Source organism: Emticicia sp. TH156, assembly GCF_002855535.1.
Taxonomy (GTDB): domain Bacteria; phylum Bacteroidota; class Bacteroidia; order Cytophagales; family Spirosomataceae; genus Emticicia; species Emticicia fluvialis.
Genome location: NZ_PKRS01000003.1, coordinates 230686 through 288356 on the forward strand (window position 1 = coordinate 230686; position 57671 = coordinate 288356).

At 43.9% G+C, this 57671-nt stretch carries 47 protein-coding genes (2 of these 47 only partly in view); 23 read left to right on the plus strand and 24 right to left on the minus strand.

What is annotated here, in order from left to right; all coding sequences use genetic code 11:
* The 5 genes in view from C0V77_RS07370 to C0V77_RS07390 are tightly spaced (at most 34 nt apart) and all read left to right on the plus strand, a layout consistent with a single transcriptional unit that may run on beyond the window.
* Positions 1 to 682 carry the 3' portion of an SDR family NAD(P)-dependent oxidoreductase gene (locus C0V77_RS07370; RefSeq protein ID WP_101725701.1) on the plus strand. 71 nt of this gene lie to the left of the window's left edge, so only the last 682 of its 753 coding nucleotides appear in the window; its start codon lies off the left edge, out of view; it ends in the stop codon at positions 680 to 682.
* Between the two features lie 25 nt (positions 683 to 707).
* Entirely contained in the window at positions 708 to 1469 is a 762-nt protein-coding gene (locus C0V77_RS07375) for a glucose 1-dehydrogenase (protein ID WP_101725702.1), read from the plus strand.
* 34 nt (positions 1470 to 1503) lie between these two features.
* Positions 1504 to 2328 (plus strand): DUF5672 family protein, encoded by an 825-nt coding sequence (locus C0V77_RS07380; protein WP_101725703.1) that lies wholly within the window; start codon positions 1504 to 1506, stop codon positions 2326 to 2328.
* A gap of 15 nt (positions 2329 to 2343) precedes the next feature.
* Positions 2344 to 3510 (plus strand): glycosyltransferase family 9 protein, encoded by a 1167-nt coding sequence (locus tag C0V77_RS07385; protein ID WP_101725704.1) that lies wholly within the window; start codon positions 2344 to 2346, stop codon positions 3508 to 3510.
* A 3-nt stretch (positions 3511 to 3513) separates the two neighbouring features.
* On the plus strand, positions 3514 to 4770 hold the full coding sequence (locus C0V77_RS07390) for a glycosyltransferase family 1 protein (protein ID WP_101725705.1): 1257 nt from the start codon (positions 3514 to 3516) through the stop codon (positions 4768 to 4770).
* Positions 4771 to 4872: 102 nt separating this feature from the next.
* Here C0V77_RS07390 and C0V77_RS07395 read toward each other — a convergent pair whose 3' ends face one another.
* On the minus strand, positions 4873 to 5283 hold the full coding sequence (locus C0V77_RS07395; protein ID WP_101725706.1) for an OsmC family protein: 411 nt from the start codon (positions 5281 to 5283) through the stop codon (positions 4873 to 4875).
* 193 nt (positions 5284 to 5476) lie between these two features.
* Here C0V77_RS07395 and C0V77_RS07400 point away from each other — a divergent pair, with 193 nt between their 5' ends.
* Positions 5477 to 6151, plus strand: a complete 675-nt coding sequence (locus C0V77_RS07400; RefSeq protein ID WP_101725707.1) for a lysoplasmalogenase family protein — start codon at positions 5477 to 5479, stop codon at positions 6149 to 6151.
* Here C0V77_RS07400 and C0V77_RS07405 read toward each other — a convergent pair.
* Positions 6130 to 6504, minus strand: a complete 375-nt coding sequence (locus tag C0V77_RS07405) for a VOC family protein (protein ID WP_101725708.1) — start codon at positions 6502 to 6504, stop codon at positions 6130 to 6132. The two genes, C0V77_RS07400 and C0V77_RS07405, sit on opposite strands and share 22 nt — an antisense overlap.
* A gap of 285 nt (positions 6505 to 6789) precedes the next feature.
* On the opposite strand from C0V77_RS07405, the gene nuoL reads away from it, so the two are divergent.
* Genes nuoL through C0V77_RS07420 form a run of 3 tightly spaced genes read left to right on the plus strand, consistent with a single transcriptional unit; the run spans position 6790 to position 11969 of the window.
* Entirely contained in the window at positions 6790 to 8850 is a 2061-nt protein-coding gene (gene nuoL / locus C0V77_RS07410) for an NADH-quinone oxidoreductase subunit L (RefSeq protein ID WP_101725709.1), read from the plus strand.
* 33 nt (positions 8851 to 8883) lie between these two features.
* Positions 8884 to 10461, plus strand: a complete 1578-nt coding sequence (locus C0V77_RS07415; protein ID WP_229236225.1) for a NuoM family protein — start codon at positions 8884 to 8886, stop codon at positions 10459 to 10461.
* Between the two features lie 50 nt (positions 10462 to 10511).
* Positions 10512 to 11969, plus strand: a complete 1458-nt coding sequence (locus C0V77_RS07420) for an NADH-quinone oxidoreductase subunit N (RefSeq protein WP_101725710.1) — start codon at positions 10512 to 10514, stop codon at positions 11967 to 11969.
* Positions 11970 to 11971: 2 nt separating this feature from the next.
* On the opposite strand, the gene C0V77_RS07425 is transcribed toward C0V77_RS07420, so the two are convergent.
* Positions 11972 to 13048: a hypothetical protein gene (locus tag C0V77_RS07425; RefSeq protein WP_101725711.1), complete on the minus strand. Its 1077-nt coding sequence runs from the start codon at positions 13046 to 13048 to the stop codon at positions 11972 to 11974.
* A gap of 260 nt (positions 13049 to 13308) precedes the next feature.
* On the opposite strand from C0V77_RS07425, the gene C0V77_RS07430 reads away from it, so the two are divergent.
* The 4 genes from C0V77_RS07430 to C0V77_RS07445 all read left to right on the plus strand — a co-directional run bounded on the left by C0V77_RS07430 (position 13309) and on the right by C0V77_RS07445 (position 18476).
* Positions 13309 to 14667, plus strand: a complete 1359-nt coding sequence (locus C0V77_RS07430; protein ID WP_101725712.1) for an amidohydrolase family protein — start codon at positions 13309 to 13311, stop codon at positions 14665 to 14667.
* A 261-nt stretch (positions 14668 to 14928) separates the two neighbouring features.
* Entirely contained in the window at positions 14929 to 16488 is a 1560-nt protein-coding gene (locus tag C0V77_RS07435) for an acyl-CoA carboxylase subunit beta (RefSeq protein ID WP_101725713.1), read from the plus strand.
* Between the two features lie 110 nt (positions 16489 to 16598).
* Positions 16599 to 17627 (plus strand): ferrochelatase, encoded by a 1029-nt coding sequence (gene hemH / locus C0V77_RS07440; RefSeq protein ID WP_101725714.1) that lies wholly within the window; start codon positions 16599 to 16601, stop codon positions 17625 to 17627.
* Positions 17628 to 17699: 72 nt separating this feature from the next.
* Positions 17700 to 18476: a hypothetical protein gene (locus tag C0V77_RS07445; protein WP_158237905.1), complete on the plus strand. Its 777-nt coding sequence runs from the start codon at positions 17700 to 17702 to the stop codon at positions 18474 to 18476.
* A 58-nt stretch (positions 18477 to 18534) separates the two neighbouring features.
* Here the strand turns inward: C0V77_RS07445 and ggt are convergent, their stop codons facing one another.
* Positions 18535 to 20229, minus strand: a complete 1695-nt coding sequence (gene ggt / locus C0V77_RS07450; protein ID WP_101725716.1) for a gamma-glutamyltransferase — start codon at positions 20227 to 20229, stop codon at positions 18535 to 18537.
* Between the two features lie 654 nt (positions 20230 to 20883).
* Between ggt and C0V77_RS07455 the strand changes: the two genes are divergently transcribed.
* Entirely contained in the window at positions 20884 to 21666 is a 783-nt protein-coding gene (locus C0V77_RS07455; protein ID WP_101725717.1) for a DUF4344 domain-containing metallopeptidase, read from the plus strand.
* Positions 21667 to 21731: 65 nt separating this feature from the next.
* Here the strand turns inward: C0V77_RS07455 and C0V77_RS07460 are convergent, their stop codons facing one another.
* Positions 21732 to 22805, minus strand: a complete 1074-nt coding sequence (locus tag C0V77_RS07460; RefSeq protein WP_101725718.1) for a DUF6515 family protein — start codon at positions 22803 to 22805, stop codon at positions 21732 to 21734.
* A 901-nt stretch (positions 22806 to 23706) separates the two neighbouring features.
* Here C0V77_RS07460 and C0V77_RS07465 point away from each other — a divergent pair.
* The gene (locus C0V77_RS07465; protein ID WP_101725719.1) at positions 23707 to 24942 is read left to right on the plus strand and encodes a dicarboxylate/amino acid:cation symporter; all 1236 of its coding nucleotides are present in this window, start codon (positions 23707 to 23709) and stop codon (positions 24940 to 24942) included.
* 129 nt (positions 24943 to 25071) lie between these two features.
* Here C0V77_RS07465 and C0V77_RS07470 read toward each other — a convergent pair whose 3' ends face one another.
* From C0V77_RS07470 to C0V77_RS07485, 4 genes are all read right to left on the minus strand, one after another.
* Positions 25072 to 26232: an aminotransferase class V-fold PLP-dependent enzyme gene (locus tag C0V77_RS07470; RefSeq protein ID WP_101725720.1), complete on the minus strand. Its 1161-nt coding sequence runs from the start codon at positions 26230 to 26232 to the stop codon at positions 25072 to 25074.
* Positions 26225 to 27499, minus strand: a complete 1275-nt coding sequence (locus C0V77_RS07475) for an FAD-binding oxidoreductase (RefSeq protein WP_101725721.1) — start codon at positions 27497 to 27499, stop codon at positions 26225 to 26227. The genes C0V77_RS07470 and C0V77_RS07475 overlap by 8 nt, the downstream gene beginning before the upstream one ends.
* Positions 27500 to 27698: 199 nt before the next feature.
* Positions 27699 to 28700 carry a 4-hydroxyproline epimerase gene (locus C0V77_RS07480; protein ID WP_101725722.1) on the minus strand — a complete coding sequence of 334 codons (1002 nt, stop codon included), beginning with the start codon at positions 28698 to 28700 and terminating at the stop codon, positions 27699 to 27701.
* Positions 28701 to 28708: 8 nt separating this feature from the next.
* Positions 28709 to 29614, minus strand: coding sequence for a dihydrodipicolinate synthase family protein (locus C0V77_RS07485; RefSeq protein ID WP_101725723.1), 906 nt, complete (start codon positions 29612 to 29614; stop codon positions 28709 to 28711).
* Between the two features lie 271 nt (positions 29615 to 29885).
* Between C0V77_RS07485 and C0V77_RS07490 the strand changes: the two genes are divergently transcribed.
* From C0V77_RS07490 to C0V77_RS07500, 3 genes are all read left to right on the plus strand, one after another.
* Positions 29886 to 30758 carry an AraC family transcriptional regulator gene (locus C0V77_RS07490; protein ID WP_101725724.1) on the plus strand — a complete coding sequence of 291 codons (873 nt, stop codon included), beginning with the start codon at positions 29886 to 29888 and terminating at the stop codon, positions 30756 to 30758.
* 131 nt (positions 30759 to 30889) lie between these two features.
* Complete coding sequence (locus tag C0V77_RS07495) at positions 30890 to 31255, plus strand: hypothetical protein (protein ID WP_101725725.1); 366 nt, start codon at positions 30890 to 30892, stop codon at positions 31253 to 31255.
* A 229-nt stretch (positions 31256 to 31484) separates the two neighbouring features.
* Positions 31485 to 33938: an ATP-binding protein gene (locus C0V77_RS07500; RefSeq protein ID WP_101725726.1), complete on the plus strand. Its 2454-nt coding sequence runs from the start codon at positions 31485 to 31487 to the stop codon at positions 33936 to 33938.
* Positions 33939 to 34039: 101 nt separating this feature from the next.
* On the opposite strand, the gene sufD is transcribed toward C0V77_RS07500, so the two are convergent.
* From sufD to C0V77_RS07535, 7 genes are all read right to left on the minus strand, one after another.
* Entirely contained in the window at positions 34040 to 35368 is a 1329-nt protein-coding gene (gene sufD, locus C0V77_RS07505; protein ID WP_101725727.1) for a Fe-S cluster assembly protein SufD, read from the minus strand.
* Between the two features lies 1 nt (position 35369).
* A complete protein-coding gene (locus tag C0V77_RS07510) occupies positions 35370 to 35750 on the minus strand; it encodes a RidA family protein (RefSeq protein ID WP_101725728.1) in 381 nt (126 codons plus the stop codon).
* A gap of 9 nt (positions 35751 to 35759) precedes the next feature.
* Positions 35760 to 36524 carry a Fe-S cluster assembly ATPase SufC gene (gene sufC / locus C0V77_RS07515; protein ID WP_101725729.1) on the minus strand — a complete coding sequence of 255 codons (765 nt, stop codon included), beginning with the start codon at positions 36522 to 36524 and terminating at the stop codon, positions 35760 to 35762.
* Positions 36525 to 36786: 262 nt separating this feature from the next.
* Positions 36787 to 37833 carry an adenylate/guanylate cyclase domain-containing response regulator gene (locus tag C0V77_RS07520; RefSeq protein WP_101725730.1) on the minus strand — a complete coding sequence of 349 codons (1047 nt, stop codon included), beginning with the start codon at positions 37831 to 37833 and terminating at the stop codon, positions 36787 to 36789.
* Entirely contained in the window at positions 37830 to 38204 is a 375-nt protein-coding gene (locus C0V77_RS07525) for a response regulator (protein WP_101725731.1), read from the minus strand. The genes C0V77_RS07520 and C0V77_RS07525 overlap by 4 nt, the downstream gene beginning before the upstream one ends.
* A 30-nt stretch (positions 38205 to 38234) precedes the next feature.
* Positions 38235 to 40382 (minus strand): sensor histidine kinase, encoded by a 2148-nt coding sequence (locus C0V77_RS23365; RefSeq protein WP_229236226.1) that lies wholly within the window; start codon positions 40380 to 40382, stop codon positions 38235 to 38237.
* A gap of 85 nt (positions 40383 to 40467) precedes the next feature.
* Entirely contained in the window at positions 40468 to 41838 is a 1371-nt protein-coding gene (locus tag C0V77_RS07535) for a sensor histidine kinase (protein ID WP_101725732.1), read from the minus strand.
* A gap of 306 nt (positions 41839 to 42144) precedes the next feature.
* On the opposite strand from C0V77_RS07535, the gene C0V77_RS07540 reads away from it, so the two are divergent.
* Positions 42145 to 42732, plus strand: a complete 588-nt coding sequence (locus C0V77_RS07540) for an HD domain-containing protein (RefSeq protein ID WP_101725733.1) — start codon at positions 42145 to 42147, stop codon at positions 42730 to 42732.
* Here C0V77_RS07540 and C0V77_RS07545 read toward each other — a convergent pair.
* Positions 42729 to 45914, minus strand: coding sequence for a cyclic nucleotide-binding domain-containing protein (locus C0V77_RS07545; protein WP_158237906.1), 3186 nt, complete (start codon positions 45912 to 45914; stop codon positions 42729 to 42731). The two genes, C0V77_RS07540 and C0V77_RS07545, sit on opposite strands and share 4 nt — an antisense overlap.
* 402 nt (positions 45915 to 46316) lie before the next feature.
* Here C0V77_RS07545 and C0V77_RS07550 point away from each other — a divergent pair, with 402 nt between their 5' ends.
* Both C0V77_RS07550 and C0V77_RS07555 read left to right on the plus strand, forming a co-directional pair.
* Entirely contained in the window at positions 46317 to 47753 is a 1437-nt protein-coding gene (locus C0V77_RS07550; RefSeq protein ID WP_101725943.1) for an arginine deiminase family protein, read from the plus strand.
* Between the two features lie 101 nt (positions 47754 to 47854).
* On the plus strand, positions 47855 to 48805 hold the full coding sequence (locus tag C0V77_RS07555) for a glycoside hydrolase family 43 protein (RefSeq protein WP_101725735.1): 951 nt from the start codon (positions 47855 to 47857) through the stop codon (positions 48803 to 48805).
* A gap of 224 nt (positions 48806 to 49029) precedes the next feature.
* Here C0V77_RS07555 and C0V77_RS07560 read toward each other — a convergent pair whose 3' ends face one another.
* From C0V77_RS07560 to C0V77_RS07590, 7 genes are all read right to left on the minus strand, one after another.
* The gene (locus tag C0V77_RS07560) at positions 49030 to 50070 is read right to left on the minus strand and encodes a cobalamin-independent methionine synthase II family protein (protein ID WP_101725736.1); all 1041 of its coding nucleotides are present in this window, start codon (positions 50068 to 50070) and stop codon (positions 49030 to 49032) included.
* A 168-nt stretch (positions 50071 to 50238) separates the two neighbouring features.
* Complete coding sequence (locus C0V77_RS07565) at positions 50239 to 50685, minus strand: DinB family protein (RefSeq protein ID WP_101725737.1); 447 nt, start codon at positions 50683 to 50685, stop codon at positions 50239 to 50241.
* A gap of 10 nt (positions 50686 to 50695) precedes the next feature.
* The gene (locus C0V77_RS07570) at positions 50696 to 51160 is read right to left on the minus strand and encodes a GNAT family N-acetyltransferase (protein WP_229236227.1); all 465 of its coding nucleotides are present in this window, start codon (positions 51158 to 51160) and stop codon (positions 50696 to 50698) included.
* 10 nt (positions 51161 to 51170) lie between these two features.
* Positions 51171 to 51989 carry a sugar isomerase domain-containing protein gene (locus C0V77_RS07575; RefSeq protein ID WP_101725739.1) on the minus strand — a complete coding sequence of 273 codons (819 nt, stop codon included), beginning with the start codon at positions 51987 to 51989 and terminating at the stop codon, positions 51171 to 51173.
* A gap of 32 nt (positions 51990 to 52021) precedes the next feature.
* Positions 52022 to 52906: an ROK family protein gene (locus C0V77_RS07580; protein ID WP_101725740.1), complete on the minus strand. Its 885-nt coding sequence runs from the start codon at positions 52904 to 52906 to the stop codon at positions 52022 to 52024.
* A 233-nt stretch (positions 52907 to 53139) separates the two neighbouring features.
* Entirely contained in the window at positions 53140 to 53919 is a 780-nt protein-coding gene (locus tag C0V77_RS07585; RefSeq protein WP_101725741.1) for an SDR family NAD(P)-dependent oxidoreductase, read from the minus strand.
* Between the two features lie 190 nt (positions 53920 to 54109).
* Positions 54110 to 54946 (minus strand): M48 family metallopeptidase, encoded by an 837-nt coding sequence (locus C0V77_RS07590; RefSeq protein WP_101725742.1) that lies wholly within the window; start codon positions 54944 to 54946, stop codon positions 54110 to 54112.
* A 242-nt stretch (positions 54947 to 55188) separates the two neighbouring features.
* Here C0V77_RS07590 and C0V77_RS07595 point away from each other — a divergent pair, with 242 nt between their 5' ends.
* Together C0V77_RS07595 and C0V77_RS07600 are read left to right on the plus strand one after the other, a co-directional pair.
* Positions 55189 to 55815 carry a fumarylacetoacetate hydrolase family protein gene (locus C0V77_RS07595; protein ID WP_101725743.1) on the plus strand — a complete coding sequence of 209 codons (627 nt, stop codon included), beginning with the start codon at positions 55189 to 55191 and terminating at the stop codon, positions 55813 to 55815.
* A 228-nt stretch (positions 55816 to 56043) separates the two neighbouring features.
* Positions 56044 to 57671 carry the 5' portion of a M23 family metallopeptidase gene (locus C0V77_RS07600; RefSeq protein ID WP_101725744.1) on the plus strand. It continues 430 nt past the right edge of the window, so only the first 1628 of its 2058 coding nucleotides appear in the window; it begins with the start codon at positions 56044 to 56046; its stop codon lies off the right edge, out of view.

Consider the following 57671-nt stretch of genomic DNA (forward strand, 5'->3'; position numbering starts at 1 on the left):
ATTTGCCAGAGAAGGCGCAAGAGTAATGGTAGCCGATTTGTCTGATACCATAGATGGCGAGCTGGCGAATGCCATTGCCGATACAGGCAGCGAGGCCGGCTACCTAAAAGTAGATGTTACCCGCGCTGCCGATATTGAGCAGATGTTTGAACAGACAATTGCACTTTGGGGCAGGTTTGATGTATTGGTCAATTCAGCCGGTGTACTCGGCCCGCGTGTACGTACTGAAAAGTATCCGGAAGCCGATTTCGACAAAATCATTGATATCAACGTAAAAGGTCTCTGGCAATGTATGAAAACCGCGTTGCGCTATTTTGCAGAACAACGCAGCGGTAACATTGTTAATATAGCCTCAGTGGCGGGGCATCTGGGCATGGTAGGCCATATTGCCTATTCGGCCAGTAAGCACGCAGTTGTAGGCATGACCAAAACCGCAGCCATTGAATTTGCCAAATACGGCATCAGAATCAATGCCGTTTGTCCGGGTTTCACGCAAACACCCATGCTGGAAGGAGCCGATACCGATACCGCGTATCTGGATGCGCTGCGATATGCCACACCCATGAAACGCTTTGGCAAACCGGAAGAAATTGCCAGTGCCATTTTGTATCTGGCAGCCGACGAATCATCATTTATTACTGGCCAGAGCCTGATAGCCGACGGCGGATTGATTTTACAGTAAGATACTATTCTACCTCATAAGGTCTATGAAAAACGTTTTTGATTTAACTGGAAAAGTGGCTGTTATTACCGGTGCCAGCAAAGGCATTGGCGAAGCCATAGCCCGCATATTTGCAGAATACGGCGCCAAAGTTGTGATAAGCAGCAGGAAACAGGCCGATTTGGATGAACTGGCTACAGAAATAAAACAAGCCGGAGGTGAATGCACCGCCATAGCCGCACATGCCGGTGAAATGCCGCAACTGCAATTGCTGGTTGATAAAACCATTGAAATATACGGTGGAATTGACATTCTGGTAAACAATGCAGCCACCAACCCTGTTTACGGGCCGTCGCTGGATTGTTCTGAAAGCGCTTTCGACAAAATTATGCAGGTGAACGTGAAAGCTCCGTTTGAGCTTTCTAAAATGGTTCATGGTATTATGAAAGCTCGCGGGGGTGGCAGTATCATCAATATCAGCAGCATTGCCGGGCACACGCCCGACCCCGGCCTTGGGATATACAGCGTAAGCAAGGCATCGTTAAACATGCTTACCAAAGTGCTTGCTAAAGAATGGGGCCAGGATGGCATACGGGTAAACGCCATTTGTCCGGGGCTTATTAAAACCAAATTCAGTCAGGCATTGTGGGACAACGAGAAGACGCTGGCGCACTTTACTAAACGCCTGCCGATAGCGCGTATGGGCTCAGTAGAAGAGATATCACCTATGGCCTTGTATCTGGCATCAGCGGCTTCCGGTTATACCACCGGCGGACTGTTTTCTATAGATGGCGGCACGATTATCTGACAAAAACTATTTTTTTTGATTAAAGACTTACAGTTTGAAAAACACCAGCGTTTGCGTACTTATTCCGGTCTATCAGCAGCAACTGAGTGCCTATGAAGCCATCTCGCTTGAGCAGGGTGTCAGGGTTCTGGGTAACTATCCTATTATTCTGGTTAAACCTTCTTCGCTTAATGTCAGTTATCTGCTGGAAAAGTACCCACAACTGCAGACCCGGAATTTTGACGATGGCTATTTTAAAAGCACGCTAACTTACAACCGGCTATTGCTGTCAGAAGAATTTTATGCACGTTTTACGACCTATGAGTATATGCTGATTTATCAGCTGGATGCTTTTGTTTTCAGAGATGAACTGGCTTACTGGTGCAATCAGGGTTACGATTATATAGGGGCTCCCTGGCGTATTGAAATTGAGTTTGACAACCAGTGGAAAGAATGGGTATGGCAGTTTAAAAAACAGATGGCCATCTGGTTCAATCTGAAAGAAGACCTCCATGGCAAATATGGCCCCAAAGAAATAATCATGAAACGAAGCGTAGGCAATGGCGGGTTCTCTTTAAGAAAAACCCAAAAGCTACTAAGCCTGATACCACGCAACCACAAAAAAATAGAGGAGTATCTGGCAATGGCGGCCACCCACCCTGCTTACAATGAAGATATGTTCTGGTGTATTGAGCTGAACCGCTATTTTAAACAGGTGCGTACTCCGGGCTGGAGGCAGGCATTGAAATTTGCTGTTGAACACATGCCCCAAAAAGCCTACGAACTCAACAAGGGCTTACCATTTGGCTGCCATGCCTGGGATATTTACGAAACAGAATTCTGGAAATTGCATATTGGCGCGCAGGGCTATAAACTATAAGAAAAGATTTTACCTATGAGGAAATACTGTGGTACCCCGCGTGAAACCATTCCACTGAAAGTGATGGATTTCTTCGTGGATATTTATGCAAGCCTGTTTTTTAAAAAACGCCCCCGTAACTACTCTGTTACGTCGCCCAAACGAGTGCTGATAGCCTCTCTTGGGCATTTGGGCGATGCCCTTACAGTTACGTATCTGTTTCCGATAATAAAGAAAAAGTATCCGGATATAAGTATAGATTTGCTTGCGCCAAGCTGGTGTGCACCCGTTAATGAGCATAATCCTTACATAGACCGCACCATTTATATAGACCATTACCAGACCAACCGCAGGAAGATAGCTGGCAGAGAAAAGCTTGCACAATTTTACAATACTTTCCGTGCCGCTATACCATTGCTGCAACAGCATTCTTATGATTACTATATCGATATCAGGTACAGCGATGCCGTAGCACATTTTGTGCTTCCGTTTATAAAAACAGGGCGTGCCCTGGGTTTTGCCCGGCGCGGACTGGGCGGGCTGCTGGATGTTGAATTTGATGTACCCGACGGTGAGTTTCATCATTTCGACATGTATTTTATGCTTCTGCGCGAAATGGGCATTACCGGCACGCTGGCAGATGTGAAACCTTATTTCCCGATTGCCCCCGGCGTAACCACCGGGCATATAGCAGAAAAAATAACCCTGCCGACTGCGCCCTATCTTATGGTTTTTCCGGAGTCTGGTGGAGAACAGAAACAGTTATCGGCTGCCTTCTGGGCGGCGGTGCTGAACGACCTGCTCGCTAAAACCGGATATAACGTAATGCTTTGCGGGCAAACAGCGCTTTCGCAACAGATACTGGTTCAGGTTGAGGCACCGTTCAGAAACAGAATTATGGATACATCGGGCAAAATAAATATTCATGAACTAGCGCTTTTATCGCAACAGGCCACTTATGCACTTACGCTTGATTCGTTCCCCGAGCATCTGTGCAGCATCTTTTGCAAAACCATAACAGTCTACAAAAGTGTAGGCTATCCGTTTTTTCCGCTTGCAAATCTGCCAGTTTACCTTATTCATAATCATAAGGCAAGCATTGGCCTGCCCTTTGAGCGCAATAATGTTGAAACCGTTTATGTAAAGCACCCTGAAAGTGCCGAAGTAAAAGAGCTGATTGTTAACAGAATAATTAATCATTAAAAAATGAGCAGAGTAGTTTTAGATGGCGCCGTTTTAGGTCTGGGTTTTTTTAATGAACAATCGCGAACGGGTATTTACCGTGTGGCAGAAAATCTGATTTACGGTCTGCATCGCAGCCCCGACATTGAACTTGCCATTACAGGCACCCAACATTTACCCGAAACTCTGGGGTTTCTTCAAAAAAACTACCCAAATGCAGGCTACCCGGTTCTGAATACACCCAAAGACCTGAGATATGCCCATTTTGAAAATAGCCTGGTTTCGGCCTTTGCTTATAAGTCATTGCCTCAAAAACTGATAAGAGAAGTATTTACCAGGCTCAGGGCACGCCTGAAGCCCGGGTATAATCCGGTTATCAGTGCTTTAGAGCAATATGATGTTTATCATTCGCCCTTTTTACCAACCCCGGCGGGCCTGGAAGCCTTATCCAAACCTGCCAGAGTTATTACGGTTCATGATATAATCCCTTATCTGTTTCCTCAATATTTTGGCGAATGGAATGTGAGCATAACGAAACAGATTTTGAATTGTATCAAAAAGGGTACTTATCCGGTTTGTATTTCAGAGTCAACCAAAAACGACCTCTGTGAAGCAACGGGGGTATCGCCAGACAGAGTATTTGTGGTACCGCTGGCTGCATCGGCAGAGAAATTTTATCAGGTACGGGATAACGAAGAAATTGAGTACGTTCTTAAAAAATATGGTATCAGTGTGCATAAGCGATACTTATTGTCGCTGTCTACTTTAGAACCACGAAAAAACATTGAGCGCACCATCAGAAGCTTTATTAAGCTGATTGAGCAAGAAAAAATTGAAGACCTGAACCTGGTTTTGGTTGGTACCAAAGGCTGGGACTTTGAAGCAATTTTTGATGAGATAAAGGCTAATCCTTCCTTAAGAGACAAAATAATTATAACTGGTTATGTAGAAGACAAAGACCTGGCACCCATTTATTCAGCTGCACTGGGTTTTGTGTATCCTTCTTTGTATGAAGGGTTTGGCCTGCCACCGCTTGAAGCCATGCAGTGCGGCACACCGGTTATTTCGTCATCCAGAAGCTCATTGCCCGAGGTAGTTGAAGACGCCGGCATACTGGTTGACCCCACCGATGAAGAAGCCATAGCCGGTGCCATGTTACAATTATATTCCGACAAAAACCTGCATCTGGCACTGAGTAAAAAATCTCTGGCGCAGGCTCAGAAGTTCTCGTGGGATAAATTCACTGAACAACACCTGCAGATTTACCGCCAGATATGCTGAAAGGCAAATTGAATGACATCCACCAAAAAAAGCTATCACTTTTGCAGCAGGTGCTTGGCCTGCGGCGCAGTAATAGCTTTCTACTATCGCATTTATGAGGCATTAGGCCAAAGTAGCGTCTACCGATATTTTAGTGTTCAATAGCTTTGATATCGGGCAGTTAGCCTCTGCATCTGCTACCAGCTCATCAAACTTTTCTTTTGTAATTTCAGGCACGCTGGCGTTCAGTATCAGATGAGAAAGGGTAATTTCACCGTTTTCAAAAGTAATCTCACATTTGGTCTCTAGTTTTTCAGGCACAAAACCAGCACCAGAAAGGTTGAAACTTAGTTTCATCGTAAAACATCCGGCATGAGCGGCTGCAATCAGTTCTTCAGGATTTGTACCTACTCCTTCTGCAAAACGAGAATTAAATGAATACTGTGTTTCGTTCAGTACTGTGCTTTGTGTTGTCAGGTGGCCATTGCCTTCTTTACCTGTTCCTTGCCAAACGGCATTTGCATTTCTTTTCATTTCTCTTTTTTATTTTAGATGTAGTTAAAATTGCCTTACAAAATTACAAGGCACAATTATATGATAATATTAAAAAATTAATACCTTTATTAAAAGTGTTTGTAGCCATGAAGCAATGAGAGACAGTGCTAAATTTTCAGAATCGAGAAAATTCAGTACTTTTGTCATACAATTGCTATTTTAAACTTCAAAAATGCCTTTAAGGTTAATAATATTTTACGTGCTCAGTTGTTTGATCGACGCTGGTGCCTATTCCCTCAATCCGGGTTCTCCAAATTATTTCAGTATTTTGCCAGTACTTTGCCTTCTGGGGTTTTATTACTTGGTGAGAAGAAAAGATTTGAAACTGAAAGACTATACCTATGGTCTGGGTTTACTTTTTGCGGCTATCGCAGATATCTTCTTTGAATTTGAGAACGAGTACATCAAGTCAACTGCTTTGGTGTTTTATTCACTCTCTTACTCATTTTATATTTCTACCGTAAGGCATGAAGCAGTTTTTGGTACAACCTGGAAAGACCTGCAGAAAATTGCGCTGAGTATTGCGCTTATCAGCGCACCAGTACTAATTGTATCGCCGGTGCTTGGCTCAGCATTTTTCTTTTCATCAATATTGTACATGACTTTTTTAGCCTTGCTTATTATCACAGCACTGATGCGTAAAGCCAGCAACAGCAGCTATTACTGGTTTCTGGCAGGCTCAGTATTTTTTTCAATCCTGACTATGTCTGAGATATATTTTTTATATGTTTCACCAACAGGCCTGCACGTCTACTTCCAGATACTGTTTTATGTAGTGGCACAGTTTTCGATTTTTCAGGGTGTAACCAAAACTTTCAGAAATTTTTACGAACCCGAGCTGAAATGAGGGTTATAAATAACACCCACCACATTGCCCCAGGGGTCTTTTGCAGCGGCAACTTTTATGCCGTCTCCAACGTCGGTGGGGTCTTCGTATAAGGTAGCACCATTGGCCAGCAGGGTAGCCAGCACGGCCTCAACATCTGCTACACCCCAATAGGTTACTACGCCATCGGTTTTGCCATCGTTTTTTTCGTCTGGCACCAGGCCAAGTTCAAACCCACCTATATTATAACCTACATAAAAAGGCTGGTCGAAATAAGGCTCTGTTTCAAATACACTGCTATACCAGGCTTTTGCCTCATCTAAATTGCCTACTTTATAAGTGGCGGTGCGTAAACCCAAAAACGGTGAACTCATAGTTTTTTATAATGATAAAGATGACTAATGTGCGGCAAATCCATCGGCTTGGCTGGCCATAAAAACGTCGAAAGATAAGCGAATAAAAACGAATTATCATCAACAGCGGTCAACACTTTTATGAGCCTCAAAAAAAGGTCATGCTTCAGGCCGGCAACACCCTTCCATGTGGCTTCAGGCCATAAGTGCGCGCAGATGCTGTGTATAAATTAAAGACAAAAATGTGCATCATCTTTGCTTTATAACTCATTAGGTAAGATATTTGCAAAAAAGCGTTTAATCTGAATGTCTGCCGAGCAAGTAATATTAATCAACCTTTTGTTATACTTTATTGGGTTTTCGTTGCTGCTGTTTAAACGAAACACCTTAAGTGAACAATCGGTGGGTCTTCTTTCCATTTCGCTCAATGTGGTGGGGGTGCTTTTTTCTATGGGTATAAGCATCAATAATGGCTCCGGGTATGTAATCCACCTCGACTGGTTCCATTTTGGTTCAACCACATTTGCAATTGATATTCTGCTGAACGAACTCACTTACATGATGTTTTTTCTGGTTCAGTTTATTGCTTTATGGGTGCAGGTGTTTTCTATGCGTTATATGTCTGGCGACACCGACTTTGGCCGATACTATGCCTATATTAACCTATTTGTGCTGGCTATGCTGGGCATTGTCATATCAGGCAATCTGCTCATGATCTATATTTTCTGGGAACTCGTCGGGCTGTGTTCATATCTGCTCATCGGTTTCTGGTATGAAAAACAATCGGCCACAAATGCGGCCAAAAAGGCGTTTCTGGTCAATCGCGTTGGTGATGTAGGCTTTCTGATAGGCATTTTCCTGGTTTACCGCTATTTTGGCACATTTGATATTTCGCTGATAGCAGAAAAAGCCAAACTGTTGTCGGCCGAGTCTTTTGGCAGCCCTGTTATTACCACAATGGGTTTGCTTATTTTTTGCGGTTGCGTGGCCAAGTCGGCGCAGTTACCCTTACAGGCCTGGCTGCCTGACGCCATGGAAGGCCCCACGCCGGTTTCGGCGCTTATACATGCGGCTACTATGGTTGCCGCCGGTATTTTTCTGATGGCAAGGGTGTATCCGCTTCTTAACCCGGACGCACTACTTGTAATGGCGCTGGTGGGTATTCTAACTGCTTTGCTCGGAGCCTTATCGGCGCTTAACCAATATGATATTAAAAAATTACTGGCCTACTCTACCATCTCTCAGCTCGGGCTTATGGTAGTAGCTTTAGGCACGGGCGCTGTTAATGCCGCATTGTTTCATTTACTTACCCATGCTTTTTTTAAGGCAGGCCTGTTTTTGTCGGCCGGGGCTGTTATTCACTATACACATCATCAGCAGGATATGCGCCACATGGGCAACCTGCGCAGGCAGATGCCGGTTATATTTTACTGCTACACTATGTGTGCTGCAGCTCTGGCGGGTATTCCGTTTTTTTCAGGTTTTTTGTCTAAAGATGCCATTATTGTAGCAGCCTTCGACTGGGCCAGTCATCAGTCGTCTACGGCAGCCTATATCCTACCTGTATGCACACTTGTGGTTTCAGGGTTGAGCGCTTTTTATATGATGCGCCAGGTGTATCTGGTTTTTCTGGATTATGAGGATAACCCCATTGAATTGATATCTTCCGGAGCCATTAGTTTGTATAAGAGGCTTACGCGCCGCATTGAAGGAATAGTAAACGTGGATGATAACCCGGACGAAGACGATAAACTCATTATTGAACACTTTTATGAAACCATGCAGGAAATGGGCCCGATGGAATGGTCGGTGCTGGTAATGGCTGTGGCTTCAATAGGCTTTGTTTTTTCAGTAAACCCATTTTATGCCGAAAGCAGCTGGTTCTTTGAGTCGTTCCCGCATCATTCAGGTAGTTTCCACTGGATGGCCCTCATTGCCATGCTGGTTTCAGCTGCCGGACTATGGCTCGGTTACAGATACACCAGAGAAGAAAGAGCCGCCATTGATAAATTTAAAACCCAGCCTGATGGATTGTTTAACAGGCTTATATTCCATAATTTTTACCTGAGCGAAATCTACCAGATAGTTTTTGTGAATCCGGTTTTGAGTATCAGCCCTTATATTCATCAGTTTGATGTAGTAGTGATTGACGGAATCGTTAATCTGTCTGCCAGACTAATGTTGCTGATTTCAGAATTAGTAAGCTGGATAGAACAGAACATCATTGATGGCTTTGTTAACTTTGTAGCTAATTCGACTGCAAAAATGGGTAGCTATACCCGTCAGATTCAGAACGGAAAAGCCCAGACATACATGATCACCATTTTTGTTTGTCTGGTTTTATTAATAGTTTATTTAATAGTATAACGTAATTAAAATTCTCGGACCGGGAAAAACGGCATGAATAATATTCTACTTTCAACACTTATTTTTCTTCCGATAATAGCGGCAGTGCTGGTGTTGTTATTGCCCGATACCTACAAAGATTCTTTCAAGTGGATATCGGTGCTGGTAAGTTTTATTAACCTACTCAATATCATTACCCTGTACAGCACTTATGATACGCAGCTGACGGGCTTTCAGTTTCTGGAACATTATGAGTGGATACGCCTGGGACTTGGTAATCTGGGCAGCTTGTCTATTGACTACATACTGGGCGTAGATGGTATCAATCTGCCTATGGTGCTGCTGTCAGGTATTGTGTTTGTGGTTGGTGCGGTGGCGTCATTCAACATTTCCCACCGGCAAAAAGCCTATCATTCATTGTACCTTTTGCTATCAGGAACGGTTCTGGGCTGCTTTGTTGCACTAGACTTCTTTCTGTTCTTTGTTTTCTTTGAGTTTATGCTGCTGCCCATGTATTTTCTGATTGGAATATGGGGTGGCGAACGAAGGGAGTATGCCGCCATTAAGTTTTTCATCTACACCTTTGTTGGGTCTGTTTTTATACTGATAGTAATGATTGGCTTGGGGATGTCGGTACAAGATACCCTGCTGACACAGGAACTGAACACCACTGTACATACTTTTGATTTCCGGCTGCTGAACGACACCCGCAATTTTATTCCTTTTTCGTTGTTGTCGCCAGACAGCCCACATCAGATATTCGGTATGGCTCCGCGAGCCTTTGCTTTTATATTACTGCTGATTGGCTTTGGTATTAAACTTCCGGCTGTGCCTTTACACACCTGGCTGCCTGATGCCCACGTGGAAGCGCCAACGCCGGTGTCGGTTATTCTGGCTGGTGTATTGCTGAAAATAGGCGCCTACGGGTTTATTCGTATTGCTTATGGGTTTTTCCCTGATGCCGCACAGCAATTTGCAATGGTGGTGGCCGGGGCAGGTGTTTTATCTATTATTTACGGAGCCTTTAATGCACTGGCACAAAAAGACCTGAAAAAGATGATTGCCTACTCGTCGGTATCCCACATGGGTTTTGTATTGCTGGGTATTGCGTCTCTTACTGCCGAAGGCATAAACGGCGCCATATATCAGATGTTTGGCCACGGTATTTTGTCGGCCATGCTCTTTCTGATTGCCGGCGTAATATACGACCGCACCCATAACCGCATTATTGATAATTATAGAGGTTTGTCTACCCGTATGCCTTTGTTCACACTGGCTGTAACCATTGGTTTTTTTGGTGGCCTGGGCCTGCCTGCCTTACCGGGTTTTATAGGAGAGTTTTTTACGCTGATGGGTGGTTTTAAATCGCAGCTGTTGCCCGACTGGATTCCGATGCTGGCCACTTTAGGCCTTGTGCTTTCGGCAGCCTATTTTTTATGGACATTGCAGAAAATGTTTTTCGGAAAATTCTGGGTTAACCGTAATCACGAATCCCACATGAAAGACCTGGACATCCGCGAGATGGTAATGCTTTATGGCCTGGCAGCCCTGGCTTTTGCTTTTGGCGTTTTCCCTAATCTGATTTTTGATGTAAGCAGCGAGAGCGTAAGAATTTTTATAACCAAATTTTAGAAGAATCTACCCACAGCCAGGCAAACAACAGCCGGTTTATAACACAGGTAATGCCAGAGAAAATTTCACATATATTATCGAGCAGCAGACTGATACTACCCGAGCTGATTTTTGCAGGGGTTTTTCTTGTAGTAGTAGGTATTGTTGCTTTTTCCAAGCAGTATCGCCCGTTATTGTATAACATACTAACGCTGGTGGTGCTGGTAATAATTGGTTTTATATTTTTTGCATCCTATCATTTTCTTGAAAACAATTTTAACTCGGGCGTATCATTATTTCATGGACTGATATTTCTCGACAGCCTCAGCATATTTTTTAAAGTTACCATTACACTTGCTGCAGCGGCGGTTATTCTGCATCTCTGGATTGTCGGTTATCAGGTAGTTGGTGAGTTTTACGTTCTGTTTCTGGCACTTATTCTGGGGCTTTTTATCATGAGCATGACGTCTCACCTGCTTACACTTTATGTAGCAATTGAGACCGTTTCTATCTGTTCATACATACTGGTAGTAATTAACAAGACCAAACCCAACGCCGAGGCAGGCATTAAGTACCTGCTAACCGGAGCAACCAGTTCAGCGGTCATGCTCTATGGTGTGTCTATTCTTTATGGAATGACAGGCACACTCAACTTTGGCAGCCATGAATTTATGACTTTTCTGGGGCAGAACCCACCCTGGGTAGCCAATCTGGCCGTTTTTATGACCATCGGCGGTTTACTTTTCAAACTCTCGGCAGTACCTTTTCATAGCTGGACACCCGACGTATATGAGGCCTCTCCTACCCCTATTGTGGCGTTTTTATCTATTGCCCCCAAGCTGGGTGTAGTAATTGTATTGATTCGGTTTCTGAACGGCCTGAGTATAGATTTCAGAATGACACTGGCCATTATAATTACCGGCTCTTTGCTGATAGGCAATTTGTCGGCACTGTGGCAGAACAATACCAAACGTATGCTGGGGTACTCAACCATTGCCCATGCAGGGTTTATGCTTGTGGGCTTGCTGGCGCTTAATCAGTTTGGTGTTCAATCGGCCACTTTTTATGTAGCTACCTATCTGTTTATAACACTAGCCGCGTTTTTACTGGTAGATTTGCTGGCATTGAAAACCGAAAGCTACGAACTGGAAAGCCTGAAAGGTTTGGGACAGGAGAACGTCTTTCTGGGGCTGGCAGCAGTAATTATAATGATAGCCCTGGTGGGGTTTCCGCCTACTGTGGGTTTTACCGGCAAGCTGTTGATTTTTACAGCTCTCTGGAATGCCTATAACGACACCGGCAATAATGTGGTGCTGGTGGTGCTTATCATCAGCCTGCTCAATACTGCTATATCGGTTTTTTATTATCTGCGGATTCCCTACTTCATGATTTTTAAAGACCCTAAAGGCGGAGCCAAAAGAATTGCGCTGGATTTAGAAAAACGTGTGCTGCTTTTTATTTATATTTTTCTGCTGGTGTATCTGTTCCTGAATCCGGGACCGATTATGAAAATCATTGAAAGCCTGTAAGCCTATTTTAATCTGCTGAGTTTCATTACCAGGGGAGCCCGTTGATAAACACCCGACAAGGTAAGATGATTGCCCGACACCTGATAACTGAGTTTCAGGGAGTCTGCCTGATTGTTTCTTCTGAAAACAATAGTTGCCCTGCGTTGCTTCGGTTCAGTTTCATAATGCCCATACCAGTCTTTGCTGTCATTAAATTTTTCAGAATCAAACTTAAACAGGCAGCTATTATTCTGCTCAAAATAAATCCTCGACCATACGTTTCCTTCAGTGCCGTTTTCAGGTATTACCGAACGATTCTGCATTGTTATAGCATCAACCTGCCATACGCCTATTAATTCTTTGGCCTGCCGGTCATTCTTCTTAAGCCAGAAAATATGCCAGAAGGCTCCGCCAATTACAATTAGGCGAGCCAAACTTAGCAAAAGGGTTTTCTTATCAAAGTAGAAATACTCTTTATATGAAAAAAGCAGGTGCAAGAGCCCCTCATAGTATTGCAGCAAAATAAAAAACAGAACCGCAGTATAATGCAGTGCATTAAAATAAGCCAGCGGAGAAATCTGATAGAAATGCTCCATAAAGCATACGTTTATCATCATTGGCAGCAAAATAAACGTGGCCAGCAGGCGTGTTTTTTTAAACAATAACAGCACCGAACCTACTATCTGCAAAGACCCCAGAATAATGGTAAAAGTAGGCGAATAGCCAAAGTAGGTCCAGGTCATCCAGTAACCGTTCAGCTCGCCAACGGGGCGTTCAAGTACCGATTGCGGTAACTGAAACTGGATTTGCATGATTTTTGAAACCCCGAAATTGGCTATCTGATGGGCCACAAAAAATATAATGATGGTCTGAAACCACTCATGTAGATTGACCTTCTTATCAAAATACTGCCATATTGCCGACAAAAAGATACTTAATAGCAGGATGCCCCCTACCGAAAACCACAGCAGGCGGCTGTTGGTAAGCACGGCGGTTTGCCATTGCGCTACCACATCTATATACTGCAGCAGGCCTGTAACAACCAGCAACAAAAAGATAACTTCTATGAGTTTTATCCGGTAAGCTTTATTGTAAGTCATGCAAAATGAAAGTATGATTGCTAAGTTAAACCAAATCTGAACTAATATGTTTTAATTGCCCATGTGCCGCTTACCCGGGGGCCTGCGATTAGCAAAACACTTGTGAAGCCATATAACTGATAATGAGCAGATAAGTTGCCGGATATCTGTTATCTAAAGAATCTTACAGTTTGTGTTTTTGCACATCAATTTTGGCTATATTGCATTAGCTTCCTTTGACAAGGAAACGAGTTTCCACCACATTTTATACATCTATAACTATGAAAAACCTGCTAATATTATGGCTCGCTGTCTTTTCTTTGCGTACAGCGGCACAACAAACTACAGATTCGCGCCAGCGGGAAATTGTATTTATCAACGTCTCGGTAATACCCATGACACATGAAACAGTACTTGCTAACCAGACTGTACTGATAAAAAACGGATTGATTACCGCCATAGGCGCAAAACTGAAATATGACAAGAACGCTTTGGTGATTGATGCCAGAGGCAAATTCCTGATGCCTGGCCTTGCAGAAATGCATGCCCATGTGCCACCGGTTGATGAAGTGCAACCCATGAAAGACGTACTGCTGCTGTTTGCAGCCAATGGCGTAACTACCATCAGAAGTATGCTGGGCCACCCATTGCATTTGCAATTACGGAGCCAGGTGCAATCGGGCGAATTACTTGGGCCACGTATTTATACTTCCGGGCCGTCGTTCAGCGGAGCCAGTATCAAAACCCCCGAAGAAGCCGAAGCAAAAGTAAGAAGCCAGAAAAAGGCAGGCTACGACTTCATGAAAATGCACCCGGGCATAACCAAAACCAATTTTGAGGCCATTGTAAAAACGGCAAAAGAAGAAAAAATGCCTTTTGCCGGGCACGTATCTTTTGGGGTTGGTGTATGGCGGTCGGCGGAGGCCGGTTATGCCACCATTGACCACCTCGATGGCATTGTAGAAGCCATGATGCCCCGGCTGGACACGCTGACAGAAGAAGAAGCCGGATTATTCGGCCTGTTTGTAGGGCACAATGCCGATATAGCAAGGCTTGATAAAATACTGAAAACCATCAAAGACAACGGTGTCTGGATAGTACCCACCCAGACACTCGCCGAACACTGGCAGTCACCCAATAGAACGGCTAAAGAATTGCTTGCCTGGCCGGAAATGAAGTATATGGACCAAAAGACACTGGATGGCTGGGCAAGGTCTAAAGATAACACCATGAAAAACCCGGCTTATCAACCGGCTTCAGTTCTCAAATTTATTGATGTGCGGCGCACAATTATCCGCGAGTGCCAGCGGCAGGGTGTTGGCTTGCTGCTGGGTTCAGACGCCCCGCAGGTTTTTAGTGTACCGGGTTTCTCTCTCAAACATGAGCTTAGTTATCTGGTTCAGGCGGGGCTTACGCCTTATCAGGCATTGCAGACGGGTACGGTAAATATCGGTAAGTTTTTCAGACAAGATAATCTGGGTGTTATTAAACCCGGCGCAGTGGCAGACCTTGTTTTGCTGAACGAAAACCCGCTGAAAGACGTAAACGCCGTAGGCACGGTGCAGGGCGTGATGCTGAATGGCCGCTGGTTGCCCAAAACAGAAATTGATGCCATGCTGACTAAGCTGGTAAAAAATTGATGAAGATGTAAGTCAGTATTTAATTAATTCAGCCTAAGAATTTGCAGGTTACGCAAACAAAAGGTTTTTAATTATTGGCCAACCTAAGCAGACGCCGCCCGATAGGCATTCCATAGAATTACTCCTTTGCTCTGATAGCCGCCCAAATTTTTGGGTGAGCCTCCGGCACAAAGGCGGCTTATAAATAAAAAATATTAAAACCGAGCCATGTTTGTTTCAGTTTTCATAGTTTTGCTCAAATCATAAGTTACTCGACCCCGTATGTCTTTAAAAACGAATATAGAAAAACTACAGATACTTGACCTTAAAAATGCTGAGGCGCTACAAGGCGGCGGAACCAAAAGAATTGACAGCCAGCATGCGAAAGGAAAACTAACTGCCCGCGAAAGAATAGAATTGCTATTGGATGAAGGCAGTTTTGAAGAAATTGGCAAGTTTGTGATGCACCGGAGTAAAGATTTTGGTCTGGACAAAGAATATTATCTGGGCGATGGTGTGGTAACGGGCTATGGCACGGTAAATGGCAGGCTGATTTACGTTTTTGCACAGGATTTCACCGTTTTCGGAGGTTCACTCTCTGAAACATACGCCGAAAAAATATGTAAACTAATGGACATGGCCATGAAAAACGGCGCTCCGCTTATTGGCCTGAACGATTCAGGCGGCGCACGTATTCAGGAGGGTGTCAACTCTCTGGCCGGCTATGCTGATATTTTCTACCGCAATACGCGTGCCTCAGGAGTTATTCCGCAGATTTCAGCCATTATGGGGCCATGTGCCGGGGGTGCAGTGTATTCGCCCGCCCTAACTGATTACATCTTCATGGTCGAAAACACTTCTTACATGTTTGTAACAGGCCCTAATGTGGTTAAAACTGTTACCCATGAAGACGTAACCTCAGAAGAACTGGGCGGAGCCATTACCCACGCCACCAAGTCGGGCGTTACACATTTTGTGGCAGCAAATGAGGTGCAGTGCATTAACGACATCAAGAAACTGCTTAGCTACGTGCCGTCAAACTGTGAAGAACAGCCCCCTTTTGCGGCTTATGAAACAGACGGAAACGAAAAGCGGCCAAAACTGACAGACCTGATACCGGAAAACCCCAACCAGCCTTATGATGTACGCGAACTGATAGACGAACTGGTTGACACCGATAGTTTTTTTGAAGTGCATAAAAGCTATGCCGAAAACATTGTAATTGGCTTTGCCCGAATAGGTGGGCGTAGTATTGGTATTGTCGGCAACCAGCCTGCTGTGCTGGCCGGGGTGCTGGATATTGATGCCAGCATTAAAGGCGCCAGGTTTGTACGCTTCTGCGACTGCTTCAATATACCCCTGCTGGTACTGGAAGACGTACCGGGATTCCTGCCCGGCACGGACCAGGAATGGAACGGCATTATTATGCATGGTGCCAAGTTATTGTATGCGTTCAGCGAGGCAACGGTGCCGCGGGTTACGGTTATTACCCGTAAAGCGTATGGTGGCGCGTATTGCGTGATGAACTCCAAGCACATAGGCGCCGACCTGAACTACGCCTGGACATCGGCCGAGATTGCTGTAATGGGAGCCGCCGGAGCAGCTGAGATTATTTTCCGTAAGGAAATAGGTGAAGCTGCCGACCCACAGGCAGAATTGCAGCATAAGATTGATGAGTACACAGATAAATTTGCCAACCCGTATAAGGCGGCGCACAGAGGTTATGTTGATGAGGTAATAAAGCCGGAAGACACCCGCGAAAAACTACTGAAAGCATTTAAAATGCTTGAAAACAAGGTAGACACCATGCCACGCAAGAAACACGGGAATATTCCGCTATAACGGAAACAATTTAATGCTTATTACAGTTAGCATTATTAATAGTAACCTTACACTTAAATATAATACTCTGCTGAAAAGAGCTGGCTCTTTTCTATAATTGTTATCTGTATATGCTTGAAAAAACCGGTGTATTAATTGTTAATTTAGGCACACCCGATTCGCCCGCAGTACCCGATGTCAGAAAATACCTCCGTGAGTTTTTAATGGATGGTCGCGTGATTGATATTCCTTTTATACCCAGATGGATGCTGGTTAACCTGATAATAGCGCCGTTCCGTTCTCCAAAGTCGGCCAAGGTGTATCGCGAGTTATGGACTGACCAGGGTTCTCCTCTTAAAATCTATGGCGAAAAAAACGAGATTCAATTGCAGCAGGCACTGGGTGACACCTACGTGGTAAAACTGGCCATGCGCTACCAGAATCCCTCTATTGAAAAGAGCCTGAAAGCGTTTCAGAGCATGGGTCTGAGCAAAATTATTGTCATACCGTTTTTTCCGCAATACGCTTCGGCAACCACAGGGTCGGTTTATGAAGAAGTCATGAGAATAATAGGCCAGTGGCAGATAATACCTGAGATTGAGTTTATTAATTACTTTTATAATCACCCTAAATTCATTAAGGCATTTGCTGAAAACGGACGAAAATATCTTGAAAAAGAAGATTTCGACTTTGTGTTGTTCAGCTACCACGGATTACCCGAACGACAAATCAGGAAAGGCGATTGTACGGGCAAAGTTTGCCAGCTTGGCTCATGCTGCGACACCATTCATGCACTGAACCAGCATTGTTACCGCGCTGCCTGCTTTGAAACCACCAGGCTGCTGGCAAAAGAACTGGGCCTGAAAGAGGGCACTTATTCTACCTGTTTTCAGTCCAGATTAGGTAAAGACCCCTGGATACAGCCCTATACCGAAAGCGTAATTAAAGAGCTGGCTGGTAAAAATATTAAAAAAGTGCTGGCGTTTTCGCCTGCTTTTGTGTCTGACTGTCTGGAAACCACCATTGAAGTGGGTGAAGAATACAAGGAACTTTTTGAAGAACATGGCGGCGAACACTGGCAATTGGTTGAAAGCCTTAACGACTCGGAAGCCTGGATTGACCTGCTGACCGAATTAATAAAAAAAACACCCGCAGAATAATAAAAAAGGGTCATGGCTTATAAGGCTATGACCCTTTTAGTTAAATTGGGTTTTCATCTTTTTCTATCTGATATGAAAGCCATCTCTATATGGGCCAGCCAGAACCAGAAAACGGCTATACTACTCATTATTATTTTTGAAGTACTGAAATGCAGCATCGGGTTTGACATCGGCCATCATTTTCTTCCGGTTTTCTCATCGGGGGTTATAGAACTTTCTGTACTTAGCCTGGTGATTCTATCAACAATCGTTCAGACCAGCTATCAGCATCAGACAGATACACTCAATAAAGAAGCGCATCGTAAATTCAGGCTTACATGCACCGGCATTATTATGGCCAGTAGTTTGTGTCTTTCTATTTTACTCGGCAATCATCTGAAAGGCCTTGGGTATCAGGTGCGTAGTATATATGCAGCCAATGCAGCAGAGAGAGTTACCGCTGCCGAAAACAAAAAAAGTGGCGCGACTGTTAAAGTAACTGAACGGAAAACCAGAAAAGGGTTCGTATCGCGCCTGCTAAGTAAAAAAACAGCTTCTGAAGACCCCAAAAGTAATTCCAGAATCACTTACGTATTATTGTTTTTTTTAAGTCTTTTGCTCACTTTCGCCGGATTAATTCTGACCTGTCAGCTAGCTTGCGGGGGCTATAGCTTACTGGCCATTCTTGCGTTTTTGGTTTCGCTTGGCGTTTTATCCGGCGGATTATACTTCCTGATCAGAGCTTTCAAAAAAGACCTTAAGCCTTTTCAATCACTGACGCAAAAAGAGAAGAAAAAAGAGCAATTGAAATTCTTTGTTATCTGGATACTATTAGGAGCAGCAATAGCCCTTATTGCATTATTGAGCTGAGAGTAAAAGAATAAGACCCTCTTTTCAAACGGACCACTCAAACTTTTCATCATAATAGTTAAAATCCTGCGGCATGGCCATCTTTGCGGGGGTCTGATGCCCCTGTAAATGTTTTACGGACAGGGTCATATCTGATGGCCTGATACCCGCCATACATACCCAGTATATAGCCAACCTTATGGCCTTTTTCCATCAACCCTCTGATGGTTGCGTAGGGTATGCCAGATTCGATCGTTATCATACCGCCATCCAGCATTTTTTCGCCGGTAGGTTCTGATGATCCTTCGTGATTCAGACGTGGGGCATCACCTGCTTCCTGCAGATTCATACCAAAGTCTACCAGATTCATCACTATCTGCACATGGCCCTGCGGCTGAAAGGCCCCACCCATAACACCAAAACTCATGTAAGGTTTGCCATCTTTGGTTATAAACGCAGGAATAATGGTATGAAAAGGCCTCTTGTGGGGCGCATAGGTATTGTTCTCACCTTCGGTAAGGCTGAACATCTCACCTCTGTCCTGAAACATAAAGCCCAGTCCGTCGGCCATCATGCCTGAGCCAAAACCCCTGTAATTGCTTTGTATCAGGGCAACCATATTGCCTTCCTTATCGGCTACCGTCAAAAAAATCGTGTCACCGTCTTTCAAAGCCGGATTACCGGCATCATAGGTTTTAGCTGCCTTGTTTATATCAATCAGTTTGCGTCTTTCAGCCGCATACTCTTTAGAAATGAGTTGTTTTACAGGTATTCTGGCAAACTCAGGGTCGGCATAATATTTGGCGCGGTCTTCAAAAGCCAGCTTCTTGGCTTCAGTAAACAAATGCACGTGCTCTGTACTGCCAAATGGTATTTTAGAGAAATCGTATCCCTCCAGAATGTTCAGCATTTGCAGCACAGTTATGCCTTGCCCGTTTGGGGGCAGCTCCCATACATCATACCCTCTGTAATTGGTAGATACAGGGTCAACCCAGGTTGAGGTATGGTCGGCAAAGTCTTTGGCTGTTAGATATCCCCCCTGCTTTTTCATAAATTCCTCTATTATTTTCGGAATCTCACCTTTATAAAAAGCATCACGGCCACCTCTGGCAATTTTCTCAAGGGTATTGGCCAGGTTAGGATTTTTAAAGATATCGCCCTTTTGTGGCACCGTGCCGTTTGGATAATAATGCTCTTTTACATTCGGAAATTTACCATAAAGCCTTGGCACTGCTGCCAATGAGCTGGCCAGTTCGCCATGTACCGGAAAACCATTGCGGCCATAATCAATGGCATGCGAGAGTATTTTCTCCATCGGCAGTTTACCAAATTTCTTGTGCAGCTCAAACCAGCCGTCAACAGCACCGGGTACATTAACAGGCAGCGGCCCTGTTGAAGGCAAATGCGTTAAGCCACGTTTTTTCAGTTCAGCCAGCGTAAGCGCATAAGGCGAACGACCCGAGGCATTTAGCCCGTACAGTTTTTGGGTTTTGGCATCCCAAACAATAGCAAACAGGTCGCCGCCTATGCCGTTCATGTGGGGTTCTACCACACCTTCCATCGCATTGGCAGCTATGGCGGCATCAATGGCATTGCCCCCTGCGCGCAGAATTTCAATGGCCGCCTGCGTGCTTAATGGGTGCGAGGTGCAAGCCATGCCGTTCTGAGCTATTACCTCAGACCGCGTGGCATCAACCTTACCAAAAACCCGGTCTTGCGCTTGCAAGGTCTGGAAAAGCACTAATAGAACGAGGCTGAAGAAAATGTTTTTCATAGTAATAGAGGTTGATTTCAATAATTAGATCCCATTTCAAGATTTGCTGCTGTATTGATATTTGGAAGGATGTCAGTTTTTTCAAACTGTACAATAACCCGGTCTGATAGTTGCTTTTAACCAGGCCTGATTTAAACTTCTATAATCAAAGATTTGAGGTACCTCTGTTGTTACTTTTTGGGCTGCAAAAAGTAACGCAAGACTTGCCGTCCGCAAAGCGGCCCATCATTCCAACTCGTACAATTAAAAATCCGATAGCCATTATATATTTTCATAGTCATTCATAAGATTTTTAATCGTAGACTAGCCGTCCGCCTCAACAGGAATGACGTAATAAGGTTGTTAATTTTAGTTGATATCTTACAATTGCTCCGTGAAACTCAGTGCGGCACCTCGTGACACTCCGTGGCAATAAAGAAATATAACTATTTTTGAATGTGTTCAAAACAAAGATAAGATTTTTCCAGATTCTTTATTAGTACCCCAATTGGTCATTCCCTCAAATTTCGTCTATAACAGCATTTTATGCAACAAGTGCTTATTTCTTTTCTTTGGTGTATTTTAACAAATATTCACTAAAATATACTTGACGGCAATGTCGATAATCTATTCTTTTACGTTTTAGAAATATACCGCAAAACAGATTAACGGTTTATGAGATTCTGGTTGATTGCATTGCTATATTGCTGCCCCCTGAATACCATTGCCCAGCAGGCAAAAATGCCTGACCGTGGCGATGTAAAAGTAATCTGGAACAACAACATCAATGATGCGGTTTTCAGAGATTTTCAGGAGGGCATTAAACACACCAAAATACTGGATGCCATTGCGGCCGATATTAACGGGTATCTGGCATTACCGGAAGACATCTACATTACTTTTGACGAATGCCGCACCAGCAATGCCTTTTATGACCAAGACTCCAGAAAAGTAACCATCTGCTACGAGATGGTATCTTACCTCTACGAATTGTTTAAGGCCAAAACCAGCAACCAGACCGAGTTACGGGAGATGGTAATGAACGCCATCATTTTTATTTTTTATCATGAAATGGGTCATGCTCTGATAGACCTGATGGACTTACCCGTAACAGGTAAAGAAGAAGATACGGTAGATAACTTTTCAATTTTTCTACTGGCTGACGGCAGCAGGAAAGGGTCAAGAGCCGTGCTGGACGGCGCCATTGCCTTCTACCTGATGGGGGAGTCAACGCAGAATGTACCGCTTAAAAACATGGAGCTGTGGGACGAACACTCTTTAGACCACCAGCGGTTTTATCATATTCTTTGTATGTTGTATGGGTCAAATCCTGAGCAGAACGGAGCGGTTATCAGAAAAAAGATGCTGCCGGCCGTAATGACCACCCGTTGCGAAGAAGACTACCAGAAAATAAAAAAAGGCTGGCTGAAAGTTCTGGATGCCTGGATAAAGCATTGATACCTAAAAAATGCCTCTCCTCCAGCCGGAAGAAAGACATTTTTTGAGCGTAAAACCTAAAAAAATCAATAGTTAATTTTTATCACTTCATACCATATTTCGCCATCGTGTATAACGGCTCTGTATTGCACCCCATCAACAATGTAATAGGTTTCGCCGTCAATCACCAACTGTTCGTAGCCATCAGGTATGCTTTCTACCAATGCCCCAACCGGAGGCGGCACTACCTCGTACTCATATCCAACCGGCCGATAATAAGAACCATTATAGTAATGGTAACGCACACCAAAGAAAGTATATACCTGCACATCAACCGGCAATATTCGGATTCTTAAACCAACAGGTGGAAATGCTACAACGTAGGTATCTCGGTACGGGCGATAATAAATGCCGTTGTTGTAGCGGTAATTAATACCCCCATAATAAACCGGCAGGCAAGAAGTAGGCAATACCCTTACCACCGAGTTTCGGCGTGGCAGATTATAGTATCGCCAGCTTGGGCTGCCCACGCGGCCGTCAAAACGGCGATAGTCATAGCCGCGGCGGTCGTACCGGTCATAATCACGGCGTCCGCGGTCTTCCCATCTGCCCCTGCCATCATAACCTCTATTGTTTCTGTCGGTATAAACGCGGTTTCGTTCATCACTACCACGGTTCCATTGGTGGTCATTGCCTCTGTTTCGGTCTCTGTCGTCATTACCGCGTCCGCCCCGGTCTATATCAGGTCTTGGTCCTTCTGTTCTTCTGCTTTCAGGCCGGTACTCGGGTTGTGGTCTTTCGCCACGGGGTTCAACCCTGGCTGCTTCGGGCCCGCGGCGTTCGCCATCATTCATTCTGCCGCCCCTGTCTTCGGCAATAGAGGTGGGGCGGTCGTTGTTTCTTCTTTCGGCAGGGCCGCCTTCACTTCTTCCGCCATAGCCTCTGCTTTCGCCTCTGCTCATAGAGCCACGGTCATTTCCACGGCTTTCAGACACACCCCTTTCGCCCCTACTTCCTCCGTCTGCCTCTCCGCGTCGTCTGCCTTCCTGACCATTGGTTTCTGTAACACTCAGTGTTAATCCTGCCGCCAGAATCAGCGATGCAGCTATACCTCTTTTCCAATTAAAAGCAGGTATAATATTTATGGCTGTTGTTTGCATTGTATTATTCGTTTTCGTTTAATAGCTATTAGATGCAAAAAGTAATTAAATAGTTGGTTGGGGTGGTAATCATTAACAATCATTAACAAGCGCAAGAGCTGCGGCCGGCACGACTTGGTGATTTTTCCCTAAAGCTACCGACTATTAACGCGGTGTCATGAATTTTTATTCTGTTGCAGGTAATAATCTGTGCCAGAAACATCGATAAGAAATGAAACAAAAAAGCCGACTCAAATGAGTCGGCTTTTGCGTGAACCCTAACCACTATGATAAAAAAATCTACTTAATTAACCTATTTATCTTCATCTACCGGTTTCTGTTTGCAGAATGGTAGCATATATACAAACCCAATATTAATAAAAACATGATGAGCAAAATCTGCCATAAGAATAACGAAAGAACTGGAATCAGGCTGGCACCCTGCTTCAACACTGTAAACATATTTTTAGTTGTGTGTGATTGAACGATACAAATGTCTGTGTTTCAAACGGAAAATTTTAGAGTAAAAACCCGTAATCTTTATACGTACTGATTGGTATTTTAAGCCTGATGACAGGCGCCACCGTTCAATCGGGTAATAATTCAAAAAAAATGCAGGTATTTATAGGCACATGCACGCGCACTGGCCTTGTAAACCGGCTTCACAGGTAAATTAACCAAACAGGTAGCCATTTTTTGAAAATAAGCTACCCATATGTAGATTTTAAAGAAGAAAATTGAAAATTTGGCAGAAAAACATTAACTAATTTAATATTAGACCCCTGCGAATTTTGAGTACTTATATTTTTTAGCCATTATTGTATAAAATTGACCCGGATACCCCTCAAATCCCTATTGAGTATCTTATTCGGACCACAACCTAAACAATGCTTCCCTGCAGGGAAAGGGATACAACTTCATTATGAAACTAAATATTACCTGGAAAATCTTCATCGGCATGGCATTCGGTATTCTTGTAGGGTACCTGATGAATGTGTACCTGACCTCTGACCCCGCAGCACTGGATGAGTGGAGCAAGTATCTGAATATTCTGAGCAAGGTGTTTCTACGCATGATAAAGATGATTATCGGGCCTTTGATTTTCTCTATTCTTACGGTGGGTATTGCCAAGCTAGGCGATTTTAAAACCGTTGGCAGAATAGGCGCTAAAACACTGGGCTACTTTTACTTTGCCACTGTTTTGTCTCTTGTTACCGGTTTGGTAGCCGTTAATGTACTGCAACCGGGTAAGTTGATGGATATTTCTTTGCCGCAGACCGGAACTGACACCGGCATTGAAACCAAAAAAATGACACTTGAAAACTTTGTAACACATCTTTTTCCGCAAAGTTTTTTTGAAGCCCTGGCTACCAACGAGATACTCCAGATTGTGGTGTTTTCTATCTTTTTTGGAATTGCCACCGCTGCTATCGGCGACCACGGCAAAATTATCATCAAAGGTCTTGATGCCGTGTCGGAGGTGATGTTTAAAATTGTTGGCTATGTTATGGGGTTTGCCCCTTATGCCGTTTTCGGAGCCGTAGCCGCTGTTATTGCCCAAAAAGGATTGGGCATACTAGGCGGATACCTTTACCTGATTATCTGTTTCTTTGCCACACTGGCATTTTTTATACTGGTTGTGCTACCCATTATTTGTCTGTTTGCCAAAGTGCAATACTGGAAATTACTGACTTACGTGAAAGACGCCCTGTTTCTTTCTTTCAGCACGGCCAGTTCAGAGGCATCAATGCCTTTGCAGATTGAGCAACTGAAAAAATTTGGCGTACCAGAACGCATCGTAAGTTTTGTATTGCCGTTGGGGTATTCGTTCAATCTGGATGGCTCAATGATGTACATGACCTTTGCAACCGGATTTATTGCTCAGGCGTATGGTGTAGATTTATCAATCGGCCAGCAGGTAACCATGTTGCTTACACTACTGATAACCAGCAAAGGTATTGCAGGTGTGCCAAGGGCATCGCTTGTAGTAATTGCCGGAACCATGTCATTATTTAACCTCCCGGCCGAAGGCCTTATTCTGCTTTTTGCCGTTGACTGGCTACTGGATATGGGCCGCTCTGCCACCTCGGTAGCAGGCAATGCCGTAGCAACCGCCATAGTGGCTAAGTGGGAAGGTGAGTTAACCCCTAACCCCTAAAGGGGGATTTGCCCCTAGCCCCTAAAGGGGAACTTTAAAACCTGATTAGGCATAAAACAACAAAAAAGAACTTCTTTCAGAAGTTCTTTTTTGTTGTAATTAGTTCCCCTTTAGGGGTTAGGGGTGGTGTTACCGTTGTAAGCACTCCACCAGCGCCCACATATCATCTTCAGTATTATAGACATTCGGCGAAACCCGGATGGCTACTCCTCTATTAGAAATTATGATTTTGTTTTGAAGTAATTTTTCAGTGAAACTGGCGTTATCTACACCCGCCGGCAGGCTTATACCAAATAAATGATGCCCCCGGTAAGCCTCGGCTTCCATACTACAGCCCATACCAATCAATGCCTCCAGGGGTTTTTGGGTAATGCTCTTACAATATTGCTGAATATTGTCTACTCCCCACGCCAGAATCTCATTGAGCGATTCTTCCAGCATCGGTAATTGAATAAACTGCGAGTATTCGCCAGCGTTATATCTTTGCGCAAACGGCCTGTAGGCCTTTTGGTAATTAATCAGTTGGGCAAATTTATCGCTATCGGCACGGTTTAGCCACGACTCCTCCACCGGCACGCCATCATCAAAAAACTCACCAAAATAAGCCAGTCCTACACTATATGGGCCAAGCAACCATTTGTATCCGGCACAGATAACGGCATCGGGTTGTATGGCCTTTACATCAAATGCCATTGCCCCTACCGACTGCGTGGCGTCTACTATTAACAAAGCGCCAACCTCTTTACAACGTTCAGCTACCGCGGCCAGGTCAAACCTGACGCCGTAAATCCAGTGTATGTGGGGTATAACAATCATGGCGGTTTCATGATTGATGCTGTTCAGTATGTTTTCGTTCCATAGCTGCCCTCGGTTAGCGACTTCGACTGGTCTGGCTACGGTTTTATAATGCAACGATAACTCCTGGCTAACCCTTTCAAAGGCGTAAACATTGTTAGGAAACTCGTCTTGTATGAGCAGAATGTGCTTTTTGGCTGATATACCGGGCAAACGGTGCAGATTACGTGCTACCACAGCCATACCATAAGACACCGCCGTAATGATTGCCACTCTTTGAGGGTTATCGATATTGATTAACCGGGCAAATTGTTTCTGTACTCTTCCGGCAGGCTCAAAATGGATTTGCGGATGAATAGTGAAAGGTCTTGCGGCCTTCATCATCATACCATCCATGCCTTTGGCAACCGCGCTTTTCAGCATGGGTGCATAGGCGGCGCCGTTCAGGTAAGTAACGCCTGCCTCCAGTTCAAACAAGTGTGCCTGGTTAGTCATATCTTTCCGGCTTATATAACGATATATCTATGCTTGTTTTTTCATTATCTACAATTTCCTGAACCAGTTTTCCGGTACCCGGCGCCAGGCTGAGGCCCATCATGGCATGGCCACTGGCAATAATCAGGTTTTTATATTTGTTGGTGCGGCCAATGTAGGGCAGGCCGTCTGGCGAACACGGGCGCAAGCCAGACCACACCTTGCTTTGCGGTGGTACTGATATGGGGTAATCAGGGAAAAACTCTGGTACAGCCTTTATTATACCTCTGACACGGTTCATGTTTATATCCTGGTTGATACCTCCAATCTCCATAGTGCCACCGAAGCGAATCTGGTTTTCGCCCATTGGTGTAATGGCCACGCGGGCTTCCAGCAGTATAGACGGTATATTCAGTTTCTTGCCCTTTGGTTGGTCAAGGGTGGTACTGTACCCCTTACCCGCCTGCATGGGCAGGTTGATATTCAATTGCTTAGCCAACAAAGGAGACCACGACCCGGTTGCAATAATCAGTTCATCTGTTGCCAGGGTTGCGCCATTGTCGGTCTTTAAGCTCTTAATTTTACCGTTTTCAGTTTCAAAGCTTGTTACTTCTGTATTATACATAAAAGTAACGCCCTTTTGAGCCAGCAGGTCTTTCAGCTTTTTTACCAGTAAGTTGGGGTACAAATGCGCATCGCCGGGGTAGTAAACAGCACCGGCAACGTCAGGCTTTACCTCCGGCTCCATTTCGTGCAGGGTTTTCACATCCAAAACCCGGGCTTCAATACCAATTTTGTTGGCGGTTTGGGCTACTTCGGCTTCTTCTTCAAAAGTATGGGCAGTTTTGCAGAGCATCATCAAGCCTTTTTCTTCAAAGCTGAAATCGTTGTTTTCCTCTTTGGCGAAGTCCTGATACAATTTTTTGGCAAACAGGCTGATATCACGCAAGGCTGGTATTGCCTTGTCTACCTGTTTTTGATTTGCTGCCTTTTGAAATTTAAGGCCCCAGGAAATCAAATCCCAGTTCAGACGTGGTTTTACATAAAACGGACTTTCAGAATTGAACATCCAGCGGATGCCTTTTTCTATCATACCCGGCACAGCCAGCGGTATAAAATGGCTGGGTACTATCATACCTGCATTGCCGAAAGAACAGCCATCGGCGCCGCCGGTGCGCTCAATAATGCTTACTTTATGCCCCTTTTGTTGCAAATAGTAGGCCGAATATAACCCTATTATTCCACCACCGATGATAACAACCTGCGGCGCGTTTATTTTTGATGCCATTTTAGATAATTTTTCAATTGAATGCGCAGGCTTGGCTTATTGATAGAATAACCCGCCTTCCTTTTATTTCAAAAAGAGAAAAAAAACTGAATCTAATCAGGATACCCGGATGGGATATCCTTAAATATCGTAATTTTTTCTCTGTTTATGTGTGTGTTGTGCGGATTTAAAAAAATCTTGTATGGATTTAGTATTGGTATTAAATTACCTGAAAACCAAAAGCGTAAGGGTCGTCCTGGTCGTCAATGGTAATGGTATTGTTGCCATAAATTCTGGCCCAGCCTTCAATGCTTGGGTAAATGGCGTCAAAATCTCCTACTTTGGTGGTGCCTTCAATGCGGCCAATAAACTTGCTGCCAATAATGCTTTCATGAACAAACTCGTCTCCGGCTTTTAGTTTACCTTTGGCGGCCCATTGTGCCATTCGGGCTGATGTGCCTGTACCACACGGCGATCGGTCAATGGCTTTGTCGCCATAAAAAACAGCATTGCGCGCAGTTGAGGTCGGGTCTATTACTGCGCCTGTCCACTCAATGTGGCTCAGGCCATTGATAGTCGGGTTTTCAGGATGCACAAAGCTATGGCTGGCATTGATGCGCTCTCTCAGCACTCTGGCCCAGGCAATCAGCTGGTCGGCCTTGAAATGCTCCAGACCCGGAAAATTCTCCTGCACATCAACAATGGCGTAGTAGTTGCCGCCGTAGGCTACATCTACTTTCAGAGTGCCTAGCTCGGGGCATTCAACTTCAATGCCCTCAGCAGCCAGAAACGACGCCACGTTGGTCAGCTTTACATACTTCACCTTGTTTCCTTCCTGCTTGTATTCAATCTGAACCAGACCCGCCGGGGCTTCCATTCTTATAAAACCAGGCTTTTTAGGTTGAATAAGCCCATGTTCAACGGCGATGGTAATGGTACCAATGGTGCCATGCCCACACATGGGCAGGCAACCGCTGGTTTCAATAAAAAGCACAGCAACATCGTTGGCGGGGTCATGTGGTGGATACAGAATACTGCCCGACATCATGTCGTGTCCGCGAGGCTCAAACATCAATCCTTTGCGAATCCAATCGTATTCGCGTAGGAAATGCTGGCGTTTTTCTGACATATTCGCACCTTCTAACACCGGCCCTCCACCAGCCACTAACCGCACAGGGTTGCCGCAGGTGTGGGCATCTATACAAAAAAATGTCTTGGTCATAGCTTCAATCAGAATTGAGGTAAAACAGGTCTGGTAGCCAGTGAATCATTAATCACTTTCAGCACGCGTTCGCGCTCTTCACCTACCAAGGGCAGGCGTGGTTCGCGCACCCATTCAGTACCCAGGCCTGTGGCTACTTCGGCTAGTTTGATATTCTGTACAAACTTGGTTGATACATCCAGGTGCATCAACGGGAAGTGCCAGCGGTAAATAGCTCTGGCTTCTTCAATGCGGCCTTGTTTTACCAGTTCATAAATAGCTACGGTTTCACGCGGGAACGCATCTACCAGACCGGCCACCCAGCCATCAGCGCCCATCACAAGGCTCTCAAAAGCCAGGTCATCAACACCTGAAAGGATTTTGAAACGGTTACCAAATTCGTTGATGATATCGGTCATGTATCTGATATCACCTGTCGACTCCTTCATGGCTTCAAAATGCGGATTAGCTGCCAGCTCATGAAACATCGGTATAGAAATAAAGGTCTTGTAGGCAAGTGGGTTGTTATACGCCATTACCGGTAAATCTGTTGAATCGGCTACACGGTGCAGGTAATGCAAAGTTTCGCGGTCATCAGACGGGTAACGCATCGGCGGCAACAGCATGAAACCTTCTGCACCTGCGCGCTCACATTCTTTGGCGAAGGCAATGGCCTCGCGGGTGATACACTCTGCAATACAAATTACCAACGGCACACGGCCGGCAATGGTATTTTTAGCAGTATCAAGCAGGGTAAGTTTTTCATCTTTGGTCAGGGTACCGTTTTCACCTAACGAACCGCAAATAATAATGCCATGCACACCGGCCTTTATCTGTTCTTCAATATTAAATGCAAAGGTTTTCAGGTCCAGACTTTCGTCCTGAAAAAAATTAGTGGTAACGGCCGGATATACGCCTGTCCAGTTTGGTTTCATAACTTACGAGTATATAAAATGAATAATTCTGTTTTCAGGATACAAAGCTAGTATTTCAATTGCATAAAAACCTATCCTCATTTTGCCATTACTTATACTTTTTTACCCCATAAATTTGCCTGTTAGAATAAATACAGATAAATTAGTATTTATTATCAGTATCGGTAGTTATCAGATTATTTAACAAACACGATTCCGTATTTAGCCACGAACCGGATGTTCCTGCCACAAAGCCAATCCGGCACTACTGAATCGACATTCAGCAATTTCAATGAAGCCCCTGTTATTCCGAATCCCCAAAACAGAAACGGAGTCGTTTCGTGTACAGGTAGACGACATACCGCATTTTTATGACACCCTGCATTTTCATCCTGAATGGCAGATAACTCTGATGCTTGAAAGCACAGGCACCCAGTTTGTGGGCGACAACGTTGACCGTTTCCAACCTTTTGATCTCTATTTTCTGGGTAGCAACCTGCCTCATGTTTTTCGTAATGATGCCGAGTATTATTCAGAAAAATTGCGGGCACACTCGGTGTCTGTGTATTTCAGAGGAGATATACTGGGCGAAACCTTCTTTGATATACCTGAAACCCAGCATCTGAAAACTTTACTGACAGAAGCCTCAAGGGGTTTCAGAATCCGAAATCAGCAGGCCAATGCACTCACCGACCTGGTACAGTCAATTGCACATAAAAAAGGATTCGAAAAACTGCTTACCTTTCTTGAAATACTCAATGCTATCTGGGCATCAACGGACAAAGAGTATTTGTCTAGCATTGCATACCAAGGCACATTAAAAGAAACCGATAACCAACGTATAAACGATGTCTTTGAGTTTCTGATGCGTAATTATGAACGGGACGTGAGCCTTGATGAAGTAGCAAACATTGCAAACATGACAACCAATGCTTTCTGCAGATTTTTTAAACTGCGCACCCGCCGGACCTTCTCGGAGTTTCTGAACGACATCCGTATCGGCCATGCCTGCCGGATGCTCCAGAGCGGTAACATGAGCGTGCTTGAGGTTTGCTTTGCCAATGGTTTCAATAACGTTTCCAACTTTAACCGGCAATTTAAAAACCGCACCCAGCTTACCCCCTCTGCATATCTTCGTAAATATCATGCAGGTTCTTTACGTTAAATTTAATACATTTGTATCTAATCATGAAAACACCGCTCATTCACTTGATTTTGCTGTAAAAACCATAAGTTTTTGCGTTCATTCATTCAATTTTATTAATTTAATGGCATTATCCGTCCCAAATAATCCATATGCTAGAAGCACATCAGTTTAACCCCGTTCTGGACAAAGAATTTTTATTAGAGAATTATGATACAGCAGAGTATCTGTCTGAAGTAATGGGTGATTTTTTAGCCCTGATGCCCGAAGAACTGGCAGAAATACACGAGGCTCTGAATGACGGAGATAAAGACAGGCTTGTAAAAAAAATACATGCCATCAGTTCGGCGGTGGGTTTTGTTGGCGGTATTCTTTTGTCAGACAAAATGAAGGCCTTCGAGTATAAGGCAAAAAACGACCCCGCCTTCAATATCGCCAACGATGAAACCCGGGCTCTGGTTACGGAGATAACCGACTTCATCAGCATTATAAAAGAAGAATATGCTAGTTTAAATTAATCGTCTTTTGCTGTAGACTTGCCGCCAAATATGGCCCTCAGGTGGCAGGTATCTTCAGGCCGTTTCGTTTTATAATTTACTTATAGTAACTGTTTTATTGATTCAGTTGGCAAATACCACTCCTTGCGTCTAATGTCAGAAGGTTTATACATTTTTAAGATATTACTTGGCTTGGTTTTTGTTATCTTTGTTGCAGCACGATGTCATATATCTCAGGCAATTCGCTATTATGAGCCTACAAAACAATTCTCAGGTTATTGAGCCGGATGAACAAATCATCTGGGCAAATAAATATGTCAGGTTTTTTAAAAGCACGATAGGTATTCAGAATACCTTCGACAAAATGATGAACGTTTTGTTTCAGTCATTAAAAAAACTCGATATTGCCGATAAATTCTACTACGTCAATTTCCCTCAGCCCAATAAAGCTGTTATAACGCATTCATCAGACCTTCAGCTGGTAGGGCGTAATATTCCCTTCCTTCAGATTGAGGATATGCTCGATTGCAACTTTAAAGTAATTGAAGATACCAAAGGCCTTTTCAGTTTTGAAGAAACTGAAACGAAAGTGATTGTGCAGACCATCAAAACCGATCATACCACTGGTTTGCTGGTAAAAGTCTGCCAGCCAGATACCCTAATCAATAACGGATACAGATATTTTTCTTTGCTGAGCAAGATACGGTTTGAAGAAATTGTATCTACCTACCAGACCACCACCGAACTCACCGAACTGAACATACGCTTTGAGTCTATCCTGAGTAAAAGCCCCATACCCATTGTATTTGTTGATGAAAGCGCCAATGGCGTATTTATGAACACCAAAGCCTATGATTTATTCGGGTTGTCTTCAGATGCACCTATTACCTCGCAGACTATAGCAGAGGGATTCAGCAACCTGCTGAACAAGTTACAGAACAAAGAGGAAGTTCAAAACCGGATGCAGGAACTGATGTTCTCTAACTCAATAGACCGCTGGCGTTGGAAATTTGCCGCCCCAATAAACCGAACCTACAATGTAATTACGCAGCTGATACACGTAAACAGGTACTCGGGCCGGATATGGATTTTTGAAGATGTAACCATTGAAGAGCAGGTAGAAGAGCGCCTGCAGGATATTAACCATCAGCTGATTCATCTGGCTGAAAAAGAACGCCGCGACAACCTGATGAAGACCACTTTTCTGGCTAACATGAGCCACGAAATACGCACCCCCATGAACGGCGTTATCGGGGCTGTGAGTCTGCTTGAAAACACGGCGCTGTCTAACGAACAATTTGAACTGGTAAATATAATCAAGAAAAGCGGCGAAAGTCTCATTTCGCTGATTAATGATATCCTTGATTATTCAAAGATTGAGGCCGGAGAACTGGTAATTCAACCCGAGGTTTTCTCGACAGTTGAGTTGTTTGACGACTGCGTAGATGTTTTCTATGCCACTGCCCTTGAAAAAGGCATACAGTTAAGGGTTATGCTTAACCCAAATCTGCCTGTATATGTTAAAGGCGACCGCAACAGACTGCGGCAAATAGTACTTAACTTTATCTCTAACGCCGTTAAATTTTCGCCGGTTGGCGCCTGGGTTACTATTAAGGTTTCTGCCATCTTTAAAGACGGCAAACCCACTTTATCTTGCAAAGTAATAGACCAGGGCAAAGGTATTGAAGCCGGCGAACAGGAGCTTATCTTTGACCGCTTCAAGCAACTAACCAACAAGCATTCGGGCGGTACCGGCCTTGGGCTGGCTATCTGTAAACGCCTGACCGAAATGATGGGCGGTGAAATTGGCGTAAAAAGCAAAATTGGCCAGGGTGCCGAATTTTTCTTTGAAATACCATACGAAAACACCGACTCACGGCCTATTCTGATGGGCGACTTGTTTAACAAGTATGCCAATGCCGATACCTGTATCTGGTCGTTAAATGCAGAGCAAGCCGTTGAAACCTTCAACCAGTATTTTAAAGATAAAAAGCTGGAGCTGATATCGTCTTGCACGGTAGAGGGTTTCTTTAAGACTCCGATAAAACAGCCTTCAATGATACTTATTGACTCTATGCAGGTAAATGGCAAGATGGAAGAAACCATCCGTTATCTGCATGAAATGGGTATCCCCGAAAGCGTGCCGGTTCTGGCTATGTCGTACAGTCATGAAAAAGAGGCTAAGTCGTGCGAGAAATGGGGATACAAAGAAGTGCTAATAAAACCATTAAAGTTGAAAAACTTAATGAAAATGGTTGAGAAATGGGTATTTAAAAACGATATCGGCATTAAGCAGGTACAAAAGCAGGAAACTAAGCCAACTAAAATTCTGGCTAACCATAGCGTACTGGTAGTTGAAGACAACGAGTTTAACCAGAAGATTCTGAAACGGATACTGGAAGGAGTGATGGATAACTTTGATATTGTTGAAACCGGAGAAAAAGCCGTTGAAGAAGCCAGAAAAAATAAGTATGACCTGATTTTTATGGATATTCAGTTACCGGGTATAAATGGTATCATGACCTCAAAGCTTATCAGGGAAATTTACCAGGAAACTGACCAGCCGTTTATTATTGCCCTGACAGCCGATGTGTTTCTGAAAGACTCTTCATCATTGGAAGAAGCAGGCTTTGATGATTACCTGCCGAAACCGTACCGGCAGAAAGAAATTCTTACCAAGATTGAGAATTACCTGCAACGTTAGGCAATGATATTACAGGGGGCCAAAATGCCCACCAAACCCCCACCAACAAAAATACCCGGTGTACCTAAGCCCCGGGTATTTTTTATATAAAAAGCTATATCTTACTTGCTTAATACACCGAGTTTTTCGGTAATCAGACCTTCCAGATATTCTTTGATTGAATCTATCTTGATTTGAGATACCACATCTTCAGCAAAGGCCAATAACTGCAAACGTATCGCTTCGTTTTTGGGAATCCCGCGCGACTGCATATAGAAAATGGCTTCGTCATTCAGTTTACCGGTGGTAGTACCGTGCGAACACTTCACGTCATCTGCCCAAATTTCCAGCTGTGGTTTGGTATTCATGGTGGCCTCGTCAGACGTAACCACGTTGCGGCAGTTCTGATACGCATTTGTTTTTTGCGCATCTTCACGCACAAATATCTTACCATTAAACACCCCGGTTGACTTCTCCATCAATATACCCTTATACAGCTCGTTACTCTGGCAGTTAGGTTTCCGGTGGTCAACCAGTGTATGGTTATCGATGTGCTGCTTACCGCTGGGCACATATAAACCAAAAAGATGGCTTTCAATGTGTTCGCCATCCAGCACAATATTCAGGTTATTTCTTACAAAGCCACCGTTAACAGTAACCGTAGCGCCATAGAAATAACTTTTATCTTTCTGATAAACCTGGGTAGTACCAATATGATGTGCTTTGTCGCTTTCGTTCTGTACCTTATAGTAGTCGGCGCGGGCATCTTCAAAAAGCACAAACTCGGTAACAGTATTTATAAAGTAGCTGTTATTGCCAATTGTGCGATAGGCTTCTGCAATTTTAACCTCTGCATTCTTACCTACAACAATCAGGTTACGCACGTGCGCACCTACGTCTTCTTTACGGGTATCGCCAATAAACCGCAAAATAACAGGTTCTTCAAGCGTTTTGTTGTCTGCAATATGTACTACAACGCCATCTTTTGCCAAGGCCGTGTTCAGGGCAGTAAAAGCATCATTCTTGTAGTCGGCATACTGCCCGAAATACTGATTAACTATTTCAGGCATTTTTTGCTGAGCTTCGGCAAAAGGCACCACCTGCAGTTGTTCGCCGGGGCTTTCTATTTTAGACAGTTCGGCATGAAAAACACCATTTATAAAATACAGAACGTTACCTTTCAGATTAGGCAGGTGAATATCCTGTAAGTCTTTAGTGCTGAAATCAGAACCCGCATCAAAATTATAATTTTGTTTGGTAAGCGCTGAAACATTGCTGTATTTCCACTCTTCATGCTTGATAGTGGGAAAACCCAGCCTGTCAAAATTTTTCATGGCCTCAATGCGTAGCTGGTTTACAGGCAAAACACTCTTGCCATTCAGTTGCGCCTCTAGGGTCTGAAAATCAGCCATTAACTGATTTTTTAAATCTTTATTTTCTATAGAACTCATCTTATAATTCTGCTACTGCTTCTAATTCTATTTGATAACCAAAATGCAATTCTTTAACAGGAATGATGGACCGGGCAGGTTTGTGGTTTCCGAAAAAAGTGGCATAAAGTTGATTAACAACTCCCCAGTGGTTTCCATCTGTAATGTACACCGTTGTTTTCACAACTTTGGTGGCATCGCTTCCGGCTTCTGCCAGTATTTGTTTCAGATTATCAAAAACCACGGCGGCCTGTTCTTCAATTCCGGATTCAACAGGCAGCTTTTCAGAAGTTTTAATTTTAATGGGTAATATGCCCGATGTAAAAACCAGGCCGTTGCTCACAACGGCGTGTGCATAATGGCCTGCGGGTTGCAGACTGCCGGATACCTGAACGGTTATCATAACTGATACTTACGCTACTTCAAGCGAATCAACCTCGGCTTTAATCCAGTCGTAGCCTTTTTCTTCCAGCTCAAGGGCCAGTTCTTTGGTGCCACTCTTAACAATTCTTCCTTTGTATAAAACGTGTACAAAGTCTGGTACGATGTAATCAAGCAGACGCTGATAGTGCGTAACTACAATAAAAGAGCGGTTTTCGTCTCTTAGCTTATTAACACCTTCGGCTACAATTCTGAGTGCGTCAATATCAAGGCCGGAGTCGGTTTCGTCAAGAATACAAAGTTGCGGCTCAAGCATGGCCATCTGGAAAATCTCGTTACGTTTTTTCTCACCGCCAGAGAACCCTTCGTTCAAAGACCGTTTCAGCAGGGTGTCGTCAATTTTTACCAGCTTTGCTTTTTCTTTCATTCTTTTCAGAAACTGCGCGGCATCAAGCGACTCCTGTCCGTTATATTTACGGATTTCGTTCAGAGCAGTTTTCAGGAAATTAATAGTGGTTACCCCGGGTATTTCAACCGGGTACTGAAATGCAAGAAAGATGCCCTCAGCGGCTCTTTCTTCCGGAGACATATCTAATAAATCTTTACCGTTAAAATCAACAGTACCGTTGGTTATTTCATAGTCTTCTCTACCTGCCAGAACAGAAGCAAGCGTACTTTTACCCGAGCCGTTTGGCCCCATTATAGCATGGACTTCGCCGGGTTTTACTTCAAAATTTATTCCACGTAATATTTCCTTCTCCTCAATTCTCGCGTGTAAATTACTGATAGTGAGCATTTTTTAAGCTTTATTTTAAATGATACTTGACTACAGACGGTTTGTGTACTCTTTTAGATTTTAAAAATTAAACTGCAAAGATACAACCAAAATAACCAAGATGCTATTCTTATTTTTTTAATTAATAACCCCAAATAAGGGCTGCTCGTTCCGTATGTTCTTTAAAATTTAACTGATTATCAACAAAATCTGCAAGAAACAACCTATTTGCTGCTAAACATCTGGCAATAAAACAAATAAGCAAAAGCGTATTCAGGCAAAATTATGCCACTACCTCATACAATTTAACCGCCTGAGCTTTGTTTTTAAGGCTGGTTTCGCCTACCTCCTGGCAATTGAAAGACTCCTTCACTTTTTCGTAGGTAGCCTGGCTGATGATAATCTGGCTTGGTTTGGCTGCTGCCTGCAGGCGTTGGGCAGTGTTTACGGTGTCGCCAATTACTGTGTAATCAAGGCGGCGTAAAGAAGCTGACCCGATGTTGCCTGATATCATTTCGCCGGTGTTTACACCAATTGATACCTTAGGCATATAAGTAGCATGATTAGGCAATACCTCTTCAATTTTGGCAATGGCCGACCGCACCGCCAGAGAGGCTTCAATGGCGCGGTCAAGGTGGTAATCTCCTTTAAAAACAGCCATTACGGCATCACCCATAAATTTATCAACGTAGCCACCCTGCTCTATGATACCCTTCACCATTACATCAAAATATTTGTTGATGAGGTTCACCACAGTATCGGGCGATTCTTTCTCTGAAATAGATGTAAACCCGCATATATCAATAAAAACTACGGTAGCCTCTATGGTTTCGTTGGCGGTAAGCGAGGTCTCAAACTCGTGGCTGTTCATGAATTTCAGCACGGTTTCATCTACATACATTTTAAGAATGTTGTTTTCTTTTATGGCCTGCAGTGTCTGCCGTAACTGAATCACGTGCTTGATGGTTTTTTCAACGGTAAGCTCCAGGTCTTCAAAGTTAATAGGCTTGGTAAGGAAATCAAAAGCGCCCCGGTTCATTGCCACCCTGATGTTGTCCATGTCGCCATAGGCAGATACAATAACAGCTTTCAAAAGCGGGTTTACGTCTGAAATCTTACTCAACAGCGTGAGGCCGTCCATTTCCGGCATATTGATATCGCTCAGTATCATATCAATATCCGGTGCTTCCTGCAATATCTTCAGAGCTTCCACGCCATTTTGTGCGAAGCTGAACTCATAGGTTTTCTCTCGAATCTGTCTACGGAATTTCTGTTTGATGAGCGTTTCCAAATCTGCCTCATCGTCCACTACCATTATTTTGGCGTTCATATCGAGCTTTTAAGTTTTTGTTTTAATTCTGCAAAATCCAAAGGCTTGGTCAGGAAATCGTTCGCCCCAAGGCTCATGGCCTGGGCATGACTTTGCTCGTCTCCATAAGCAGTAATCATCATCACCGTTGGCGGTGCTTTGGGCGATTCAGACCGTATTAACCTCAGTAGCTCAAGCCCGCTCATGCCCGGCATATTGATGTCTGACAAAATAAGAATAGCCTCTAAATCCTGCCCTTCCAGATACGTAAGCGCTTCTTCTCCTGAGCCGCTGAAAGCAAACTCAAACTCACCTGAACGTATCTCTCTCCGAAAGCGCTGCTGAAATAATGTTCTTACGTCTTCTTCGTCGTCAACAACTAAAATTTTCATTTTTACCGGGTTATTCTATTAATTAGTATGTCAAAGATAAGGCAATTTGATAACAAACGTTGTTCCCTCTCCTTCTTTTGTTTCTACATTGAGTGTTCCGCCGTGGCCTTTAGTTATGATGTCATACGCCAGCGACAACCCCAGACCTGTACCCTGCCCAGTAGGTTTGGTAGTAAAAAACGGTTGAAAAATCTTGCTTTTTACGGCATCTGGTATGCCCACACCATTATCTGTTACTTTTATTTCAATCTGGTTGCCTGTTTGCCGGGTCTGTACAATTACCTGCCCCTTGCCTTCCATATCTTTAATGGCATAAAAAGCATTGTTAATAAGATTAAGCAATACCCGGCCAAAATCTTGTGCAATAACCGGCACTTTGGGCAGGTTGGCATCCAGGTCTGTTTTAAAATCGGCGTTAAAGCTCTTGTCTTTAGCCCTTATCCCATGATACGCCAGCCGCAGGTATTCTTCGGCCATGGCGTTTATGTCTGTCGGTTCTTTTTTGCCCGTACTTGAGCGCGAATGCTCAAGCATACCCCGCACAATGCTGCTGGCTCTTTTGCCATGATGATTAATTTTCTCGAGGTTTTGGGCAATGTCGCCTAACAATTCTTCTTCCAGTGCTTCGTCTCGTTCAGGTCTGGCGCGTTCTTCCTGAAGCTCATCTATCAGTTCTTTACTCAGTTCAGAGAAATTATTGACAAAATTAAGTGGATTCTGAATCTCGTGGGCTATTCCGGCGGTGAGTTCTCCCAACGATGCCAGTTTTTCGCTTTGTATCAGTTGGGTCTGTGTTTTTTTCAAATCATCCAGCGACCTGGCCAGTTCGGCTGTGCGTTCGGCTACCTGCTTTTCAAGCATTTCGTTCTGGGCGGTCAGTATCTGTTGCTTTTCCTGCTCATGAGCCAGGTTTTCTGCCGATAGTTCTTCAATTTCAATGAGTTTTTTGATCAGAGATTTATGCGTTCTTGAATATTCTCTTACAAGCGATAGCGAAAGCCCGATGGGTATGCTGAAAAACATAATCACAATGATGAAAAGGCCTATGGTTAACACAATGCTATCTGAACCGGCACCAGAAAAACCACCTATCATTAACGTAATAACGCCGGCTACCGCACTGAAGGCTACCACCACGAGCGAGTAAATGGGTACTTTAGCGTTAGAGTCGCCTCTTTTTTCAGCAAGGACACTTACCCTTATGAAATCAACAAATAATAGCAGAAAAGGCACCCATACCTCAACGTAGAAAGGCAACTCTATGGCAAAAATATTGCACAAAAGGCCGCCTGTAACCAATAAGGCCACAACATAAAATATAATACCGTATTTCTGATTGAGATACTGATACAACGAAACGTTAATCAGCAAAATGCCCAGGTAGGTGGCCGTCAGGGTAATTAGGCTTAAAATCTCTCTCTTAGAAACATCGGTTTGAATCTGCTCAAAACCTCGAAGAAAAAAGCCTATTGTAAGAAACAACATGGTAAGACCCAGGCTGAGGCTTACTTTCTTAACAGGGTTTGAGACGAAAAACAGAAAATGTAAAAGAGCAAAAACCAGAAACACCCCGGCAAACAGGTAATTAAACCCAACAGACCGATGTGATTTTCTCTCTATAAAACTGCCAATGTCTTGTGTTTTAAAAATCTTCAAACCGAATATCTGTGAGTTGGTACCCGGATAAAAGAAATTATTGCCAGAAAACGAGTACCTAACTGCCAGCACATGTATATTGGTATCGGCCATGTTAATTGGCAGCGCTGTGGCATAGGCTTGTGTTTTTTCTTTAGAGGGGTCTGCACTAACTACCCCTAGTTTATGAAGTAATACGCCATCAAGATAAATTTCAGAGGCACCCATCTGGCTCACAATGAGCGTCAATGGCTTATTTACAAATTCTTTGGTTACCTGCATTGGGCGTCTCAACCACGCAATTTTCGCCTTGGCCAGATCCGGATGGTCATTCATCGACTCAAGAACCGCTATTTTGTTCCAAAGGCTGTCGTTAAAATCAGGCTTTGCCCATAATTTGTTATCGCCGGCGCGCCACTTCCAGTAATTCGCCAGGCTAACACCAATTTCAGGAATATCGTCTACAGGGCTAAAAACTATTTCTTTCTGAGCCTGACTCTGAAAAACTACAAAAACTATAAATAACAGGTATATATGCTTCATTCAGTATAAAAAGTTCTCTCTTTAAAATTGAGTATTGGATTAACTGTGCATTAGCCATTGGTAAATTTACTATCGTCGGATATTTTTACCCAACCGGTATTGTAATCAAAAATTCGGTTCCTTCGCCTTCAACAGACGTTACATCCAATGTTCCGCCGTGCCCTTTGCTGATAATATCAAAAGCCAGAGATAAGCCCAGCCCTGTGCCCTGCCCCGTAGGTTTGGTTGTAAAAAACGGCTGAAAAATCTTATTCCTTACGCTCTCGGGTATTCCGGTTCCGTTGTCTTTCACGCGTATGGTTATTTCATTGTCTTTTTTGTTCATCTGGGTTATGACCTCTAGCGTTGGCTTATAGCCATTCAAGTTTTGTCTGGCTTTTTCTTGTACGGCATAAAAACCGTTGTTGAAAAGGTTAAGCAACACCCGGCCAAAATCCTGCGGAATAATATTTACCTTAGGCACATCGGGGTCCAGATAAGTTTTAAAATCGGCATTGAAGGTCTTGTCTTTGGCGCGCAGCCCGTGGTAAGACAACCGCAGATACTCATCGGCCAGGTCGTTTATATCGGTTTCTTCTTTTTGGCCTGTGCTTGCCCGGCTGTGCTGCAGCATACCGCGTACTATGCTGGCCGCACGCTTACCATGATGGTTAATTTTCTCCTGATTCTGCACCAGATCGCTAACCAAATCGGCAATCAGGTCTTTATCCTGTTCATCTCTTTCCAGTTCCTCTTGTAGTTCTTTGGCCAATTCAACACTCAGTTCAGAGAAGTTATTCACAAAATTCAACGGATTCTGTATCTCATGCGCAATTCCGGCCGTCAGTTCACCGAGCGATGCCATTTTTTCTGCCTGCACCAGTTGTTTCTGGGTAGATATCAGCTCCTCTACGGTTTCTTCCAGCGCTTCTTTCTGTTTTAGCAACTCGGCCGTTCTTTGGGCAACCTGATATTCCAACTCCTGCTTTTTGGCTTCGTTGCGCAGGCGTTCTTCTTCTGCTTTCTGCCTTTGCTGCAACTCAACTTTGTTTTGCTTGTGGGCATAAAAACCAAAGCCAATCATCCAGCAAACGGCAAATCCTTTGGCAATATCAAACAGTTCGGCATACTCATTAAAAAAGGACGGCACAATCAACCTTAAAAGGCCCATAAAAACAATAACAGTAGCAAGCGGAAAAACGGCTGTCCATAAAACATTGGTACTGCGGTTATATCTGGCTCTGTAGATAAAAAAGGCTCCTGCCAGCACAAAAATTTCGAAGAAATAATTCTTAAAAAACCTTAACCAGGGAAACTGCGAAACAATAAGAAACGGAATCACATACAACCAACCTCTTTTCAGAAGAATATCCTGCTCAGGGAACTTCTTGGCCGTATCATAGTAGGTTCTCAAAAACCTGAATACCAAAAATGTAAAAAGGGTTTTCTGCGCTAAGTCACTAAATTCAAATTTCATAAAACGGGCAGAATTTGTCAGTCATTTGGTTAATAAATTAAATTGGCGGTGTAATAATAACCTTAGTTTGCCTGGTCTCCAAAAGTGGAAGGCGCTTCTGGTGGTTACTGGTACTACTAACCTGTACTTCTGAATTTAATCAAAAATAACGAAAATCCTTCAAAATCCAATTTTAGAGTCGGTTTAGCACAAAATTTGTACTGATTGTAGTAAAAAAGAAACAGCTTTGGATTATTTGAATAAAATTTGTGACAATATTTGCATCATAAATACACTAAAGACAATAGGGCAAAAAACTGGCAGTAAATGGATATTCAGAAAGCAGAGAACTATGTTTTTGATAAACTTGATGAGAATTTATCAGATTCGCTCTATTATCATGGTGTGCATCATACCATTGACGTAACTAATGCTGCACTGCAACTGGCCGTTGCAGAAGGTATAAATGATAGTGAAACACTGATATTGATACAAACTGCTGCGCTTTACCATGACCTGGGCTTTATAACCACTTACAACGAACATGAAGCAGAAAGTTGCCGACTTGCCCGGGTATCGTTGCTGAATTTTGGTTACAATCATAGCCAGATTGAGGTTATCTGTGGCATGATAATGGCCACCAGAATACCGCAAAGCCCGACCACCCATCTGGAAAGAATTATTGCTGATGCCGATTTGGATTACCTGGGCCGTGACGATTTCGAGGCGGTTGCCCAAACACTTTTTGATGAATTACAAGAACGCGAACTGGTTACCGACCACGACAGCTGGAACAAAATACAGATTAATTTTCTGGAAAATCACCAGTACTGGACAGAAACCGCCCGCCAATGGCGAAATGAAGCCAAACAAAAAAGGCTGAATGAATTAAAAGCCCTAAATGGTGGCTTTTAAACCATCGTCAATCGTTTCAGTTTATCATTCTGCCTGCGTATACGCTGGCAGAGTATTCGTAGCACACTACGCAATAACTCATCGCGCTCTTCCATCAGGTCATAGAAATCGTCCTGATCAATTCTGAAAAGCAGCACATCACTTTTTGCAACAGCGGTAGCCGAACGAGGTTCGGAGTCGAGCAGGGCCAGTTCGCCAAAAATATCTCCTTTACCCATGGTGGCAAAAAGTACATCATGGTCTACAATGCCAATCTCGCCTGAATAAATAACATACATGCAATTACCGATGGCTCCTTTCTGAAAAACCTCTTCTCCTTCGTGGTAGGTTACCTCATTCATAATTGGCACAATAGAGGTAAGCACGTTTTCTGGTGTTTCGGCAAACAACTGTGTGTTTTTTAATACAATTACACGCTCTAGTTCAGATATTTCGTTTTCATCATGTCCGTGTTGCATAGCTATTATTTCTTTATATTTTTCTTTCAGATAAAGGTCTTTTTTAACAATGGCCGCGGTTGCTTCCTGAAACAGTTTTTTCTGATTCAACAGGTATTTTTCAAAGAGCTGGTTATACTGCCCCCTCAGATTCCAAGATTTCAGCGCCACCACTATTGTCCAGTCTCCAAAGGCATTACTGCCTTTTTCAAGTATATACTCGATGATTGGCACAGGCACAGGTTTTTCAGTAAAATAGGCCACAAAAACCTGAATTTTTTTGTCAATCTCAGAATCGTCAAGTATTGCGTGCAAACATTTGTAAATAGCCCTCGGAATAATGTTATCCAGAATCTCGAGCGCGTTGGCTCTCTTTTCTTTTGATGAATGCTCAACACCCATCATGGCATCCTGCACCATTTCTTTTTCATACAGCAGCATCAACAAATAAAAAATCCGGTTTGAAGACTGCCCCAGCTCATAATTGAGTATGTCTTCATCCAGCACACCAAAACCATTCAGCAACTGATAGGCATGAGCCAGTTCTTCCTGTAGCAGATTCTCAAACAAAGCTTCATAGTTGTCGCTATTGGTGCGTCTGCCCAGCACTTTAAGCGCCATTTGCCGTACGTTCAGCGACTCATTCTGTGCCAGCCTGACCAACAGCCGTTCGCTGGCAAGGCTCTGGTATTTTTCGCTGAACAATACCACTTTTTGCAACAGAGCGGTATCTCCGCCTTTTGATAAGGCCTCTACTTCGGCAAATCCTCTGCCTCCGGATCTGATAAGGCTGTTAATAACTTTTTTACCCCATTGGCGGTCTTCCAGCAAATGCACCAGACCTTTTATCAGCAAAGCCGAATCAATAGCCCCCGCTACCTCAATGGCTTTTTCTTTAATAGCGCCAGTACCTGTTTCAAGGCATATCCTTACTATGGTCTCGTATTCTTTCAGGCGTAGCAGTTCAATTATCTCAAGCGCTACAATCAGTTGCTCAGGTTTGGTTTCGTCGCACAAGCGGTCAAGTTTTTCTTTGGCTTCATCATGTTGTACTCGCCAGCAGGCAATTATGGCGCCCTGTAGAGTATATATATTGTCAGAGTTAAGATAAACCGACCGCTGCCCGGGGTTTGTTGCCTGCGTACAGGCAATTTCTGCCGATATCCGCCTTACCTGCGGGTTAAGCTCGTGTTCATTAAAACCCTGCAAAAACTGTGAGTCTATAACCAGATGCTGGCTTTTAATAACGGTTAAAATATGTAGCCTTACTTTTTCTGAATTGTTTTTTAACAGAAAAGAAACCTGATTCTGAATTACCTTTGGTTCAAATTTTACAATCCAGTCGATGGCGCTTATTACCTCTTCGGGTTTATCGCTGGTTAGGTTTTTCAGAATAATACTCAGTGCATCGCCCTGTACCACCAGCTCGTTGCTTTTCAGGAAGCGTTTGCTGAGCGCATTTTTCAACTCTATTATATATCGTTTGTAGGCTTTGTTTAGGAAATACAAGGCCAGCCAAGACAATATTACGGTGAGGGCGAAAGCTATCCAGATTTGAGATGAATGCACAAAATAGGCTATCAGCAACAGAATACCGGCAATACCCATACCCAGTGGCTCATAGAAACCTTTTGCCAGGGTATGGCCTTTTAAACGCTGCTGGGTTGATAAGGGCTGAAACATAACCAGAAAAACCGGGTCGAAGGCCGTTCGTCGGAGTACCTCAAAGCACAGGTATGCTGCGCTGAAATCAAACAGAAGCGAGCTTTCGTCCTGCTTATAAGAAGACATACCCACCAGAAACACCGACATCAGCAAAGTGCCGATAGGTAACAGCAGCAGCGCGTTTTTCAGCCCGAATTTATCAATTACTTTGCTAGAAAACAGCAACTTCACTACGGTTGAGATGGCATATGTAATAGCCAGCAAATAGCCAACGAAAGTGATAACATCGTGCTGTGAATGGAACTTGTACTTTACGTTTACAAAGAAATTGTACTCAATCCAGGTGGCTGATGCCGCAATGGCTACCAGCCCGATACACATTTCAAAAACCAGCTGGCTACCGCCAAAAAGGGTTTCTACCATTCTGGACTCTGTATGCCTGCGTACTTTATTTTGATGATGACTGGGGATATCTGTTATTTCAAAAGTCTTTTTCTGTGTTAAAAAAGCCAGCAAAAAGGTTACAAATGCAACCAGTACCAATATGGCCAGCACCGAGGTAGAATGGATAAGCGCCGCCAGAATGGCGCCTATGGCCTTGGCTGGTACATCGCCGGAACCTATGACACTAAACAAACGCTTGCTCTGGCGTACATCAAAAACCAGGGCCGACACCCCCCAGAACTCAAGATTAACCAACAGATAGATAACCCTGAAGCCAACCATAATACCAATGGCCACAGCGGTTGAATGGTTAAAAAACAGAATAACACCCATAATAATGGCCAGCACCAGAACAGCCAGCAACACACGTACGCTCAGCTTTTTCAGTACCAGATGATGCTCATAATACTCGTAGATTTTCCCCACACCCATCATGGCAAAAGTAGAAACAATATAGGCAATGGGCAGCGATACTTCGGGGTGGTGTTCCAGTAAAATCAGGTTCGCCGAAACATATACTAAAACGGTTCCTATACTAATAAAGAAATTGTGTAGGAAAAATAACAAAAGTAGTCTTGATTCTTTCGGGCGCTCATCAGTGCGGGTAGTCGCACTCATAATTTTAGATTCAACCATTTGCATTTTTAAAATGGACAACGCAATTTAGGAATGTTTTTTCAAAAGTTTGGTTCAATTAATGAATTTGTGAAGAAGAAAAACCCAAGAAAAAGACCCGGTTTTGGAATAACTGACTTATCTTGTATTTTTGCTAAATAAAATGGCATTTTTCAACGAGCATATCAATTCACAACCAAAGAACGCTTATCAGATTTCTGATAGGGGCACTTCGGCTAAGCCATTATTATACCTACCCCTACTTATTCCTGTTACATTCTTTGCCATTCTGTTTTTTATGGCGCAATTTGGGTTTTACTAATGTGAATGTTAATTTATCTATCCCGAAGATTTAATCTTGTGCTGCAGGTTAAATCAATCAACAATTCATTCACAAAAACTCCGTTTAATAGATTCCTTGATATGTCAAATATATTTGTTTCTTCAGAAGTAGGCACTTTACGCCGCCTGATTATTCATAGCCCCGATAGCGGTTTGGGCAAGGTTGTACCTTCAAAAGCGCAGGATTGGCTTTTTGAAGACATTGTGCATCTGCAAACCATGCGCCGCGACGAGTACGACTATTACGTTAAAATTCTGTTGTATTTTCTGGACCCTGAAAAGGTAAAAGGCAAGCTGAAAGAAATTGATGCCGATACCAGCCGTGATTTTTATAAACCTGAAAAAGAAAAGTATTTTCATTCAGACAAGGTAATTGAATTTGAAAAACTACTGAAAGACATTCTGAACCTGCCCGAAGTGCGCACTCAGCTGGTAGCGGCCGTTTGTGCCGTGGAAGAGTGTTCGTTTCAGTTTCAGAACGAGCTGGCTCATTTGTCAGTAAACGAACTGGCAAAAGTGCTGATAACCGGCACCATGCCCAACAATAAAATGTTGTTTCCGCCGATACCGAATCTGATTTTTACAAGAGACATAGGCATCGTAGTAAACGACCACCTGTTGCTTAACAAACCTGCCAAATATGCCCGCACGCGCGAGTCGCTGCTGGCCAGATACATCTTTTTTAACCATGCGCTTTTTGCTGATTTAAGAGGAAAAATAATTGAGATTACGGAAGATGAAAACCATTTTTTGCTGCCTGAAGATGAACAGGAAGACCGCCTGAACACCCTTGAAGGCGGAGACGTAATGATGGTAGCCCCTAACCACCTGCTGATTGGCGTTAGCGAACGCACCACAGTAGAGGCAGCCCGGCAGGCCATTGATTTGCTTTTTACCCGTAAGGTTGTGAAGAAGGTAACCATTGTAAAGATTCCGCAAAAACGAGATTACATGCACATTGATACCATATTTACACAAATAAAATGTAATGTGTGGGTGCTGCTAGGGTCATTAGGCAGGGTACATGAAGAAGCCGAAAGGCAGAAAATATGGGAAAAACTGGGTCAGAAACCCGGCTACGAATCGCTTACCATTAAACAGTTTATCAACAAAGATGATGGTGTAAAAATACGCGACTTTGCTAATCTGGAAGACCTGCTTACCTCGGTTACGAAAGACGACCTGAACTGCTATGACGACATCAAGTTTATATACTCCGGCAATAACCAGTTTCCTTATGGCGCCCGTGAGCAATGGACAGACTCATGCAACCTGCTGGCATTGAAAGCCGGAGTGGCAATTGGCTACGACCGCAACGACCACACGGCGCAGGCGTTCAGAAATGCTGGTTTTAAAACTATTCATGCCGCCGAATTGCTTGAAAAATTTGAAAATAACGAGTTAAACCCGGAAACTTTGACCGATACCATTATTATGCTTCCGTCAGCCGAGCTCTCAAGAGCACGTGGCGGTTCTCATTGCATGAGCCTGCCCATTTTGCGCGAGAGCGCCATTTGATAGTTTTGACCCCACCCTGACCCTCCCCAACAATGGGGAGGGGAGTTAACCCCTTCTTAATTTTTAGGGGAATCTTTTATCCTAACACACTCAAATAAAAAATGAAACACAAACTACTGTTCCTTTTTCTGATTTGCTCTGCTGCCACTTTCGCACAAAAGAAATCTTATTATGTATTTACATCTTTCCGCGATAACGGGCAAGACGGCCTGCATCTGGCATTAAGTAAAAATGGCCATGACTGGTGGGCGCTAAAAGGCGACCAGTCTTTTTTGAAGCCACAGATTAATCATCCGGATAATCTGATGCGTGACCCCGACATTAAGCAAGGCCCTGACGGTACTTTTCACATGGTCTGGACAATCTCCTGGAATGGTAAGAATGGCCGGGTGATAGGCTACGCCAACTCAAAAGACCTGATAAACTGGTCGGCGCAAAAGGCAATACCTGTGCTAAAAAATGAAACAGGGCTGGTTAGAAATGTATGGGCGCCTGAATTGTTTTATGATAAGGCACAAAAAGACTGGCTTATTATCTGGTCATCAACGGTGAAAGGAAACGAAACCGTAGATAGCAGCAATCTGAGTGAAGACAAATATCACCACCGGTTTTATTATGTACGCACCAAAGATTTTGAGACGTTTAGCGAAACGAGTCTGTTTTATGACCCTGGCTTTAACTCAATTGATGCTACTTTGCTGGAAGATAAAGGTAAGTTTTATCTGTTTTTTAAGGACGAACGTTTGAAGCCCGTCAGGAAAAACCTGCGTTTTGCGGTGGGCGATACACCCGCCGGGCCATTCAGAAACCTGAGTGAGTCATTTTCGGGCAGTTGGGTGGAGGGTCCGTCAGCTATCAAAATCGGTCATTATTATTATGTATATTTCGACCACTACACCAAACCTCATTACTATGGCGCCTATCGTTCAACAGACCTGGTGAACTGGCAGGAGGTTTCGCCCACCATCCATTTCCCACAAGGCATGAGGCATGGCAGCATTATAAAAATCACAAAAAAACAAGCTAAAAAATTAGAGAATCTGGTTAATTAGAAATTACTCACTGAGGTTTTCTCAAAAAAAAAGTCACAAAATATTCTTTGGTTTTAAACAACCGCAGCGGCGGCCGCCCCACTCTCTAAATCTCTCTCCGCGCGGCGGCCGCCCCAACAGTGGGGAGCGGACGTCGCGCGGAAGGGTTGGGATGGGGTTCTTGCCAAAGATTGTTTGGTATAAAATCTTTTTAAGACATGCTCTTAAAAAGACCTTAGCCAAAATTAAGCAAACCCCAGTTTTTGCCTTACAGCTATGGCTCCGGCACACATGGCTTTCAGTTTCTGGCGCGATGCCCAGCGGGCCGTCTGGCTCAAGCCACAATCTGGTGCAATAGCCAGTTTTTCTGCCGGCACATATTTCAGACATAATTCTATTCGTTCAATTACATCCTGTATGGTTTCGCAGTAGTAATTTTTCACATCAATGATACCAACGGCTACATCCATTTTTTGCGCAAATTCTGCCAAAAGAGCCACTTCGTCAAACTCACGGTTAGCCATTTCAATATGAATCTCGTCTACGTTCATATCCAGAAAATCAGGTAGCATCGGGTGTAGTTTTCTGTATCCAACCGGACGCCCTTTGAAATTGCCAAAACACAGGTGGGTTGAAACACGGGCTTTACCCACCACGCCTTCAATAGTGCGGTTAAATATATCTACAAAGTGTTTGGTATCTTCTTTGTAAGCATAGCACGACATTGAGGGTTCATCAACCGTTATCTCGGTGCAACCGGCGGCCACCAGGTCTTCCAGTTCTTTTTTTACAAAAGGCAGCAGCCCCTCAGTTACCTCAAAGCGGTCTTTATAGATTTTGCCGTCAGGCAGCATACGGCCCGAGAGCGTGTATGGCCCGGGCACTGAGGCTTTTAGCGTATGCCCTTGCGGTGCCAGTCTGGCTAAACGTTGGTATTCTTTTACAGCTCCCAATCCACGAGGTGCAGTTAATGGCTCTACTATTGAATGTTTACCTCGCTGGTCATGCGCAGGTGGCCCAAACTTACGGGTTTCGGAATGATTCGGCTCCAGCCCTTTGATGAACCCGTAAAAAGAAAGGTTAAAGTCCAGTCGGGTTTGTTCTCCATCGGTTATCACATCCAATCCGGCTGTGGTCTGGTCATGAATGGCCGCCACAACGGCATCTTCAATCATTTCTTCAATATCTGCCGTCCCGAACTTTTCGAGGTTCATGGATGAAAATTCAAGCCAACCCGGAAAAGGATAACTTCCCACAACGGTTGTTCTGATAGGTATAGGTTGCATAGTTTAATGATTGAATGAATGAGTTAGTGAATGAGTAATTTGGTGAATGAGTGATTTTTGTACCGGAATAGGTGCGGCTGAGTTCAGGATTTGGCTCATTATGCCACCCGAAATGATTTACCTGAAAGTTTAGACTAACAATTCGGCTAAAATAGCTCAACCACTCAATCACTGATTGGCTGTTAATCGTCTATGATAATTAATTTGCCCTAAATGATAATTAAAATGCCCGTAAGTATGAATCAGAAAATACTCGTTGGTGTCTTGCCCATTGTTGTACTCTTCAGTATGGTTGCGGGCCAGGTGGTCTGGCGTCAGGGTGTTTAATACAGTGGGCAGCATTAATCGGGTGGCTTCAATTTTTTCAATCAGTTCTGCTCTTGGAACGTTTTTATCAGAGAATTCAACAGGTCTATTTCTCTCATAACCCGTATTGCCCAGTTGCGCACCAATATAATGATTCAGGTTTCCTATCAGATGCAGGCACAGATTCCCTGCCGAATTGCTTATTTCGCCTGGTGTTACCCAAAGTAAATCTTCAGTTTTATAGGCCTCTATCTCTCTTTTCAGCCTCAGCAAATCGCGGTCTAGTAGTTTAATTAAAGAAATAATCATCTTGTTTTTGTCATTTATTAGCTGTTAAATCTAATCCCATGCACACGTAATCTTTACCGTTTTTCTGAAACACCGCCGAATCGGCCTTCATTCCGAACCGCTCATAAAATCCGATGGCCGTTACGCGGGCATCGCACCAGAGTTCTTTTATACCCATTGCCAGCGCCTGTTCAATCATATATTGCAGCAATTGTGTGCCGTATCCCCTGCCCTGCATGGCCGTATCGGTGGCAAATTTTCTGAATTGTGCCTGATGGCCATCGCGGAAAAGCGAAACAACCGACACCAGTTTACCATCTTCCAACAGCCCGTAATGCAAACCTTCGGCATCATTAGGTAAAACCACAAAGTCGGGGTGCTGGTCAGGCCACATCACTTTGTGCCGCAATTGGCGTGTATCTTCTGCCTGTATTTGTTTCAGTTCAATCAATTTATTAGGTAGTGAGGTGGCCTCTGTTTGTGATTGCCTTATCAATTGACTGGTTTTATAAGCCAGAATTTTTGTTGGTGTCTGACACATAACTGGGCACACCCAGTTTGGCATACATACGGGCAATGCGGTGAGCGTGCTCGTCGTAAGCGGCTTCAAATAATTCGGTAGCCCTTGTGGCTCCTACTAAAGCTCCGGCCGTAAGTACTTTTGGTGGATGCCCCGCCTGAGTTAAATAATCGGCCACCTGTGCTTTTATGCTGTTGATAATCATGGCGCCCCCAACCGTTGAACCCGGCGAAACCGGAGTATCCAGATTAGGCACATATACCATAGAATCGCCTGCGGGGGCGCCGGTATCCAGTACTAAATCGGCAAAATCATCCAGTTTTTTATGGTCGGGTCGTTTGGTAGTACTGGCTTTCAGGTGGTCTTGGGTTACCAGTGCCACCACTTTAATACCCCTCTGCCTGAAAATCTCCGCCATCTCAACCGGCACTACATTGGTACCTGATGATGAAATAACCAAGGCGGTATCTAAAGCAGATAAATCGAAATTACGCAGAATTTTATCTGCCAGGCCGCTTACGTTCTCCAGAAACATAGCCTGCCGTTGCCCGTTAGCGCCTACTACCAGATTATGGAAGGTCAATGAAAGCTCAACTATCGGATTAAACCCCGGGAACGAGCCGTAACGCGGCCACATTTCTTCTACCATAATGCGACTATGGCCAGAGCCAAACACGTGCACCATTCGCCCGGCCAGAATCGAATCGGCAAACCAGCGGGCAGCCATTTGTATTTCTGCTTCCTGTTTTTTGACTGTTTCCACAATTCCGGCACACTTGTTCAGATAATCCTGTATCACACTCATGTTTATGTTCTTTTTTTTATGTTGGTGAATATCTATTTGGTAAGTACAAAACTGGCTGCGCCAATGGCGCCGGCCATGTCGCCGAAGTAAGCCTGGGCAATGCTTGTTTTTTTATTGCCGGGGCGCCATTCATACAAATCCATGAACGTGGCCAGCGGCTCAAAAAGCGCTTCTTCAGCCAGCGTGATTCCCCCCGCCAGCACCACCATTTCGGGTGATAACAAATTAGCAATTGAACTGATAGCCAAAGCGAGTTTCCTGACCGACGAAAGCCACAAATAAGCAGCAAAGTGGTCGCCTTTACGGTAGGCCTCAACGAGTTCCCAGGTTGAACTGTATTTTCCGTGACTTCTTTTTTCTATAGAATAATTACCTATGGCGTACTCAAGGCTGCCAACCATACCTACTATACTTTGGGTTTCTTCCTGGCTGTTAATTGATATATGCCCCAGATGCCCCGCCATTTGCGCAAGCCCCTGGTACAAATGCCCGTTTATTAAAATACCCCCGCCTACGCCTGTGCCCAGTGTAAGCAAAACCACGTTACGCTTGTCTTTGGCTACCCCGAATCTGGCTTCGGCCATCAAAGCTGCGTGGGCGTCGTTCAGCACATAGGTCGCATCGCCCAGGTACTCACCCCACATAAAATTCTCCAGGCCTTTCAACCTGTTGGGTAAATAGGCAATACACTGGTTTTGTTCGTTGGGTAGCCCCGGCGCAGAAAGGCCAATGCCCAGAATGGGCTGTTGAAGGTAATTTTTCAGGTACTCTACCATTTCTTTCACATTTTCCCGCCACGAGCCGTCGTCTGTATCTTTGGTCGGAATATAATGCTGCTTCAACACCTCACCATTGCGGTTAATGATTAAGCCTTTAATGTTGGTACCCCCTAAATCTACACCTATTACGTAAGACATTTTCTATTGCAGGTTACAGCTTATTGAACAATATTTTTGCCACATTGTGCGCAATGTGGCCACTATGTTGCACAATTATCATGGATAAAAAATAAAGACTACTGGTTATAACTGGCAATTAACTACGGTGAAAAATGGTGTTCTTAGTTAACATAGTGGCAATTTTTTTTCTTCTGCATCAAATTCTGACCGAACCGCAATTTCGTCCCACAAATCTGAAAATTGATACCCACTTAGTATTGTCCTTCACTTACGCTCCATCCTCCATCCACCAACAGCGCTTGTCCGGTTGTAAAGCCAGAGGCATCCGACATAAAATATAACGCGGCTCCGTCCAGGTCTGCTGCTTGTCCGTTGCGGCCGCCGTCTAAAGGTTGTTTGGTTTTAACAAAACCCATAATGACCTCATCTTTTGAGGCCCGTTGAGACATGGGCGTTTCTACCAAAGCCGGGGCAAGTACATTTACTCTTATATTATAAGGTGCGTAATAAGCCGCAATAGATTTAGAAAAACCTATAATGGCAGATTTAGTAGCGGCATAGGCATGCGTTGAAAAATATCTGGGCGAAGGCGAAACCCCCAGCACCGAACCCATGTTCAGAATACTACCCCCGGTTCCCAGTTCTATAAACTTCCGTACAGCGGCCTGATTAGAAAGCATCAGGCTCGTGAGGTTTAATTCAAATGTCTTGTTCCACCCTTCCAGGCTAATTTCATGTAAGGGGCCATCGCCATATTTGCGCCCGCTGCCTCCGGCTACATGATACAACCCATCAAAACCACCCAGGTCTGTAAGTGCCATTTCAATGGCTCTGGTGGCTGTTCCGGGGTTAGCGGCATCACCGCTCATGGCTATGGCGTTGTCTCCTAATTCTATTTCAGCGGCCACACAACTTTCAGGATTTCTGCCCACTACTACCACTTTTGCCCCATTTTTTACAAAGGCCTTAGAGGCCGACAGCCCCAGGCCGGTTGTACCGCCTATAACCACTATTTTCTTATCTTTCAGCATGGCAGGTGTTTCAAAAATAGCCTAATAATTCTACAACTTGTCTATACAAGCAAAAGTAATGAAAGAAAAAAACTTTGCAAATTTTTGTCGTCATTTTTCAGATTGCAGTTGGGCAGCAGTTTAGAAACACATAAAAAAAAAGGCACCGTTTTAGCTAACGGCGCCTTTTGAATCCAGAATTTGGCAGATTCTATTTTTTGGTTGCGTAAGTAGTATAGTATTTTTGCGCCTGTGGCATTTGCTTTTGAAGGTCTGCAATACGGTCTTCGTCAGCAGGGTGGGTTGATAACAATTTCGGTGGTTTCTGAGAATTCTTACCGGCATCGGCCATGCGCTGCCAGAAAGCCACCGCATTTTGCGGGTCATAGCCCGCCATGGCCATAAATATCAGCCCCAGCTTATCAGCTTCCGACTCCTGCCTGCGGCTGTTAGGCAATACATAACCCACCGAAGCACCTACGCCTAAAACCTGACCCACCATTTCCATGGTTTGCTGATTACCTGTATAAACACCTGCGCCAATGGCTCCAAGGCTGGTTATACCCTGTGCAGCCATTGCCTGGCTCATACGCTCACGGCCGTGGCTGGCAATAGCATGGGCAATCTCATGCCCCATTACAACAGCCACACCGGCTTCGTCTTTACAAACAGGCAAAATGCCTGTATAAAAACATACTTTTCCGCCGGGCATACACCAGGCGTTTACTTCTTTACTCTGTACCAGTTTAAATTCCCACTGGTACCCGTTTATTACCTGGCTGTAGTTATTCTGTATCAGATAATTTTCTACGGCGGTTTTAATTCTACCCCCTACTCTGGCAATCATTTCGGCGTCGCGTGTATTGGCCGACACCACCTTTGAGGTGTCCATGAACCCCTTATACTCTGCAAAACTCATCTGTATCATTTGCTCGTTTGATACCAGCCCGACGAACTGATTACGACCCGTAAGAGGAACTTTCTGGCAAGACCAAATCAGCACAAATAATGCACTTGCTACTAAAGTAGATTTGAAAAAGGTTTTCATTCTATAATACTGTTATAATTAATGTTTATCTGTTGGATTTCAATTCAGAAATTCTCAAAATATTCCCGGTTCTCACAAAAGAAGAATTTCAGATAAAGACTAAAAAATCAGGCCATTATCTGCTGCTGAACTATGAAAATTCCCTATTTTTGCGAAAATTCTAAACTTTTATCCGCCTCAAAAGTACAGAAAAAATCATTACGCTCAATCAATACTTAATCTTTGAGGCCTGTCTTTAATGTATGAAAATCATCGCTATCGGTCGTAATTACGCTGAACATATCAAGGAACTAAATAACGAACGCCCCGACGAACCTGTTATATTTACCAAGCCGGAAACTGCTATTTTAAAAAACGGAGAGTCTTTTTATTACCCTGATTTTTCTCAGGATATTCATCATGAAGTTGAGATCGTGTTAAAAATCAACAAAATGGGAAAAAATATTGAGGAAAAATTTGCCCATAAATACTATGACGAGATAGGCATAGGAATTGATTTTACTGCCAGAGACATACAGGCAAAGTTAAAAGCAAAGGGTTTACCCTGGGACCTGGCCAAGGGATTCAACGGCTCTGCTCCGGTTTCTGAGTTTGTATCAAAATCTAAATATGCAGATTTACAGAACCTTAATTTCAGTTTAGACCTAACAGACGTTAACGGAGAAACACAAACGCGCCAGCAGGGCAATACGTCTATGATGTTGTTCTCTTTTGACAACATCATAGCCTTTGTATCAAGATATTTTACGCTAAAAACAGGAGATATTATTTTTACCGGCACGCCGGCAGGTGTAGGACCCGTTAAAGTAGGCGACAAGTTAAGCGCCTTTATTGAAGGAGAAAAAATGCTCGAATTTGATGTAAAGTAAAGCCGCCTGAGACGCAGTGCATTTTTATCTGAAGCGTTAATGCCATTGTATGCGGATGCATTGCGGCTCTGAAATATACAGTAAAATTCTATTTATGTGAATTTACATTTATAGCCGTAGGACAATTGCTTGCTGCCAGTATTCCGGTCAGGGGAACACACCGGCAGTTCATTTGTTTATTCTTTCTATTTAAGGCCCAATGGTGCCTGAATCCACTCAAATCCTTACATGAAGATGCATCTACATTCTATCATATTAAAGAGAATTCTGAGTACTTTGTTACTGATTGTAGCTTTGGTGTCTGACACCTGCCTGAGCTATGCACAGAAAGACAACAGTAACAACCGCGATAATTACCCGAAGGGCTACTTTATGTTTCCGATTGAGCCGGGTAAACAGGCTTCGCTTTCGGGAGGATTTGCCGACCTGCGTACCAACCACTTTCATGCCGGGCTCGACATCCGCACCGGTGCTGTAGAAGGCTATAATGTTTACGCCGCCGCCGATGGCTACGTGTCGCGTGTCAGGGTCATGAAAGGTGGCTACGGCAATGTATTGTATATAACGCATCCTAATGGGTTTACTACCGTTTATGGCCACTTAAAAAATTATAATCCTGCCATAGAAGCGTATCTTCGCGGTCGTGAATACGCCCAGAAAGTATGGGAAATTGAGCTAACACCCGGGCCTAATGAGCTAAAAGTAAAAAAAGGCGAGGTAATTGGTATTTCAGGTAACACCGGGGCTTCTGGTGGGCCACACCTGCATTTTGAGATACGCGATGCACTTGAAAACGCCATCAATCCACTTTTATTCGGTTTTGCAGAGGTAGAAGATTCTCAGCCGCCGGTAATTGAAAAGGTTATTCTGAAAACACTGAACGCCTACTCACGCGTGAATGGCGAATTCGGCCGGGTTTCTATGACACCCAAAAGAACCAGTTCAGGCGATTATGTGCTGACTGCCACCGTAAAAGCCCAGGGAATCATCGGCCTGGAACTTAACACCTACGACCGCAGCCAGACATCACCTTTCAGAATGGGAATCACCGAACTGGAAGTGGAGGTAGACGGCAAAAGCACCTATAAGCTGAATCTTGAAAAAATGCCTTTTGATGTTTCAAAAGATATTAACGTGCATATTGATTATGATTTATCTCAAACCAACGGCGTGCGTGTTCAGAAATGCTATGTAGCTGATGGTAACCGGATAACGGTGTATCAAACCGATAAAAACAAGGGCAGGATTGTTATTAACGACAATCAGTTGCACAGTGTTTATGTGAAAGTTAAAGACAGCTACGGCAATACTACCGTTCTGACGTTTGCTATTCAGGGCGAAGCGCCTGTACTGCAGGAAACCCCCGAAGGAGCCTCGGAATCGGAAGAAGGCAATTTTTCTGGTAATATTTCTACCTCTATTACCGAAAACACGCTGATGGTTAGGGCAAAAAACACCACGGCACCGTTTGCGGTGCTGCAAAACAAAGGCGTACCTACCAGGCTGCCCTTATCTTACAAGGCCAATAAAGATGCCGTTTATTTACATGACCTGAACCGCGGCATTGCCGACTTCGTGCAGGTAGATAACAGTTCGGCATTCCTGGGCATCAAGAAAGAAATCCTGCCTCAGTTCGGACAGTTTTATGCCGAGCCAAACCTGAAACTCGATTTCACGAATGCGCTATATGATACGCTTTACCTGACCACTTCGGTAATGGGTACACGCCTGACAATTAACACAGAGAAAATTCCGCTGAAAGATATGCTGACGGTGCTCTGGACACCCTCGGGCATGTCGATTTCTCCTAAAACAAGCGTATATGATATTAACAACGGGCGCTCGTATCTGGGGGG

Coding starts and splice junctions, on each gene's coding strand:
- sufC (WP_101725729.1), bottom strand. CDS start 36,524: ATGCTCACTATCAGTAATTTACACGCGAGAATTGAGGAGAAGGAAATA.
- C0V77_RS07575 (WP_101725739.1), bottom strand. CDS start 51,989: ATGAGTGTGATACAGGATTATCTGAACAAGTGTGCCGGAATTGTGGAA.
- C0V77_RS07565 (WP_101725737.1), bottom strand. CDS start 50,685: ATGATTATTTCTTTAATTAAACTACTAGACCGCGATTTGCTGAGGCTG.
- C0V77_RS07475 (WP_101725721.1), bottom strand. CDS start 27,499: ATGGCATCAAAAATAAACGCGCCGCAGGTTGTTATCATCGGTGGTGGA.
- C0V77_RS07460 (WP_101725718.1), bottom strand. CDS start 22,805: ATGCAAACAACAGCCATAAATATTATACCTGCTTTTAATTGGAAAAGA.
- C0V77_RS07375 (WP_101725702.1), top strand. CDS start 708: ATGAAAAACGTTTTTGATTTAACTGGAAAAGTGGCTGTTATTACCGGT.
- C0V77_RS07585 (WP_101725741.1), bottom strand. CDS start 53,919: ATGCTGAAAGATAAGAAAATAGTGGTTATAGGCGGTACAACCGGCCTG.
- C0V77_RS07510 (WP_101725728.1), bottom strand. CDS start 35,750: ATGATAACCGTTCAGGTATCCGGCAGTCTGCAACCCGCAGGCCATTAT.
- C0V77_RS07390 (WP_101725705.1), top strand. CDS start 3,514: ATGAGCAGAGTAGTTTTAGATGGCGCCGTTTTAGGTCTGGGTTTTTTT.
- C0V77_RS07560 (WP_101725736.1), bottom strand. CDS start 50,070: ATGCAACCTATACCTATCAGAACAACCGTTGTGGGAAGTTATCCTTTT.
- C0V77_RS07520 (WP_101725730.1), bottom strand. CDS start 37,833: ATGAACGCCAAAATAATGGTAGTGGACGATGAGGCAGATTTGGAAACG.
- C0V77_RS07540 (WP_101725733.1), top strand. CDS start 42,145: ATGGATATTCAGAAAGCAGAGAACTATGTTTTTGATAAACTTGATGAG.
- C0V77_RS07420 (WP_101725710.1), top strand. CDS start 10,512: ATGCCAGAGAAAATTTCACATATATTATCGAGCAGCAGACTGATACTA.
- C0V77_RS07535 (WP_101725732.1), bottom strand. CDS start 41,838: ATGAAATTTGAATTTAGTGACTTAGCGCAGAAAACCCTTTTTACATTT.
- ggt (WP_101725716.1), bottom strand. CDS start 20,229: ATGAAAAACATTTTCTTCAGCCTCGTTCTATTAGTGCTTTTCCAGACC.
- C0V77_RS07500 (WP_101725726.1), top strand. CDS start 31,485: ATGAGCCTACAAAACAATTCTCAGGTTATTGAGCCGGATGAACAAATC.
- C0V77_RS07385 (WP_101725704.1), top strand. CDS start 2,344: ATGAGGAAATACTGTGGTACCCCGCGTGAAACCATTCCACTGAAAGTG.
- C0V77_RS07405 (WP_101725708.1), bottom strand. CDS start 6,504: ATGAGTTCACCGTTTTTGGGTTTACGCACCGCCACTTATAAAGTAGGC.
- hemH (WP_101725714.1), top strand. CDS start 16,599: ATGCTTGAAAAAACCGGTGTATTAATTGTTAATTTAGGCACACCCGAT.
- C0V77_RS07470 (WP_101725720.1), bottom strand. CDS start 26,232: ATGACTAACCAGGCACACTTGTTTGAACTGGAGGCAGGCGTTACTTAC.
- C0V77_RS07435 (WP_101725713.1), top strand. CDS start 14,929: ATGTCTTTAAAAACGAATATAGAAAAACTACAGATACTTGACCTTAAA.
- C0V77_RS07465 (WP_101725719.1), top strand. CDS start 23,707: ATGAAACTAAATATTACCTGGAAAATCTTCATCGGCATGGCATTCGGT.
- C0V77_RS07495 (WP_101725725.1), top strand. CDS start 30,890: ATGCTAGAAGCACATCAGTTTAACCCCGTTCTGGACAAAGAATTTTTA.
- nuoL (WP_101725709.1), top strand. CDS start 6,790: ATGTCTGCCGAGCAAGTAATATTAATCAACCTTTTGTTATACTTTATT.
- C0V77_RS07555 (WP_101725735.1), top strand. CDS start 47,855: ATGAAACACAAACTACTGTTCCTTTTTCTGATTTGCTCTGCTGCCACT.
- C0V77_RS07425 (WP_101725711.1), bottom strand. CDS start 13,048: ATGACTTACAATAAAGCTTACCGGATAAAACTCATAGAAGTTATCTTT.
- C0V77_RS07525 (WP_101725731.1), bottom strand. CDS start 38,204: ATGAAAATTTTAGTTGTTGACGACGAAGAAGACGTAAGAACATTATTT.
- C0V77_RS07455 (WP_101725717.1), top strand. CDS start 20,884: ATGAGATTCTGGTTGATTGCATTGCTATATTGCTGCCCCCTGAATACC.
- C0V77_RS07485 (WP_101725723.1), bottom strand. CDS start 29,614: ATGAAACCAAACTGGACAGGCGTATATCCGGCCGTTACCACTAATTTT.
- C0V77_RS07580 (WP_101725740.1), bottom strand. CDS start 52,906: ATGTCTTACGTAATAGGTGTAGATTTAGGGGGTACCAACATTAAAGGC.
- sufD (WP_101725727.1), bottom strand. CDS start 35,368: ATGAGTTCTATAGAAAATAAAGATTTAAAAAATCAGTTAATGGCTGAT.
- C0V77_RS07545 (WP_158237906.1), bottom strand. CDS start 45,914: ATGGTTGAATCTAAAATTATGAGTGCGACTACCCGCACTGATGAGCGC.
- C0V77_RS07490 (WP_101725724.1), top strand. CDS start 29,886: ATGAAGCCCCTGTTATTCCGAATCCCCAAAACAGAAACGGAGTCGTTT.
- C0V77_RS23365 (WP_229236226.1), bottom strand. CDS start 40,382: ATGAAGCATATATACCTGTTATTTATAGTTTTTGTAGTTTTTCAGAGT.
- C0V77_RS07595 (WP_101725743.1), top strand. CDS start 55,189: ATGAAAATCATCGCTATCGGTCGTAATTACGCTGAACATATCAAGGAA.
- C0V77_RS07430 (WP_101725712.1), top strand. CDS start 13,309: ATGAAAAACCTGCTAATATTATGGCTCGCTGTCTTTTCTTTGCGTACA.
- C0V77_RS07550 (WP_101725943.1), top strand. CDS start 46,317: ATGTCAAATATATTTGTTTCTTCAGAAGTAGGCACTTTACGCCGCCTG.
- C0V77_RS07400 (WP_101725707.1), top strand. CDS start 5,477: ATGCCTTTAAGGTTAATAATATTTTACGTGCTCAGTTGTTTGATCGAC.
- C0V77_RS07445 (WP_158237905.1), top strand. CDS start 17,700: ATGAAAGCCATCTCTATATGGGCCAGCCAGAACCAGAAAACGGCTATA.
- C0V77_RS07395 (WP_101725706.1), bottom strand. CDS start 5,283: ATGAAAAGAAATGCAAATGCCGTTTGGCAAGGAACAGGTAAAGAAGGC.
- C0V77_RS07590 (WP_101725742.1), bottom strand. CDS start 54,946: ATGAAAACCTTTTTCAAATCTACTTTAGTAGCAAGTGCATTATTTGTG.
- C0V77_RS07415 (WP_229236225.1), top strand. CDS start 8,884: ATGAATAATATTCTACTTTCAACACTTATTTTTCTTCCGATAATAGCG.
- C0V77_RS07480 (WP_101725722.1), bottom strand. CDS start 28,700: ATGACCAAGACATTTTTTTGTATAGATGCCCACACCTGCGGCAACCCT.